This is a genomic window from Ideonella sp., assembly GCF_036277275.1.
Classification (GTDB): Bacteria; Pseudomonadota; Gammaproteobacteria; order Burkholderiales; family Burkholderiaceae_C; genus Ideonella.
The window spans coordinates 55,741-96,168 of the sequence record NZ_DASUNH010000021.1 but is presented as its reverse complement, the minus strand read 5'-3'; the positions used below and the strand labels follow the sequence as shown (position 1 = coordinate 96,168).

Below are 40,428 nucleotides of genomic sequence, written 5' to 3'. Positions count from 1 at the left end.
GCAACCCCAGGCGCGCCGCACCGAAGGCGATGTTGGCCGAGCTGCCGCCCAGGTATTTGGCGAAGCTGGCCACGTCCTCCAGACGCGCGCCGACCTGCTGCGCGTACAGGTCGACCGCGAGGCGGCCCAGGCACGCCAGGTCGAAGCGACGGCCGCTCGGAAAGCGCAGCGCCATCAGATCGTCACCCCTTCCAGATCGGCCATCAGCGACTGCATCTCGGCGCCACCGGCCATCATCTCGAGCACCTGCTCGCGGCTGGCCTGCGTCTTGTCGAAGGTGCCCATCGAGCGGCCGCGGGTGAGCAGCGTGAAGCTGTCGCCGATCGGGTAAGCGTGGTTCACGTTGTGGGTGATGAAGATCACCGAGATGCCGCGCTCGCGCGCCTTGTTGATCAGCTTGAGCACGTTGACGCTTTGCTTCACGCCCAGCGCCGCGGTCGGCTCGTCGAGGATCAGCACGCGCGCGCCGAAATGGATCGCGCGGGCAATCGCCAGGCACTGCTTCTCGCCGCCGGACATCGTGCCGATGATCTGCGCCGCGTCGCGCACCTTGATGCCCATCTCGGCCAGCCGCTCGCTAGCGGTCTGCGCGGCCAGCGCGTGGTCCATCACCGGCAGCAGGCCGAACAGCCGTTTCACCGGCTCGCGGCCCATGAAGAAGTTGCGCGCCACGCTCATCATCGGCACCAGTGCCAGGTCTTGGTAGACGGTGGCGATGCCGCGGTCCAGCGCCTCGCGCGGCGAGCCGAAGGCGACCGGATCACCATCGACGAGGTACTGACCCTTGTCCGGCCGGTGCACGCCGGCCAGCGTCTTGATCAGCGTGGACTTGCCGGCGCCGTTGTCGCCGAGCAGGCAATGCACCTCGCCTTGCTTCAGCCGCAGCGTCACGCCGTTCAGCGCGATGACCGGGCCGAAGAACTTGCTGATGTTCTCGAGCTGGAGAATGAAGTCGCTCACGCTCCGCTCCTTCAGCGCCGGCCCAGCGCGACACGGCGCCGGATGTAGTTGTTGAACAGCACCGCGGCCAGCAGCATGCCGCCAAGGAACACGCGGTACCAGTTGTTGTCGATGCTGGTGTAGCCGATGCCGATCTGCACGACGCCGAAGATCAGCGCGCCGAGCGAGGCACCGATCACCGAGCCGTAGCCGCCGGTCAGCAGGCAACCACCGATCACCGCGGCGATGATGGCTTCGAACTCCTTCTGCAGCCCGCGGTCGGCAGCCGCCGAGCCCGCGTCGGCCACCTGCAGCACCGCGAACAGCGTCGAGCACATGGCCATCAGCACGAACAGGATGATCTTGACGCGTGCGACCGGGATGCCGCAGTTCTTCGCCGCATTGGCATCGCCGCCCACCGCCAGCACCCAGTTGCCGAAGCGGCAGCGCGCCAGCGTGAAGGCACCGGCCAGCGTCAGCGCCAACCACCACACGACGACCTTGGGGATGCCGGTGGCCAGCGCCGTTCCGTCGTCACGCGCCGCCACCCAGCCCCAGGCCGCGAGCTGGTTGAACAGGCCCTCGCCGACGTGGCCGCTGAACAGCGCAGCGAACAACACGTCAGCCTGCGCCAGCTCGCGCAGCGACTGGCCTTCGTTGACGCTGAGGATGGTCTTGCCGGTCAGCAAGATCGACACCGCCAGCGACAGACCGCGCAGGATGAAATAGAACGCCAGCGTGACGATGAAGCTGGGCAGCCCGGTCTTCACCACGAGGTAGCCGTTGAGCGCGCCGAGCGTGATGCTGAGCGCAAAGGCGAAGACCGCCGCGGCCCACAGCGGCCAGCCCCAGTAGAGCGCCGGGATCGCCAGCATCATCCCGGCAAAGCCGATCATCGAACCGATCGAGAGATCGAACTCGCCGCCGATCATCAGCAGCGCCGCACCGACGGCGATCACGCCGAGGAAGGCGGCCACGGTGGCCCAGTTCACCACGCCTTCGAGGCTGAACATGCCGGAGCCGCCGGCACTCAGGCCGAACAGCACGAATACGAGAACGGCACCGGAGAGCGAGCCGAACTCGGGGCGGCCGAGCAAAGCGCGCCACGGGCTGACGCGGCGCATGCGCTCGTCGGGGGCCGCGCCCACGGTGGACGCGGAAGGAGTCAAGGGAACGGCACTCATCGCAGGGGGATCTGCCCGTCGGGCGGAGTCGAGTGGAGGTTGCATGGCAAGCAGGAATCGTCAGCAGCGCCTTGCCAGCATGCGCGGCGCTGCCGTCAACGTCAGCGGTACTGACCCGCGTACTTCTCGACCTTGGCGATGTTGTCCTGCGTGACGAAGCCGGGGCCCGAGAGGATGTGGCGCTTGCCGTAGACCGGCGCCAGGCCATATTCGTCGAAGCGCGCCTTGGCCTTCGGATTGGCCTTCACCGCCTCGGCCACCGCTGCGCGGTCGGCACTCTTCAGCTGCTTCATCGTCGCCAGCACCGCCACCGGGATGTAGCCCTGCAGGTAGGGCTGCTGGTCGATGCCGAACTTGACCGAGCCGTCCTTGATGCCCTTCGATATCTCGTCAGAGAGATCGAAGCTGGCCATGTAGAGCTTGCCCTTCAGGCCGGCCTTGTCGAGCGCCTTCAGCGTCGGGGCCGCCGAGGTCGGGCCGAGGGCGAGCACCGCGTCGGTCTTCGGGTGCTGGCGCAGGTAGGCAGAGACCTTGGCCTCGATGCCGTTCGGGTCGTCGCCGGCATCGAGCGTCGAGGTCTTGTAGTCGGCGCCGATGATTTCCGCGAAGCCGCGGCAGCGCTCGAACGAGGCCGGGTTGGTGGCGTAGTGGTTGACGCACAGGAAGGTCTTCACCCCCGCGGCCTGCGCCTTGTAGCCGGCACCGCGGCCGGCCTCGTACTCGGGCTGGCCCACGTGCATCACGGCGCCAAGCTTCTCGCTTTGCGCGGTGGTGCCGGAGTTGATCGTGATCAGCGGGATCTTCTTGTCGGTGACCTTCTTGATCGCGCCTTCGAGCACGCTGTAGTCGGCGATGGTGGTGATCACGCCGTCGTAGCCGGCCGCGGCGGCCTGCTCGATCAGGCGCGCCATGTCGGCCAGGTCGCCGGTGGGCGGGTTCCGGTAGTCGACCTGCACGCCGAAGTCTTCGCCGGCCTGCTTGATCGAATTCTTGATCGTGTTCCACCACGCGTCGGAATCGGGTGCATGGCTGATCAGCACGTAGCGGCCGGCCGCCTGGGCCGAACCGGCGGCCAGCAGCGCGGCGAGCGCCAGGGTCTTCAGCAGTGCACGCTTGGTCTCGAAGGTCATCGTCGTCTCCAGTCGTCGTCGTGATCGGTTCCCAGGTGGCGGACAGCGCCGGCCTGTGGAACTCATTCTAGGAACGATGGAAATGAAATTTCCTAAGTACAAACGTGTGGAATTTTTTTTCTGTTTTCTATAAGATCCGGCCCACGATGAAAGATGAAGAAGACCCCGTGGCCACCGCCGCCGATGAGTTCCTCGCGCAGATGGGCGCCGAGTACGAGAGCCTGTCGAAACAGTTGAAGCTGATCGCGCGTTATGTCGAGAAGCACCAGGACCAGCTCGGCATCGAGCGCATCCAGGATGTGGCCGAGCGCTGCGGCGTGCAGCCCTCGGCCGTCATTCGCTTTGCCAAGCACTTCGGCTTCTCGGGCTACAGCGAGATGCAGAAGCTGTTCCGCGACGGCATCCGCCAGCAGCTGGCACCGGGGCGCAACTACCAGGCCCGCATCCGCGACGTGATCGAGCATGCGCAGGGCCCGCTGGCCGCGGCCGACATCGCGCACGAGTTCATCGGCGGCAGCATCGCCGGCATGCAGGAGCTGCAACGCGACCTGCACAGCTCGATCTTCACCGACGCGGTGAACCTGCTGGCCGAGGCCCAGACGGTGTGGCTGGTCGGCTCACGCCGCTCGTTCCCGGTCGCGGCCTACCTGGCCTATGCGCTGCAGCACACCGACAAGCAGATCCAGCTGGTGCACGGCCTGGGCGCGATGCAGGACGGCCAGTTGCGCGGGCTGAAGCGCGGCGATGTGCTGATCGTCACCAGCTTCTCGCCGTATGCCGAAGAGTCGCTCGACGCGGCGCGCGAAGCCGCCGCACGCGGCGCCCACATCATCGCCATCACCGACAGCCGCATGGGCCCGCTGGCGGCCGAAGCGGCCGCGGTGCTCGTCGTGCACGAGGCCTCGACCTTCGGCTTCCGTGCACTGACCAACACGATGTGCCTCGCCCAGAGCCTGTTCATCGCGCTGGCCTACCAGCTCGAACTCAAGTACCGGCCTGCTCACGAGCAGGCGGACCCGCACTGATCCATTCCTGCCCCCTCACGGAGCCTTCATGAAGAACGTCGCGCTGTTCGGCGCCGGCCGCATCGGCCAGATCCATGCCCACAACTTGGCCGCCCTGCCCGGCGTCAAGCTCGTCGCTGTGTGCGACCCGGTGGCCGACAACGCCGCGAAGCTCGCGCAGGCGCTGGGCGCCGCGGTATCGACACCCGACGTCGTGTTCGCCAACCGCGACATCGACGTCGTCGCGATCGCCTCGCCCACCGACACCCACAGCGACCTGATCACCCGCGCCGCCGCGGCGGGCAAGCACATCTTCTGCGAGAAGCCGGTCGACCTGTCAGTGCCGCGCGCCGAGGCCTGCGCTCGCGCGGTGGCCGAGGCGAACATCGCCTGCATGATCGGCTTCCAGCGTCGCTTCGACCCGACCTTCAGCGAAGCGCAGCAGCGCCTGGCGCGCGGCGAGATCGGCCACCCCGAGATGCTCGTCGTCACCAGTCGCGACCCGGGCGCACCGCCGGCGCAGTACCTGAAGGGCTCGGGCGGCATCTTCCGCGACATGCTGATCCACGACTTCGATGTCTTCCGCTGGATCCTCTGCGCCGACGGCGACGAACCCGTGTGGCTCAGCGCCACCGGCTCTTGCCAGGTCGACCCCGCGATCGCCGAGATCGGCGACATCGACTGCGCCGCCGTCACGCTGCGCACGCGCAAGGGCCGGCTGTGCCAGATCAACACCTCGCGCCGCGCCGCCTACGGCTACGACCAGCGTTTCGAGGTGTTGGGCAGCACCGGCCTGCTGGCCTGCGGCAACCACAAGCCGACCGAGGTGCAGCAGTGGGACGCGAACGGCGTGAAGGCCGACAAGCCGGAGCACTTCTTCTTGCAGCGCTACCGCGAGGCCTACCGCCTCGAACTGGCGCACTTCTTCGATTGCCTGCAGTCGGGCGCCGCCTTCCGCACCACCATCGCCGATGGCGTGGCGGCGCAGAAGCTGGCCGATGCGGCGACGGCGTCGTGGCAGAGCGGACAGGCGGTAACGCTGTGAACAGCGTCCGCATCGGCATCGCCGGCCTCGGCCGGCTGGGGCGGCGCCACGCCGAGAACCTCGCGTGGCGCATCCGTGGCGCGAAGCTCGTCGCTGCATGCAGCCCGATCGCGGCCGAGTTGGAAGCGGCGCAGCGCGACTTCGGCATCGAGCGGCTGCATGCCGACTTCGAGGCCTTCGTGCACGACCCCGGGATCGACGCCGTGGTGTTGGTCACCCCCACCGCGCTGCACGCCGACCAGGTGATCGCCGCGCTCGAAGCTGGCAAGCACGTGTTCGTCGAGAAGCCGCTGGCGCTGAGCGTCGGTGACTGCGAGCGCGTGCAGGCCGTCGCCGAGCGTCACCCCGGCCGCGTCGCGATGGTCGGCTTCGTGCGCCGCTTCGACCCGAGCTATGCGAACGCGATGGCCGAGGTCAGCGCCGGCCACATCGGCCGGCCGTTCCTCGTGCGCTCGCAGACTTGCGACCTGAACGACGACAGCGGCTTCTTCGTGCGCTTCGCCGAAAGCTCGGGCGGCCTGTTCATGGACTGCAGCGTGCACGACATCGACCTGGCGCGCTGGATGCTCGGCGCACCGCGCGCCACCCGCGCCTTCGCCAGCGGCACGATCGCGCTGCACGAAGGGCTGGCCCAGCATGCGGACGTGGACAACGGCTTGGCGATCGTCGAGTTCGAAGGCGGCGCGCGCGCCGTGTTCTACGCCTCGCGCACCTTCGCCCACGGCCACGAGACGCAGACCGAGGTGATCGGCACGGCAGGCAAACTGCTGGTCGGCCATGGCGCCCCGCGCGACCGCGTGGTGTTGAGCGATTCGCAAGGCGTGCGGCACCGCGCGGTGGCCGACTTCTTCGAACGTTTCGACGAGGCCTTCGAGCGCGAACTTCAGGCCTTTGTCAACGCCTGTGTCGGCGGGCCTGCCGTGCCGTTGACGCTGGCCGATGCGACCGAGGCCACGCGCATCGGCGTGGCCATCACCCGCTCGTTGCGCAGCGGCATGCCCGAAGCGGTGTGAGCCGCCCGGCGTGCCCCGCTCACCACTTGGTGGGCGGTGGTGTGCCGCGGCCTGTCCAGCGCTCGACCACGGCCGCCAGCAGCGCGGTGCTGATCGGCTTGGTGACGAAGTCGTCCATACCGGCGTCGATGCAGCGTTGGCGATCGCCGGCCAACGCGTCGGCGGTCAGCGCCACGATCGGCGTGTAGGCGCCACGCAGCGTCTCCTCCTCGCGGATGCGAACGGTCGCCGAATAGCCGTCCATGCCTGGCATGTGCAGATCCATCAGGACCAGGTCGTAGCGGCTGCGCTCAACCGCCGCGCAAGCAGCCGCCCCGTTGTTGACCACCTCGACCACGCAGCCCAGCTTGGCCAGCATGTTCTCGACCACCAGTTGGTTGACCGCGTCGTCTTCGACCAGCAACACGCGGGCCGACACCTTGTCCACCTCGCCGACGGGAACGCTGTCCTGCGATGGCGGCAGCTCGGCCAGGGCCGGCGGTTCGGATGATTTGCGCAGGCTCAGGTCGAACCAGAAGGTGGAGCCCTCGCCCAGCCGGCTGGTCACCCCAACCTGGCCGTGCATCAGCTCGACCAGATGCTTGACGATCGCCAGGCCCAGGCCCGAGCCGCCGAAGCGGCGCGTGCTGGAGTTGTCGGCCTGGGTGAAGGATTCGAAGACCATGTCCAGCTGATCGCTGGCGATGCCGATGCCGGTGTCGCGCACCGCGAAGCGAAGGTGCTCCGTGTCGCCCGTCTTTCCCAGGCGAATGATCTCCAGCGACACGCTGCCCCGCTCGGTGAACTTGACCGCGTTGTGCAGCAGGTTGACCAGCAGCTGGCGCAGGCGGATCGGGTCGCATTCCAGGTGGCTCGGCAGATCGGGCGGCACGAGGCAGGTCAGCTTGACCGGCTTTTCACGCGCGGCCACGGTCATCAGGTCGACCGCCTCGGTGGCGAGCGCGCGCAGGTCCACGGCCGTGGGGTGCAGCACCAGCTTGCGGGCCTCGATGCGCGACAGGTCGAGCACGTCGTCGATCAGCGCCAGCAGCACCATCGCCGAGCGATGCGCGGTCTTGGCATAACGCCGCTGGTCAGGTGACAGATGCGAGCCCAGCAGCAACTCGGTGGTCCCGAGAATGCCGTTCATCGGCGTGCGGATCTCATGGCTCACCACGGCCAGGAACTGCGACTTGGCCTGGTTGGCCTGCTCGGCCTGGCGGCGCGCCATGTCCAGCTCGACCGTCTGCAGCTCCAGCGCGCGGGTCTCGTGCTCGAGCCGCTCGACCAGGCCGCGCGCCGCATGCACCGCCGAGCGCAGGCGGTCGCGCAGGCGCTCGATCACCAGGCCGGTGACGGCCAGGTAGGCCCCCAGCAGGTACATCGTGCCGGCGATCGCCAGCCGGTCCGTCCAGGGCGCCACGTCCGGGCGGGCCATCAGCATCACCAACGAGTAAGCGAGGTAGGTGCCGAAGATGACGTGGTTGAAGTACAGCGCCCGTCGGAAGCCGAAGCCCACCTGGTCGGCCACGCGCACGAGCAGGAAGAAGGCGAAGAAAAGGTTCGACGGCTCGAAGAAGTACAGGTGGGGCAGCCAGACCAGCAGGTCGAGGTGGAACAGCGCGTGGCTCAGGTCCACCCCGAGCACGCGGCCGTAGCCCATGCGCAGCGTCACCCAGGCCAGCCCCGCGTACGACAGGCTGAGCGCCATCAGCAGGAACATCGGCAACAGCGGCAACGCCTCGGGGTTGCGCGCATGCTGCACCACCGACATCACGCAGATGATGGCGAAGCCGACTGCGCGAACCGCGGGGATCTGGACGGTGTAAAGGCGCCGCGCGTTCTCAGCCTTGCGGGCGCCCAGCAGCGCAGCGTCGAGCGTGAAGCTGGACTCGAAGGGGGTCGCTTCGGGCGCGTCCAAGTCGACTCATCTGCAGGGTTATCGGTCGATGGTACGCCGATCCGCTGCATCGCACAGAATGGAAACGGTCCCCTGGATACGTGACGGTCGGCTGGACCGCCCGACGCGCGAAGCGTGCTACATGCGCCCCAGCGCGGTGGCCGGCCGGGCGCTGCGTGCTTCGTCCCAGAGGTCACGCGCCTGCATCCACCAGTAGGCCGCCTGGGTGGCCGCCCGTCCCAACGGGCCGCCGGCCCAGCGCAGCGGGAAGGCCTGGTAGCGGCGCCATTCGTCGTCGCCTTCGGTGATCGCGTTCGCCAGCAGGATGGCACCGGCGGCCGTCTGCCCCACGCCGTGGCCGCCATAGGCCGACGACACCCACAGCCCAGGCTCGAGCTGGCCGATGAACGGCATCTTGTGCACCGCGTACCCCATGATGCCGGGCCAGGCGAAGGCGATGTTCACTTCGCCGTGCGCGCGCAGTTGCGGGAAGACGGCCAGGATGTGGCGCCGCATCAGGCGGCGCAGGCCACGCGGCTCTCGCGTGTCGGTGGTGATGCGCCCGCCCCAGAGCAGACGGTCACCATCGACGACGCGGAAGTAGTCGCAGGCCCGCCGGGTGTCGGTCACGGCGCCACCCCAGCGCACGCAATCCTTCAGCGCGGCGCCCATCGGTTCGGTCACCGCGACGTAGGTGGCCACCGGCAACACCGAGCGTGCCAGCGGCCCGTGCAGCGGCCCCAGGTCGGCGTTGCCGGCCAGCACCAACTCGGGCGCCTCGACGCTGCCCTTGGCCGTATGGGCGGCCCACACGCCACCCTGACGCCGGATCGATTGCACCGCGCTGCCCTCGAAGACATGCCCGCTGCGGCGCGCGATGTCGGATGCCAGCGCAAGCGCCAGGTTCAACGGATGGATCTGGAACGAGTCCGGGTCATGCACCGCCTCGTGATACCGGTGCGTCTGCAACACCGAGTGGACCTGCAGTGAGCTCCACGGTTCGAACCGGGCCCCCAGCGCGTGCGCCAGCGAATTCACCTGGTCGCCGAAGGCCGGGCCTTGGGCCGTGCGGCAGCAGGTCAGTTGGCCACGGCCCATCAACAAGTCCGGCCGCTGCAGCTCCCCGATCACCTGCTCGACCAGCCTCACCCCGGCCTGGCTGTGGGCGAACAGCCGGCGCGCCGTGTCGGCGCCCAGGTGCTTCAACAGCGCGGCCGAGCTCTCGGCGAAGCCGGGGCTGACGAAACCGCCGTTGCGGCCCGAGGCGCCCCAGCCCACACGCTGGCGCTCGAGCACCACGACCCGTCGCCCCTTGGCGACCAGCAGCCGCGCCAGATGCAAACCGGCAAACCCGCCGCCGACGATCGCCACATCGGCCTGCAGCCGCCCCTTCAGCACCGGCCAGGCCTCGGCGTGGGTGCGGGTGGCGGTGTACCAGCTGGTCGGGTAGTGGGCGATCAAGGAGGACGGCGGCGGCATGGCCGCAATTCTCGTTCCCGCGGGACGGAATTTTTGCCGACGCCCGGGTCACTCCCAAGGAACGAGGCCATCCGGCGTCGCCGGCAGGTAAAGAAAGGTTTCACCGTCGGCCGCTCGCGGAAAGTGCGGCGTTGGCGAAGGATAGAGGCCTCAGTTCCCCGTTCATCCGGCGACCGCGGCTTGCCCGTCGCCCGCACACTGGTTGACATCCCGCCTTTCGCCCTGGCCACCCTTTTACTCCCCGCCCCCATGAGCTCTTGGCAGAAACTCCTCCAGCGCGGCCGCGCCCACCCCCGAACCACCCTCGCGCTGGCCACAGCGCTGCTGTCGCTGGTCGGCCTGTTGTGGCTGTGGCAGCACGCCGACGCCGAGGCCCAGTCGCGCAAGGACCCCGCCGCGCTGCAGTTCGAGAACGACCCCGATGCCTGGCTGAGCCGGCCGCACACGGTGTCCGACTTCGTGCAGGCAGCTCAGAGCGGCCAATTGGCGGCCGTCGGCATGGCCAATGGCAAGAGCGGGCTGGTGTTGTACACACTGAAAAACGGTGACAAGGCCAGCACCCAGGTGCCGGGCTGCTCGTCGCTGGGTTGTGCCGGCACCGTTCTGGACCGCCTGGGTGAGCGCAGCGCCGCCGCCGGCTTCGCGTTGGTGGGGGTCGAGATCGACGGCCGCACGAAAAGCCAACGCGCCCTCGGTGCGATCGAGGCCGCGGTGCCCCCCGTCCTGCTGGTGCTGCTGCTCGGCGGCGGCCTGTTGATGATGACGCGGCTGCAGACCAATGCCGGCAACAACGCCACGACGATCGCGACCCGCCCCGAGACCCGCTTCGCCGACGCGATCGGCAACGACGAGGCCAAGGCGGCACTGAATCGTGTGAAGGCCTTCCTGCACGACCCGGCCCAGTACGCCAAGCTGGGCGCTGCGGCGCCGCGCGGTGTGCTGCTGGTCGGCCCCCCGGGCACCGGCAAGACGCTGCTGGCCAAGGCACTGGCCGGTGAGAGCAAGGCCCACTTCATCGCGGTCGACGGCTCGTACTTCACCGCCACCTACTACGGCGCCGGCGTCGCCAAGGTCAAATCGCTGTTCAAGCTGGCGCGCAAGCAGGCGCCTTGCGTGCTGTTCATCGACGAGGTCGACGGCATCGGCAAGCGGGCCCAGGGCGGCCCGGGTGGCGGCGCCGAGTCGGAAATGAACCGCATCATCAACCGCGTGCTGGTCGAGATGGACGGCTTCGACGCGATGGACAACGTGGTGGTGGTCGCCGCCACCAACCACGAAGACAACATCGACGAGGCGCTGCGCCGCCCCGGCCGCTTCGACATGCTGGTACGGCTGAACAAGCCGACGCTGCCCGAACGCGAGGCACTGTTCGCGCTCTACCTCAACAAGGTCAAGCACGACGGCCACGCCGATTGCGCAGCACTGGCGCGCATGGCCACAGGCATGTCGCCGGCCGAGATCGCCAACGTCGTCAACAAGGCCGCATCGACCGCCGCCGAGCAAGGCGCCGACCACGTGACGCCGGACCACCTCGTGCGCGCGGTCGAAACCCAGCTGCTGGGCGGCGATGTGTCGCCGATCAAGGACCTGCTGACCGACGAGACGCGCCACCGGCTGGCTTTCCACGAAGCCGGCCACGCGCTGGTCGGCCACTGGACCGGCGCCGGCCGCATCGAGCGCGTGACGATCGAGCCGCGCGGCCCCGGCCTGGGCGTGACCTACATGACGCGCGAGACCGAGGACCCGCTGTACGCCCAAGGCGAGCTGGTCAGCCGGCTGGCGATGATGCTGGGTGGCCGCGAAGCCGAGCTGATGGTGCTGGGCAGCGTGTCTTCAGGCGCCTCGGACGACCTGAAACGCGCGTCCGAACTGGCGATCCAGATGGTCGGCCAGCTCGGCTTCTCCGAGACCTTCGGTTTGCTCAGCATTGCCGGCGTGCCCAAGGAACTGCTGGGCCCGGACGTGCAAGCCGGCGTGCTGAACGAAGCCCGCGCGCTGCTTGAACAGGCCCAGGCCACCTGCCGCACCGTGCTGACCGCCCAGCGCGGTCGATTGGACGCGATGGCCGACGCGCTGCTGTGCACCGAGGTGTTGTCGGGCGCACCGTTGAAGGAATTGCTGGGCGACCCCGCGTCGCCCACGCTGGCAATCGCCGCGCCGCGACCCGAGCTGACGGCCGCTTGAGCCTTCAGGCTGCCGATCTGCCGGTCAGGGCCGCCGAGGACAAGCCGGTGGCCAGTCTTCGGTGCCTTCGCGGTGCCAGACGAAAAACTCGCCGCTGTCGCCGGCTTTCAGATCGCGCGAGAACATCAGCGTGCGGCCGGATGGTGAGGCCAGCACGCCGATCTCGCTGCCGTTCAGGTTGATCGCGTCGGGCAACTTCCGGCGTGGTGACCAGCCGGTGTCGCCCAGGCGGCTTTCGTAGAGGCCGTCGCCGGCCATCACGACCAGCGACCGACCGTCCGGCAAGGGCTGCGCCTCGTATTCGTCGCCCGGGCCGTTGACCGCCGGGCCGGCGTTCTCGATCCGCCATGCGCCGCCGGCGTCCTGGCGCGCGCGCCAGATGTCGGTCTTGCCCAGGCCGCCCGGGCGGTTGGAACCGAAGTAGAGCCAACCGTCGGCCGCCAACCGCGGGTACCACTCCTGGCCCGGCGAGTTGATCGGCTCGGGCAGGCGGACGGGCCGGCCCCAGCGGCCGTCGGCGTCGCGGTCGACGCGCCAGATGTCGAGATCGGTGCGGCTGTGGCCGTCGGTCGAGCGGGTGGAGATGAACCAGAGGCTGCGGCCATCCGGGGTGAACCAAGGGTCGGCTTCGACGCCGTCGCCCGCGAAGGCCGCATCCATCGGCGTGGACCACCCGCCCGTTTCGCAGCGGCTGCGCAAGATCCGCCAACCGCGAAAGTCCGCTTCGCTGCGCACGAAATACAGATCGCCCGTCAGCGGGTCGAACGCCGCATGGGACTCGAACTTCTCGCTGGCGATGCGCTCAGGTGCCCAACGCTCGACTGTGTCGGCGGACGGCGCCGCACCCAGCCCTGCGGCTGCCACGACAAGAACAGCGGCAAGGCTCCAGTGCGTCATGCGGGCCGGTGCACGGCCAGGGGCCATCCGCCCTCGCAGCAGCGGGCCGAGCCGTTCGAAGTCGCAGCCCGGCGAACCGGGTGAATCAACGGCAGGCATGGTCTTCGGGTCCAACACGTTCACATGAAGCCACAGCCATCGCGACTTCACCAGGGCCCGCGTTGCTGAATCGCATCAGGCGAACAACTGCGCCAGCCGCCCCACCGCCGCTTCGGACAACGCACGGTCCGGCGCGGTGCTGTCGTCGCCGAAGTCGCGTTCGCCCTGGGCCTGCACCAGCACACCCTCGCGCCGCGACACCATCACCAGGTTGTGGCCGCGGTAGATCAGGTTGTAGTTGACTTCCGGCTGCGGGATGAGCCGCGCCGTCTGGCCCCGCACCGGCACGATCGTCTCGTCGCCGAACAGCGCGCGAGCACCGTAACCGGTGGCGTTGACGACCGTGCGCTCCTTCAGGCTGGCGAACTGGCGCGGGTGCGCGAACTCGCGCTGCTCGATCTCGCCCCCGTCGCGCATGAAGTCATCCATCAGCAAGCGTGAATAGCTCGCCAGGTTGAACATCATCTGGGTGTAGCGGCGCACATGCGGCACGGCGAACGGGTGCTGGTGCGGCTGCAGCAGCTGCGAGCGCGGCCACAGGTCGCGGATGCGGGACTCCAGGTCCGGGTAGTCCGGCTCGATGTCTTCGATCGCCGGGGGCGGCAATGGCTGGTCGAACGGCAGGTCCGACAGCACGTAGCCGTCGCGCCACTCGACCGGGTCGCCCGGCAGGCCGAGCAGGCTCTGGTAGACCTTGAAGGAACCGCGAGCCATCGCCTCCCAGCGCGGCATGAACTCAGGCGTCGCATGCTCTTCGGTGCAGATGCGTGAATCGGGCGACCAGACGCCCGTGGCGGCCGACGAGCGCACCTCGGGCGGCCGGTCCTTCGCGTAGATGCGAACCCGCAGGCCCGCGCGTTGCGCAACGCGCGCAGTGGTCAAGCCGATCGCGCCGCAGCCGACGACGGCCACGTGTTTCTCACGCGTGGCCAGGATCAGCGGCAATGCGGCCTGGGCCGAGCCCCACGACAGGGACCAGCCACTGCCGCCATGGCCGTAATTGTGCACGATGGTCCTGCCATGGCGCCGCTCGGCCTCGATCCGCGGGCCCTGCGGCCGAAACGGCCGGGTGCAGACGGCGATGTCGATCAGGCGGTCGGGTCGGGCGCGCACCGGTGCGAGCGCTCCCGGTGCCGAGAACGGCGGCCGTGCACCAGCGGTGACGGCCGGCGCGGCCTCACCATTCGCCAGCGCGGCGCCCAGCGGCGAAAGACTGGTCAGCGCAGCACCGCTGCGCAGGAAGTGTCGACGTTGCATGGAAAGCCGGGAAATGAAGCGGCGCGCATTATCGCGGTGCGCTCCCCGCGCCGCCGAAGACATCACCGGTCGACGGCAGCTCAGGCTCGGTGGCTGTCCGCCACTCGCAGATCCGTCAGCCACTGGGCGAACGCGAGCTCACGGTCCTCGCCGCGCAGCCGCAGCAAGGCCGATGGATGCAGCGTCACCAGCACCGGCAGCCCGTCCGCCCGCGGCAGCCATTGGCCGCGGTTGGCGAGCACTGGCACCGCCTTGCCGAGCAACGCACGGGTGGCCGTGCCGCCCAGGGCCACCACGGCCTTAGGCTTGACCAGGGCGATCTCGCCGTCCAGCCACAGCTGGCAGGCTTCGGCCTCGCGCTGGGCCGGCGTCTTGTGCATGCGGCGCTTGCCGCGCAGCTCGAACTTGAAGTGCTTGACCGCATTGGTGATGTACAGCTCATCGCGCGGCCAGCCCAGTGCCTCCAGCGCACGATCGAGCAACTGCCCCGCCGGCCCGACGAAGGGCCGCCCCTCGAGGTCTTCCTTGTCGCCCGGCTGTTCGCCAACGAGCATCAGCCGCGCCCGCGGCGGTCCCTCGCCCCACACGGTCTGCGTAGCGTGTTGCCACAGCGGGCAGCGTTGACACTGCGCGGCATCTTCGGCCAAGGCTTGCAAGCGAGCGAGCGGTGACGGGGTCGGATGGCGCATTGTCGAGACGCGGCAATCGCAGTGCCCATCTTACGATCACGCCAGTGGCTCAAACGCCGCTTCCGGGCATGGGGAATGGCGTCAGCGGCGCGGATGATCGCTTGGCCCTGCCCATCTCGTATTCGAACTCGATGCGCGTGCCGTCAGGCCTCGTCACGATCCACAGCCCGTCGAATTGGTCCTGCACGTAGTTCCCGGTGGCCTGGCTCTTGTCGGCATATGTCAACGTGGCGCGTCCATCGCGCTTTCCATGCACCCAGTTCATCACGGCCACTCCGCCGTCGGTCCCCTTCCAGGTCGCCTGCCCATGCAGCGCACCGTTCTCCCAAGTGCCTTCGATCCGTCCGTCCGGAAACACATGGACGCCGCGCCCGTGGTGGAACCCGGCGCGCCAACCGCCTTCGTAGCTCTGTCCGTCGATGCGGTGCGTGGAGCCTTGGCCGTCGAGCATGTCGTTCGCCCACTCGCCCTCGTTGACGTTGCCAGCGGGGTCGATCATCTTCCCGCGACCGTTTCTCTTGCCCGCCTTGAAGTCACCGGTGTACTGGGCGCCATCGGCGTAGCGCATGGAGCCTTGGCCGTCGAACATTCCGGCCTTGAACGATCCCGAATAGGTGGACCCGTCACGCAGGGTCATTCGCCCTTGCCCCTCTTGCTGATTGGCCACCCAGTCGCCGTCATAGCTCAGGCCGTGTCCGTCCACGCTTCGGCCTTTCCCATGGGCCTGCCCATGAAGCACCTCTCCTTCATAGCGGCCACCCTCAGCGCTCGAAATGATTCCTCGGCCTTCGAGCAGATCGGCCTTCCACTGGCCCTCCATCTTCGAGCCGTTCGGGTGGCGCCCGATGCCTGTGCCCTCTCGCAAGCCGTTGTTGAAGCCACCTTCGTAGGTGGTGCCGTTTTCGTAGGTGGCACGCCCTGCGCCATGCGGCTGCCCGTGCAGCCAGCCGCCTTCGTACTTGAAGGCCCCCGGGCCTGACACCACCGCCGTTCCAACGACCTCCTGGCCGGCAAATTCGCCTGAAACAGTCTGCCCGGACATCGTTGTCAGCACGCCGCGGCCCTTGGGCATGCCGTCCTTGAAACTGCCTTCGAAGCTGGCGCCATTGCCGGCGTCCATGCGGCCACGCCCCTCCGGCCGTCCGTGGAGCCACCCTCCCTGATAGCGCGAACTGCCCGGTCCCTGGACGGTCACCTCTCCGATCGCATGCCCGTACTCGAACCTTCCCGTGATCGTCTGGCCATTCGAATGGGTCTGCGTGCCGAGGCCGTGACGCCGGTTGTCGCGGAACTCGCCCTCGTAGCGCCCGCCGCCCGCCACCAGTGTCGTCTGGATCCCCCTGCCCTCGTGCTTGCCCGCCACCATCCGGCCCTCATAACGCTGGGCCAAAGCATCATCCAGGAACCACTCCAGCACGCCTTCGCCGTCCGCATAGCCATCCCTGCAACCGCCGGACCACTTGATGCGCTCGTTCGGACGCGGGCTTGGGTTCACGACCTGGCATCCAGGCTCTCCGATCACGGACTCGTTGGCACTCATGGCACCGGTGGAAATGGCGCACAGCGCCAGGAAGACGTAGTGGTCGTTTTTCATGCTTAAGACTCCCTCCCTTGGCGGCGACAGGGCCGCGCCCTTTAGTGATGGGGGCAGATTTTCGCCGAGCGCAGGCTCTTCTTTTAAGGCGTCGGCGTGCCAAAAACCTCCAGCTCTCGGTACGGCGTCGGGTTGTCGATGCCGATGAAGCCGAACTGGCGGGCCGGCGGCTGCTTGAAGCGGAACTGGATCTTCGCGACACCGCTGGCCAGCAGCGCCCCGCCCGCGCGCTCCAGCACGATCTGCGACGCCCGCTCGGCCTTGTTGACGAGGATGTGGTGGAAGTCGCCGAGCTGGGTGAAGACATCTGGCGTGTCGACCGACGACCACCAGACCTCGTAGGCCTGGTGCGAGCGCTCATCGCCGTTGTCGGCCGTCGGCAGGCCCGCGGCGCTGCGGATACGGGTGAGCTCGTAGCCCTTCGGCGCCTGCGCGGTGGCGAGCGTGAAGGTCGTCGTCCAGACGTGGTCCGAGTCGTTCGAGAAGCCCCCCTGCAACCCGTCGTTCAGCAACCCGGGCGCGTGGCTGCCGCCGTAGCCGGTCGTCTCGACGCCGACGAGACTGCTCGCGCCGGCACGCACGAGGTTCGGCTGCGTCTTCCAGGGCGTCGATGTGGTGGTGCTGTAGCGGTCGGCCTGCTGCAGGCCCCAGAAGCGGCCCGGGTCGGGGTTCTTCGGCACCACACCGAGGGCCATCAAGGCCTGGAACCACTGCTCTGCCATCACCGCATAGCCTTCGGCGCTGGGGTGGATGCCGTCCGGATGGGGGTAGGCCAGCATCGGTGTGTACATGTCGACCAGCGACACCCGGTGGCCCTGGGCCTGGTGGCGCGCGACCAGCGCCGGGATCTTCGCGTTCAGCGCGCGAATGTAGGCCTGCGTCGTCTCACTGGCCGGCGCGTTGGCCGGGACGATCTGCGCCAGCAGGATGTAGATATCGGGGTTGAACGCCACGATGCGCGACACCATGTCGTCGAGCCGGTCGACCACGCCGGGAAAGCCGGTCTTCGGGTTGCCCCAGAAGTAGTAGTTCTGCTGCGCGTCGTTGGTGCCGGCGTGGATGGTCACGACCGCCGGGTCCCACGCCTTCAAGCGGGTCTCCAGCGGCGGTGCGTTCCACAAGCCCCTTGCCCGAGGTGATCTGTTCAATGCGGTAGGCAGAGTAGCCGTCTTCGTCGTGGTCGACGAAATCCACCGGGTCGCTCTGCCGCATGTTGCGCGAGCCGACGAAGTTGGGCATGCCCCAAGTGGCGCTCAGCTTGTCGAACAAGGGCCTGCGGAACCCGCCGGTGCCGTCGCCGCCCTCGGTGATCGAGTCGCCGATCGGCATGATGCGCAGGGGCGCGGGCCGGCTCGACTGGGACCACGCGGGCAACGCGAGGCCGAGCAGCAGCGCGGCGGCAATCAGGTGGCGCATCGGTACGACTCCTTCACGGCGAACGAGCGCCGATGGTGCCAGATCGGCAAGGTTCAGGGCGTGTCTGCCAACGCCGGCGGGGCCGGCACCGGCTTGCCGCCAGCCGAGCAGGTGGTGGTGAAGTTGCGCGGCTCCAGCACGCTGCGCACGAACGGCACCACCTCGGCATAGGCCGCTTCGACGTTGTCCTTGCCGACCTCCACGCAGCGCGTGATGCGCTGGGGCACGCCGCGGTCTGCATAGGCCTGGGCAAAGTACTGGCCGTAGTTCGGGTCGTGCACATCGAAGATCGGCCGCTCGCCGTTGTCATCGACCGGGCATTTGGGCAACTGGTCCACGTCGTAGATCGGTGGCGTGGCCGCGTTGTTGTCGTTGTCGAACTCCTGGTAGGCACGGTTGCGGTTCGAGCTCTCGTAGCACTGCGGCTGGATGCGGCCATCGGCCTCCAGGTTCATCCGCTGCTCGTAGGCCATGTGCACCGGCACCAAAGCCTCCAACGGTGCCATGCGCGCCAGTTGCACCGCGCTGCCGGGGATGTTGCGCGCCAGGTCGATGATCACGTCGGGGGCGTCCTGGTGGTACCAGTAGCGATAGGGTTCGCCGTTCGGGCCGACGGGCTTGACGAACTGCGGCCCGCCCTCGGCCTCGAGGTAGCTCGTCTGCGCCTGGACGACATAGGCCCCACGCACGCTCGACGACTTCGACCGCCAGTCGCCGTATTGCGGCTGCGCCGGTTCGTTCAGCAGCGCGTTCAACAAGGCCGCCGAGCCGCGCGACTGGCCGACCAGCACGATCTTGTTCGGGTCGATGCCAAAAGTGCGGCGGTTGAACTTCAGCCATCGCACGGCCGTCGCGATGTCGTTGCTCGGGATCGGGCTGGTGGTCGGCGCCGGCCAGCCGGGCTTGTCATGGCCCGGCGGGCGCTTGACGATGAAACTGCTCAGCGGATGGCGCGATTCGAGCGAGGCGAAAGCGATCCCCGCCTCCAGCACCTTCAGCAGCAGCGCGTCGTACATCACCGAATCCGGCGGGATCTCTTCGCTCGGCCCGTTCGGATGGGCATAGAGCACCAGCGGGATCGGCACGTCGAGCGGGATGTCGGCGCGGCGGTAGTAGTCGAGCTTGCGGGTCAGCGTCTGGGTGCCGGCATCCCAGTCGTTGCCTTCGGTCCATTCGGTCCAATTCAGGGGCGCGCTGCCGTAGCAGTAGTCGTCCCATTTGTTGTAGCTGACGTCGCCGTTGCCGCCTCGCGCAGTCACCGGCGTGGTCAGCGGCAGCTGTGGCGGCAATGTGCTGCAGGCCGTGCCGGCCACCGCATCGGGCGCCGCACTGACCATGGTGCTCGCCAGCCAGGCGGCCAGCGCCGATATCGCCCGGCGCCACGGGACGCTGACGCAAAAGGAACTGAACATCTCGCACCCCCAACGACAGTCGCGGCGATTGTGCCGTTGGCCGATTCGATGTTGGCGTGGGACTTGCACCGGGCCGACGGCGCCGAAAAGCCCGGCCCGGCCGACCGTCCAACGGCCGAACCGCGGGGCTTCTCCTTGGTCTCAGCGCCCCGGTGGCGATGCGCCGCTACCCGGCGCTCCGGCGGCAGCCAGACGCTGCAACTTCATCGCATAGGCGGCCTGCTGTTGCCGCGTGTTGCTGTTCTGCTCGGCTTCGCGCAGGTGCCTGATGGCCCGCTCGCGCTCACCCAGGCGCAGGCAGGCCAGTGCCATCCAGTAGTGGAACTCATGGAAGTCATTCGACATCGCCAGCGCGCGCTCGAACTGCTCGCGCGCCTGCGCATAGTCGCCCGCCTCGTAGGCCCGCAGGCCACGGTTGAAGCTGGCAAACGGCGATTGGGCGCGCAGCCGGGCCAGTTGCTGGTCCACCGCACTGGCCTCGGCCTGGCGTCCCTGCCGACGCAGCAGCAACGCCAGGTTGCTCAATACCTGGGGATGCTCGGCCCGCAGCCCCAGCGCCGCCCGCAGGGCCGCCTCGGCCGGTTGCGGCTGGCCATGGCGCATGTAGACCACGCCCAGCGTGTTGTACAGGTCGGCAAAGCGCGGGTCCTGGGTGATCGCCGTGCGGATCCACCAATAGGCATCGTCGTTGCGGCCACGGGCCAGGGCCTCGGCCGCCTTGTTGTTCATGTACATCGCCACGATGCGTTCTTCGGCGACCGGCACCGTGCGCTGGCGCCGGATGTCGGCCTGGGGCAGGAAGTCCACCGTCCACCAATCGGGGCTTTGCTCGACGGTGCGCACGAGCGGCACCTTCTTGCCGACCGAGACATTGACGTGGCCGACGAACAGCGCCAGGTCGCCGTCGCGCCCCCAGCTGTCGTCGATCTGAACGGCGCGATAGCGCACCGCCAACCCCAACGCCTTGGCAAAGGCGCCGGTCATGATGGCCAGCGACAGGCAATTGCCGGCTCGCGCATCGAAGGCTTCGGCCGCATTGCGGGTGAATTCGGCGTCGTACTCCAGCACGAGCTTCTGGTTGGAGGAGTACAGCGCGTCGATCAGGCCTTGCTGCAGCCCGTGCAGGTTGACCCGGTCGTCGATCTCGTGGGCCAGGTATTGGCGCATCTCGGGGCTGAGCGCGAAGACCTGCGTCGGGTCGATCGGCCGGCCCGGCGGCGCGAACGCCGAATCGAGGAACAGCGATGCGCCGTCCGGGGTCAACGGCACCGGCGCACATGCCGCCAGCCACGCCGCGGCGACGAGCGTGGCGCAGCGGTGCAGCAGCGGGTTCATGCGGGCCATGCGTGCCTGTGACGCGCCGTGCCTATGGCGCGGCAACGCGGCTGCGCCGCAGCCAACGTTCGGTCAGGCCGAAGCCGGCTTCGAACACCAGTGCCAGAGCCGCCGCCGGCAGCGCACCGGCCAACAGCAAAGCCTTGTCGTTCAAGGCCAGGCCGGTGACGATGCGCTCGCCATATCCGCCGGCGCCGATGAAGGCGGCGATCGTCGCGGTGCCGACCGAGATCGTGGTTGCCGTGCGCACGCCGGCCACGATCACCGGCAGTGCCAGCGGCAGCTCGACCGAACGCAGCTGCTGGCCGCGGCGCAGGCCCAGCGCCTGGCCGGCCAGCTTCAGGCCTGCCGGCACCTCGGCCAGGCCGGTGCAGGTGTTGCGCATGATCGGCAGCAGTGCATACAGCGTCAGCGCCAGCAGCGCCGGCAGCGTGCCGATGCGGCCCAGCCACGAGATCAGCACGGCCAGCAGCGCCAGCGAAGGCACCGTCTGCAGCAGACCGGTGGCGCCGAGCACGGCTGAGCGCGCGCCGGCATGCGGCGCCACCGCGATCGACAGCGGCACGCCGACCAGCACCGCCAGCAGCACCGCGGCGGCCACCAGCCCCAGGTGCTGGGCGGTCAGGCGCGGCAGGTCGGGGCCCCACAGCTTGGCCCAGATGCCGCCGTCGGCCGGCGCAACGGCGGGTGCCGTGGCCTGCTGCGCCAGGTGGTCGCGCGCAATCGTGTCGAAGGCCACGCTCTGCAACTCGGCCCTCGCGTTCATCGCGATCATCTGGGCCTCGCCGATGCGCCCCTCCAAGGCCTGCAACGCCGCCCAGGCGGCGGGAAATCGTTTCGGCACATCGAGCCGGTACAGCAGCACCGCGTCATAACGCGGGAAGTGGCCGGCATCGTCTTCGAGCACGCGCAGGCCCAGGTGCTGGATCTTGGCATCGGTGGTGTAGATGTCGATCACGTCGACCTGGCCGCCGGCGATGGCGTCGTAGGCCAGGCCATGGTCGAGCCCGGTCGGCTGCTGTGGCAACCGGTAGCGCGTGGCCAGGCCCTTCCAACCGTCGGCCCGGCCGATGAACTCGTTGCTCAGGCCCAGGCGCAAGCCCGGCTGCGCGGCCAGGTCGCTGAGCTTTCGGATGCCCAGCCGCACAGCGGCGTCCTCGCGCATCGCCAGCGCGTAGCCGTCGTTGAACCCCAGCCGCACGGCAACGCCCAGGCCCAGCGGCTTCAACTGCTCGCGCAACGCGTCCAGCGTCAGCTCGCCCGGGCTTTTCAGGATCTCCAGCGCGATGGTGCCGGTGTATTCGGGGTAGAGGTCGATGCTGCCGGAGCGCAGCGCCTCATAGACGATCGCGGTGTTGCCCAGGCCCTGCTGCACTTCGACACGCGCATGCGGCTGCGCGGTCTGTGCCAGCACCTGGGCCAGGATGTAGGACTCTGTGAAACGCTTCGAGCCGATGCGCAGGGGATCGCCAGCCGCCGCATGGGCTGAAGTGCCGGCCCACCACGGGCCGGCCACCCAGCAAGCCAGGCCAAGACAGAGAAACCGGCACAGTCGGATGAACGTCATGGGCGCCAGCTTCGGCCAAGCGCGCCGCCCGGTCAATGGGCATGCCTTTTGCCGAAGCGTTGAAGGCGCCTTTTGTTCGGCGCCCATCCTATGGAGAACGAGCATGCCCGACAACACCCAATCCCCCGGCGGCCAGGACCGCAAACGCATCAATGTCCACGAAGACTGGGAACTTCGTGACTGGTCACAGAAGTTCGGCGTGACCCCCAACGAGCTCAAGGCGGCCGTGCGCGCCGTCGGCGACCAGGCCGAGAAGGTCAAGGAATACCTGTCGCGCAGCGGCGCCACCCGCTGAGCACGGCTGACCATGCCGCGTGCGATCTGGAAGGGTGCCGTCAGCTTCGGGCTGGTCCACATCCCGGTGGTGCTCTATCCCGCCTCGCAGGAAACCGAGATCGATTTCGACTGGCTGGACAAGCGCACGCTGGATCCCGTCGGCTACAAGCGCATCAACAAGCGCACCGGCCGGGAGATCGACAAGGACCACATCGTCAAGGGCGTCAAGCAGGACAAGGACCGTTACGTCGTCCTTTCCGACGACGAGATCCGCGAGGCCTTCCCGAAGACCACGCAGACGATCGAGATCCAGACCTTCGTGCCGGCCAAGGACGTGTCGTTCATGTACATGGAGCGGCCGTACTACCTGGAGCCCGTCGGCAAGTCCGACAAGGTCTACGCGCTGCTGCGCGAAGCGATCGCCGCCAGCGGGCTGATCGGGATCGCCCGGGTGGTGATGCACAACAAGGAGCACCTGGCTGCCCTGTTGCCGGCCGGCCAGGCACTGATGCTGGCGACCTTGCGCTGGGCCAACGAGATCCGCGACGTCTCGGAGCTGAACCTGCCGCCGGCCGGCAAGGCGGCCGCCAAGCTGAAGGACAGCGAGCTCAAGATGGCCACCCGGCTGGTGAAGGAGATGGCCTCGGACTGGGAGCCGAAGAAGTTCACCGACCGCTTCTCGGACGCGATTCGCGAACTCGTCGCGCGCAAAGCCAAGGCCGGCAAGACGAAGACCGTCGAACCGCTGGAAGAAGGCCCCGCCGAAGCCACCAACGTGGTCGACCTGACCGAGTTGCTCAAGCAGAGCCTGGGCCCGCGCAAGGGCGCAAGCCGCGCCACGAAGACAGGCAACGGGGCCTCGGCCAAGCCGCGAGGCGCGGTGACAAAGAAAGCCGCAACGCCCGCCGCGAAAAAGGCCGCCGCCTCGACCGCCCGTCCACCTCGCAGCCGGCGCCACGCCTGAACTGCGGGCCACGCGCCGCGGTCAACCGACCCGGAAATTCAGGAACTGCCATGGATCTTCCCGGTCGAGGTCTTCGTCGAAGAGGCGTTCGCGCCCCTCCAGCGGCGTCCATGGGCTGTAGACCCCTACCAGCTCGCCCCAATAGGGGTGGATCAGTTCCATCATCTCGTCATACGGCAACTCATCCGGTTCGAGCAGCCCGAGCCGGGGATGGCGCAGCGCCCAGATGATGCCCGCGACGATGGGCGCCGCCACCTGAAGCGAGGTCGCCGAGTTGTACGGGCACAGCCTGCGGGCCTCTTCGATGCTCAGTTGTGAACCGAGCCAGTAGGCACCGCGCTCGTGGCCCATCAGCAGCACGCCCAGTTCGTCGCGGCCGCTGGTGATGCCGTCGCGCACGATGCGCTGCGCCGCCTGTGTGCGCCATTGGCGCGCTGACAGCTCATGCAGTGACAGCACCGCATCGTCGCAGGGGTGGTAGGCATAGTGGACCGTGGGGCGGTAGTGTGGTTGCTCAGCGTCGCCGACCGTCAGGTAGTGGGCGATCGAAATCGACTCGGCATGGGTAATCAAAAAGCCGTCGAACGGCCCTGCCTGTGGAGCCCAGCTTCGCACCCGCGTCGCGGCCCCGGGACGCTTGAGGTAGATGGCGGAGCGGCAACCCGTGGCGTGCCGCGCCCCATCCAACGGAAAGTGGCGCTCGTGCGTCCCCCACCCCAACTCCGCAGGCTGGGTGGCCTCTGCGACAAAGCCCCTGACCGACCAGGTGTTGACGAACTCGCCCTGCGCCTTGCGCCGTTCGTCGACCTGGGTGTCGCGCTCGGCGATGTGAATGACACGCACGCCCAGGTCCTGCGCCAGCCGGGCCCACTCCTGGCGTGACTGAGGTGCCGCTCGCTGGCCGCCGGCCAGGTCGAGCAGTGCACGCTTGACCAGGAACGACACCATGCCCGGATTGGCCCCGAGGGTGATCAGCGCCGTCGGTTGGTCTGCGGCGCCGGCACGCAGGCTCAGCACCTCTTTGCGAAAGGCATAGCCCGTTCGAGCTTCGAGCGACGAGTCGCGGCTGTCGGAAGTTCCACCCCAGGGCTCCGTCGAGGCATCCACGTAGAGGGCGCCGCGGCGCTGGCAAAGTTCAATCAGATCCTTGGTGCCGACATCGACCGACAGATTGACCAGGAAGTCGCCTTCGTTCAAGCGGGGCGCCAGCAACGCCTGGTAGTTGTCTTTCGTCAGTTTGGCTTCGGTGTGAGCCACCCCGAACCGGTCGGCCACCGCCAAACCGCGGCCGGACGGTTTGATGATCTCGATCTGGCGAGCCTCCAGCGCCAGGTGCCTGAACAGCAGCGGCAGCACCGCTTGCCCGATGCTGCCGAACCCCAGCATCACCAGGTGTTTGTCGAGCGTGGCTTTCTTCTGGTGCGGCATGGCTCACACCGCAGGCAACCTTCGTTCCGGGACCGCCGTACAGCACGCGGCCCACACCGACCACGGCAGCGCCGAATTCGCCGTGCATCGCATCAGAACTCATCCACCCGTCTTGCCCCACGCACGGAACGGCGATTGCCTGGACCCGGGATGCTTTTTTGGCTCCCCGCCCGCCGAGCTGACGCCCGCGTCGCCTTCGGCGCTCTTGTCGCCCAACGCACAGGAAGCAACATGATGGAAGAATCGATCGACCTGGCGATCTCGCGGCGTGAACTGCTGATCATCGGAGCCTCGTCAGTGACGGCGACCTCCGCGTCCGCAGCCGACCAGCGCCCACCGGCGCCCCCGACCGCGATGGATCCCGGGCACATGGCCGAGGTGTCCCTCGACGTGAATGGCCAAGCGCACACGCTCAAGCTGGACACCCGGACCACCTTGCTGGATGTGCTGCGCGAGCACCTTCATCTCACCGGAACCAAGAAGGGCTGCGACCATGGACAGTGCGGCGCCTGCACGGTAATCGTCGATGGACGGCGCATCAACGCTTGCCTTTCTCTGGCGGTGATGAACGGGGGAGCACGAATCACGACCATCGAGGGCCTGGGGCAACCTGCGCACTTGCATCCGATGCAGGCCGCGTTCGTCAAGCACGACGGATACCAGTGCGGCTACTGCACGCCTGGGCAGATCTGTTCTGCCATCGCGATGATCGAGGAGGTTCGTCAAGGCGTTCCCAGCCACGTCACGGCGGATCTCACCGTTCGTCCGCTGCTGTCCGCCGAGGAGCTGCGCGAGCGGATGAGCGGAAATATTTGCCGCTGCGGCGCCTACTCCAACATCGCCGATGCGATCTCCGAAGTGGCGGGAGCGACACCATGAAGCCCTTCACCTACGAGCGTGCTTCCACGCCCGTGCAGGCGGCCACTGCCGTGGCGCGGCAACCGATGGCCCGGTTCATCGCCGGCGGCACCAACCTGCTGGACCTGATGAAGCTGCAGATCGAGACACCGGCCCATCTCGTCGACGTGAACGGCCTGGCCCTCGACAAGATTGCACCGACGGCCGACGGCGGCCTGCGCATCGGTGCGATGGTGCGCAACGCGGACCTGGCGTCGGACGAGCGTGTGCGGCGCGACTACGGCGTGCTTGCCAGGGCGTTGCTGTCGGGTGCCTCGGCCCAGCTGCGCAACCGGGCCACGACGGCCGGCAATCTGTTGCAGCGCACCCGTTGCCCTTACTTCTACGACACCAACCAGCCGTGCAACAAACGCCAGCCCGGCAGTGGCTGCGCGGCCATCGATGGCATCAGCCGACAACTGGCAGTCGTGGGCTCGAGCCGTGCGTGCATTGCCACTCATCCGAGCGACATGGCTGTCGCGATGCGGGTGCTGGACGCGGCGATTGAAACGGTACGGGCGGACGGTCGGCAGCGGGTCATTCCGATTGCCGATTTCCACCGCCTGCCGGGCGATACACCCCAGCTCGAAACGGCGCTCGAACCCGGCGAGTTGATCACCGCCGTCACGCTGCCGAAGCCGACAGGCGGCACCCACATCTACCGCAAGGTTCGGGACCGGGCCTCCTACGCGTTCGCGCTCGTGTCGGTGGCCGCCATCGTGCAGCGCGACGGAACGGGCCGCGTCGCGCTGGGCGGCGTGGCGCCCAAGCCCTGGCGCATCGAGGCGGCCGACGCCTTGTTGCCCACGGGCGCCAAGGCCGTTACCGCGCGGCTCTTTGCGGGCGCGCAGCCGACCCGCGACAACGCGTTCAAGTTGCCGCTGGCCGAGCGAACGATCGCCGCCGTGCTGACCCAAGCGAGGGCCTGAGCCATGAAGTTCGACACCCCTGCCACCACCAACCCGATCGACCAGCTCAAGGTGGTGGGCCAGCCCACCAGCCGGATCGACGGGCCGTTCAAGACCACGGGCACCGCCCCGTACGCTCACGAACGCCACGACGTCGCCCCGCATGCCGCCCATGGCTACGTCGTCGGGGCCGGCATTTCGAAAGGTCGCATCGCCGCCATGAACCTGGAGGCGGCGCGCGCCGCACCCGGTGTCATCACGATCGTCACCGCGCGCAACGCCGGCCCGCTCGGCAAAGGCAACTTCAACACCGCCAAGCTGCTGGGCGGGCCGGAGATCGACCACTACCACCAGGCCATCGCCTTGGTGGTGGCGAAAACCTTCGAGCAGGCGCGCGCGGCAGCGCAGCTGGTGCGCGTCGAATACGTTCGCACGGCGGGCCGGTTCGATCTCGCCGCCCAGAAGGACACCGCCCAGTTGCCCAGGTTCATGGCATTCGGGGGCCCGCCGGAGTCGAAAGTCGGCGACTTCGAAGGCGCCTTCCTCGCGGCGCCCGTGCAACTGGACGCCACCTACACGACGCCGGACCAGTCGCACGTGATGATGGAACCGCACGCCACGACGGCGGCGTGGCAGGGCGATGAGTTGACCGTCTGGACCTCGAACCAGATGATCGACTGGAGCCGTGGCGACCTGGCCAAGACGCTGGGCATTCCGAAAGCCAAGGTGCGGCTCGTGTCGCCATTCATCGGTGGCGGCTTCGGCGGCAAGTTGTTCGTCCGTGCCGACGCCTTGCTCGCCGCACTGGGCGCGCGGGCGGCCAAGCAACCGGTGAAAGTGGCACTGCAGCGGCCGCTGATGATCAACAACACCACCCATCGGCCAGCGACGATCCAGCGCATCCGCATCGGCAGCACCAAGGACGGCAAGATCGCCGCGATCGCACACGAAAGCTGGTCTGGCGATCTGCCAGGCGGCAAAGCAGAGACCGCCGTGAATCAGACGCGCCTGCTGTACGCAGCGCCCCATCGATTGACAGCGATGCGGTTGGCTGAGCTCGACCTGCCCGAAGGCAACGCCATGCGTGCCCCCGGCGAGGCCCCGGGCATGCTGGCGCTTGAAATCGCGATGGACGAGATGGCGGAAAAGCTCGGGCTGGATCCGATCGAGTTCCGCATCGCCAACGATACGCAGGTCGACCCGGAAAAGCCGGGCCGCCCCTTTTCGCACAGGCGCTTCATCGAATGCCTGCGCACCGGCGCGCAGCGTTTTGGCTGGGGCCGTCGAAACCCGCGACCTGCGCAGGTACGCGACGGGCGCTGGCTCGTCGGGATCGGCGTCGCGGCGGCCTTCCGCAACAACCAGGTCATGAAGTCGGCCGCGCGGGTGCGGCTCGACAGCCGTGGCGTCGTCACGGTCGAGACCGACATGACCGACATCGGCACGGGCTCGTACACCATCATCGCGCAGACTGCAGCAGAGACGATGGGCGTCTCCCTCGAGAAGGTCTTCGTCAAACTGGGCGACTCCAAGTTCCCGGTGTCCTCCGGCTCGGGGGGACAGTGGGGCGGCAACAGCTCGACGGCAGGCGTCTACGCCGCATGCATGAAGCTTCGCGAGGCCGTGGCCCAAAAATTCGGCGTCTCACCACAGGACGCGGAGTTCGCCGACGGCACGATCCGGGTGGGCGAGCGCACGGTGGCTCTGGCGGACGCCGCTGGCACGGACGGCCTGGTGGCCGAAGACCACATCGAGTTCGGTGAACTTCAGAAGAAGTACCAGCAATCGACTTTCGGAGCGCATTTCGTCGAGGTCGGCGTGGACGCTGCCACCGGCGAGGTTCGCGTGCGCCGCATGCTCGCCGTCTGCGCCGCAGGGCGCATCCTGAACCCGACGTCAGCACGCAGCCAAGTCATAGGTGCGATGACGATGGGCGTGGGCGCCGCGCTGATGGAAGAACTGGCCGTCGACAAGCGGCAAGGATTCTTCGTCAACCACGATCTCGCCGGCTACGAAGTGCCGGTGCACGCCGACATACCGCATCAGGATGTGATCTTCCTCGACGAGACCGACCCGATGTCGTCCCCCATGAAGGCCAAGGGTGTGGGGGAACTCGGCATCTGCGGCGTCGGGGCGGCGGTGGCCAATGCCGTCTACAACGCGACCGGCATTCGCGTGCGCGACTACCCGATCACGCTCGACAAACTGCTCGACCGACTCCCGTCCGTCGCGTGACGGGCACCCAACGGCGCTGCCGCCGACTGGTCACGTCATCCGGGGCTGCCGACCGAGAGAAGTTCTTCCTGCCGTTGTGCGAGCCGGTCGCCAAGGGCTGACAAGTCCAGGTTCTTCGCCCGCACCTTGGGAAACAGCCGCCGTTGTTCTTCATCGACATGGCTGCTGACGAGTTCAGCCAGCAGCCGGATCCTGTCGTCGATTTGCTGCTGCGCGGCGTCGGCCTCCTGGATCTTCGTGATCAACGCCTTGATCGCCGCATGCTCCGCCATCGCTTCCAGAATCAAGGACGAACCGTCCAGCACGGCTTCGGCGGCTGGATAGAAGATCTCTTCCTCGAGTGCCATGTGCACGACCAGGTCGGTGCACAGCCGGTCGATCAGTTCCTTCTTCTGCGGCAACGAGGTCGCGCCCATGTACCGGGCAAACAATTCTTTCACGGCCTCGTGATCCGTCGTCAGGCGCGAAATCGCGTCCAGCGGCTCAAGGCGCGGTGGTACGGGTTGTGCCATGGCCGGCTCCTGAAAAGGATGAACAGGCCCCGATCGCGGCAAGCGCCATGCCCTGCCGCTTGACGCCGCACCGCTCGCAGGCCTGTCTGTGCGCATCGCGCCGGAGCACCAGGCGACTCGGGGCGGCCCTTCGTTTCCTCGAGGGCCGCCGCGCCGCGTCAGCGCACGCGCCCGCGTCGAACCAGGTTCACGATCCCGAGCAGTAGGACGGCGCCGACGAGCGAGACGCCCAGCGCGGCGACGCTGAGGGAGCCCTGGTTGATGGTTCCAGCACCGACCAGCGGCGAGATCAACCATCCGCCCAGCAGCGCACCGACGATGCCGACCACCACATTCAACAGCAGGCCCTGTTGACCATCCGTGCGCATGATCAAGCTGGCAACCCAGCCCACCAGTCCCCCAACGATCAACCAGATGACGAGGTTCATGACAAGACTCCTTCTGATACAGCCAAAGCGCTGTGCCGCCAAGGAGCAAGCCATGTGCCGTTGCGACGCGCGACCGAACGCGGCGGTTTGACCGAGTCGGGGCACGCCGATTGCCTGCCACCTGGCATGAGTTCACGACACCCGAGCGATCCGAAACAGAAGTCTCTCGAACTGATGGTCCAGCTTGCGGTCCTGGACCTGATCGACCACGAGGACAGCCAAGGCTTCGTCCTGCCCATGGTGGAGGACGACGTCCCGCCCAGATTCATCACCGTCGGAACGCGAACGCAGATTCGCCGCTGGCTCGACGAACAACCGGACAATGATGAACAGGCAGCGCCACCCCAGCGCATCGTGGAGCTCGGCAAGCGGGCCCGCCACTGACCCACCGCTTCAGAAGCGCCCGACTGGCGAAGACCGAACCGGCAACATCGAATCGGCAGGGCGGGCCCCGCGTTTTCAGCACACCGCCACGGCCGCCACTTGCCGGAGGTCAAAATGGCCCATCCCGATCGCCGCCGTCACGGCATCTGCCCATGAAGCGAACCGCGCCGATCACCAGCCCCACAGCGAAGCCTGCGTACACCCAACCCAGGCTGGGTGCAGACAGGCGGCGCTCGAAGCCCGGCGTGAATCGGCGCGGCACCACGACCAGGTCGACGACGGCGGCCACGGCCGTCACCGCCACGGCATCGGCGGCTGCAGCCGCCACGCTCGGGCGCTGGTGACGGCGTTGAAGCCACGCGTAGATACTCGACCACAGCAACGACGACGCCTGGTGGATCACCGTCCCCACTACCGTGTATCGAACCGACGGCCCATCGTGCTTCAACGCTTCGTCGTCCCACAGCCAGTGGCTCGGTGCGTTCAAGGCCGAGCACGCGGTCTTGTTGTCGATCCGGCCGCGCCAAGCCAGCAGCAAGCCGGATATCAATCCGGCCGCCAGGCCGCTGGCCACGGCGTGAGCGGCGGTCTGTTCGCGCGTTGGGCGGATGTCGGGCATCGCGGGGCATGAGATGGCGGCTGACGCGGCATCGCAGGCAATCGCCATGCCGGATGGGCGGATGAACGTCCTGATCGTCGGCGCCACGGGCCTGATCGGCGCATCGTTGCGGCGCATGCTGATGCAACGGCAGCACCACGTCGTCGCCGCCCAGCGAAGCGCGCCGTCCGACGGCGGCGCCTGGGTTGCCATCGACATGGCACAGGCCCGCGGCGACGACTGGCATCGCGTCCTGGCCGATGTCGACGTCGTGGTGAACTGCGTGGGGATCTTCAGGGAGAGACCCGGCCAGACCTTCAAAGAGCTGCACCACTTGGGGCCCGTGCGGCTGTTCGACGCCTGTGCAGCGCGGGGCATCCGTCGCGTGGTGCAGGTCTCCGCGCTTGGTGCCGACGAAGCGGCCGAAACCGGGTATCACTTGTCCAAGAGAGCGGCCGATACACATCTGCTGAGCCTGCCGCTGAATGCGGTCGTCGCGCAGCCTTCGCTGGTGTTCTCGCTCGCCGGAGCGAGCTCACGGGCACTGCTGACCTTGGCCAGCCTGCCCGTGGTTCCGCTGCCGGCAGGCGGACGGCAGCAGATCCAGCCCATCGCCATCGACGATCTGGCCGCCGCGCTCGTGGCGCTGGTCGAGGACGAGCCGTTGTTGCCGGCCCGGTTTGGCCGGCGCGTGGCCATGGTCGGGCCTGAACCGGTCAGCTACGGCGACTACCTGCAAGGCCTGCGCGCGGGCCTGGGCCTGGCGCCGGCGAAGACCGTGACCCTACCCAGCGGCCTGATGCGCATGGCGGCCCTGCTCGGCGACGGGCTGGGCAAGCGTTGGCCGAAGCTGCTGCTCGACTCCGAGAGCTGGAAGATGCTGCAGCGTGGCAACTGCGGCGACGCCTCGGCCATCACCTTGCTGCTGGGGCGCAGCCCGCGCGCCGTCGCAAGCTTTGTCGAGCCGGCTTGCGCCGATGCGGCGAGGTACCAGGCCCTGCTCGGATGGTTGTTGCCGATCGCCCGCTCGAGCCTCGCGCTGGTCTGGATCGTCACGGCGATCGTGTCGGTGTTCGTGTATCCCGTTGACAGCAGCTTCGACCTTCTGGCGCGCACTGGCGTGCCGGAAGCCTGGCGGCCAGCGGCGCTCCATGGTGCAGCAGCGCTGGATCTGCTGTTCGGCGCGGCCATCCTGTTCGGGCCGCGCCGCGCGCGCTGGCGCCCGTGGCTGTGGCGAGCGCAGGCGGGGCTGATCGTCTTCTACACCGCCGTCATCACCTGGTTCCTGCCCGAGTTCTGGGCGCATCCCTACGGCCCGTTGCTGAAGAACCTGCCGATGTTGGCACTGATCGGGATCGTGGCGTGGCTTGAACCGGAGCACAAGCAATGACCGAATACCTCCTGACCAAGTGGGTGCACATCCTGTCGTCGACATTGTTGTTCGGCACCGGCATCGGCTCGGCGTTCTACTTGCTGGTGTCCACCTTGCGGCGCGATACGGTTGTCGTGGCGGCCGTGGCCCGGATCGTCGTGCTGGCCGATCTGTTGTTCACGGCAACCACCGCGGTGCTCCAACCGCTGAGCGGCTTCTGGATGGTTCACCTCGGCAAGCTTCCCCTCGATCAACCATGGCTGAAGTGGTCGATCTGGCTCTATGTCGTGGCCGTGGCTTGCTGGCTTCCGGTGGTGTGGCTTCAGATCCGCTTGCGCGACATTGCCGTCGCGGCCGCGGCGCGGCATGAGCCCCTCCCCCGCGCGTATGACCGACTTTTTGCCTGGTGGGTGGCGCTCGGGGTGCCGGCCTTGTTGTCGTTCCTCGCCATCTTCTGGCTGATGGTCGCGAAGCCCACCCTGTAGCCAGCGGCGGTGATCTCAACGCGGCCGGGGCGGACGATGCAAGCATGGGGGATGCGCCCACGAGACTCGCGCAGGCCCCGGCAGGTCTTCATCGAGATGCGGTGAGAGTCGATGGGCCTCGCACCACATCTTGCGATGCCGGCAGGCCATCAGGATCTCTGCCAAGGTCGTGGGGTCGATCGGCTTGCGCACAACGCAGTCGAAGCCTGCCGCCCGGTAGCGCCGCTCGTCGTTGGGGGAGATCTCAGCCGCCAGGCCAATGACCATCGCGCCGGCACCCCAGGCCTCGGCACGGCGCGCCTTGGCCAGGATGTCACAGCCATCCTGGCCCGGCGACTCGAGGTCAAGCAGGACCAGGTCCGGGTGAAACAACTGCCCCACGCGAATGCCCATGTCCCCGCCAAAGCCTACGGCCGTCAGGCATTCGTGCATCTGCAGCAAATGGCTGAGCGATGTCGCCGCCTCGACGACACCGTCGACAACCAATACCCGCGTCACACGCAGGGCGCCAGTCATATCCCGTCTCACAACCGAATTTGTTTGAGGGCAAGTCGAGCAATCGCCATGCCTGCGGAGGACGGGGTAGACCCGACCGGTTCACCCGGCCGGGGCGCGGCCCTGCGGTACAGGGCAGAGCATGAGTTCGACGACGGCGCAGCCGTGCTCAGCCGCCGCAGCCAACGCCTTGCGCCATGGCCGCCTGGAAGCGCTCTTTCAGCTGCGCCGAAGTCAGGTCTTCCTTGTGCGTCGCGATCATCCAGCTGTGACCGAACGGATCGATCACGCCGCCGACACGGTCGCCCCAGAACTGGTCCATCAGCGGCATCATCGGCTTGGCACCTGCGTCGATCGCGCGCTGCACGACCTTGTCGCAATCGGGCACGTAGAAGGTCACCGTGGTCGACGTGCCACCGACGGCCAACGGGCTCAATGCGCCCATCTGCGGCCGCTCTTCGGTCAGCATGAAGCTGGCCGGGCCGACCTGCAGCTGGCAATGCACGACCTCACCGGTCGGGTCGTCCAACCGTTCGACGATCTCGGCGCCGAAGACGCGCTGGTAGAAGGCGATCGCGTCGCTCGCGCCGCGGATGGTCAGGTACGGGATCGCGCCGATCGCGGGCGGTACGGGGGTCACTTTGCTCATGTCGTTCGCTCCTGTTGAATGGGTGAAGCGCGTGGGCGCCTCAGCCACACGACGAAGCCGGCACGGCGAAATCGACAGGGCGCCTGGGAAGAGTTGTAACCGCGACGGCCTTGGTGGCTCGATGGCCGTTCTCCGCGGGGCACGGCCGATGGCGATGGCATCGACCGCACCTCGGGTGGCGAACCGAGTGGGCCCGGCCCCTTACTTGAGTTTGAGACGGTAGATGGTGCCCAAGTCGGCGGTGCCTCCTGTCGTGGTCACCCCGTAAAACTCGCCATTGCCAGCGGCGACCAAGCCACCTACAGGGGCTCGGCCATTCAGAGAATCGGGCCCGAACGAGTAGAGCTGAGTGAAGTCGCCGTCCGCCGTGATGCGGTAGATCGAACCCAGGTCGTACTTTCCTTGGGCGGCCGTGACGCCGTAGAAATAGCCGTCAGCCAGCACGAGACCCGAACGCCCGGTGTAGGTTTCCGGTTTCGCGAAGGCATGGACAAGCGTCACGTTGCCATCAAAGTCCATTCGATAGAAAGCTCCTCCGCCATGGGCGCCACCGCCGCCAGTGACGCCGTACAGAAAGCCGTCGGGTGCCTCCACGAACGAGGAGCTTCCGCAGCCGATCTCGTCGTCACACTTGAAAGCATGGATGATTTCGAAGCTGCCGGCGGGACTCAGTCGATACACGCCACCATCGTCGTACGCGCCACCGCCGGCGGTCCCATAGATGTAGCCGTTGCTCGCCTGGACCATTCGATCCATGCCAGGGGCATAGAGGTTGTCTTTGCGGTAGCTGAACTCGTAGAGCACCGCGAAGTCACCGCTGGCGGACACCTTGAAGATGCTGCCTTCTCCAATGCCCTTGCCGCTGCCCGTCGTCCCGTAGAAGCAGCCGTCACTGGCCTGCAGCAGCGGCGCCCATGGGTAGCCCCCCTCGGGCAGGTCGTAGTTGAACGCATGGACGATCGTGATCTGTCCGGTGGGCGTCATCTGGTAGATGACACCGTCGCGAAAGACACCCCCGCCGCTTCCGCCGTAGTACATCCCATCGGTGCCTTGCACCAGGCCTGATGGATGGACCGGGGCGCGGCGGCGCCTGTCGAACTGGTGCAGCACCTTGAAGTGGCCATTGCGCGTCATCTGGAAGGCGGTGCCGCCGTTGTCGATTTCGCCGCCTTGCCCGGCCACGCCATGCAGCTTGCCGTCCGTCGCGAGGATCAGCCCTGTTCGAGGCCACTGCCCATCTGGCCCTTCGAAGCTGTGCATGGTCTTGACCGACACCAAGCTGGCAAGGTCGCCCGATGGTTCGGCGGCGCGTGCCGGCTGTGCGCACGCCAGGCCTGCAAACAGGCTCATGAAAAGCAGCCCCCGCCGAAGCCGCTCGTGGTCATTGCGTTGCATAAGACCTCCTGAAAATTGGAAGATCAAAGCGGGCCGGCAGATCAAGGTCGGCTCGTTGGCGCTCCGGTCCACACCGGGCGGCAGAGACCGCCAGTTCGATGGCGAACGCCTGTCTATACAGACGGAAAACGAGCGCCAAGTCAGACACCGCATCGCGGCAACGATGCGCCGCTTCGTGCAACACCGTGGCTGGATCGAGGCGCAGATCGAGAAGCACCCGGCGAGCTGCGTCGCACCCTCACCTCGGGGCTGGACCGAGCGCGTGGCCGGAGAGACGCTCGACCGGCGTCAGGCGGTGGCGATCCAGGCAAGCACGAGGCTGTCGCCGTGCCCCGACGAGCCCACTGGGCAAGATTCGACAAGCGTCGGCACCGCCCCACTGCCGAAAAAAGCAACCAAGAGGTCGGGGACCTTCCGGCGCATCGTTTTGTGCGTTAGGTCACACAGGAAATGAACATTTGCTGACGAATGTTGAATGATTCTGTAAGCCAAGAACGGCAAGCTGTGTGCCTATCGACAAGCACCAAAAGAGCGGCCTGCAAACCGCCCTCATGCCAGTCGACCTGCTTTGCCGGAGGGATGTTGTGCTTACTCGCCTCAGTGTTTCTACCGAGGGTGACGATCACCAGTTTGAGCTGCGCTTCGCCTCGTTGTTCGACAAGGGCCGGGCCTTGGCCTTCCCTTGCGACAGCACTGGCCGCGTCAACCTCGATCTGTTGAGTGATCGTGCTCGTAACAACTATTTCCTGGCGCGCTCGGCGATCGGGCGTGAGTTCGCCTGCCCGGACGTGCGACGAAAGTAACCATTCGCTTGTGAGACAAGCGCTGATTGCCCGGCGCACCGGCGCTGCGCCGGGCGGTCAGCCGTCGAACTGGTAGCCTTTGGCGTCATACAGCTGCCAGGCTCCGCCCCCCGTGAGCTCAAGCACCTGGTCGTGGTAGCGCAGCACGGCCGCGCGGTGGGCGACGCTGATCAAGGTGGTTCGGCTGTCACGCAAGCGCTGATAGAGCGCCGCTTCGCTGGCACTGTCCAATGCGCTGGTCGCCTCGTCGAGGATCACGACCTGGGGCTCGCGCACGAGCACCCGCGCAAACGCCATCCGCTGCTGTTCGCCGACCGACAGCAGCTTCTCCCAGTCCTGCACCGCGTCCAACCCACCGACGCGCTCGGCCAGGTCTTCGAGCCGAACTTCCTTCAGGATTTCCAGCAAACGCTCGTCGCTCAGTCCGGTGTCGGGGCTCGGGTAGATCAGTTGGCTGCGCAGCGTGCCGTGCTGCAGGTAGGGTCGCTGCGGCAGGAAGAACACCGTGCCCAGCGGCGGGTGCTGCACCGTGCCCGAGCCGGTGCGCCAGAGGCCGGCGATCGCGCGTAGCAGCGAACTCTTGCCGCAACCGCTGACGCCGGTGATCAACAGTCCATCACCGGGGTTCAGCTGCAGGCTCAATGCCTTCACCAGGAGGCGTTCGGCCTGCGGTGTGTACAAGTCGACGGTATCGAGCATGAAGCAATCGCCTTCACGGCTCTCGATCCATTGCTGCGTGCCTGCAGGTTCTGCCGCACCCGGCACCTTGAGCACCAGCTCGGACAGCGCATGCAGGCGCCCGATACCGGCCACGAAACGACTCAGGCTTTCGAAGTTGTCGACGATCAGGGCCACGGCGCTGAGCACAGCCGCGAAGGCCCCGGCCGCCTGCACGGCCCGCCCCACTTCGAGCTGGCCCGAGAGCACGCCATCGGCCAGGATCACGCTCGGCACGACCAGCGTCAGCTGGCTGAACCCGCGCTGGAACAGGTTCAGCGAGCGCTGCTTCTTGATCAGCTTCATGTAGTTGGCGAACACCGCATCGAACCGCCGTTCGATCTGCTTGCGCTCTTGCGATTCGCCACGGTAGAAGGCGATCGACTCTGCGTTTTCGCGCACCCGCATCAGCCCGAAGCGGAAGTCGGCCTCGCGTCGCAGTTGCCAGAAATTCAGCTGGATCAGCGGCGAGCCGAACACCCACAGTGCGACCACCGTGCCCACGATGGCATAGACCGCGAGGAAGGCGACCAGCGTGCGCGAGATCGACCACAGCACGGCGCTGAACGCCACCAGCTGCATGGCCGAGCCGAGGAAGATCAGAAGAAAATGGATCGAGCGGCCGGTGAAGCTGTTGATGTCTTCGCTGATGCGCTGGTCGGGGTTGTCGATGTCGCCGCTGCTGTTCAGCTCGTAGTACTTGCGCCCGCTCAGGTAGCCGTCGAGAAAGCGACCGGTCAGCCAACGCCTCCAGTGGTTGGAGAACGCATCGCGCATGTAGTAGTAGAAGGCGTAGATCGGCACCGCGAACACCAGAACCGCCAGGCAAGCGCGCACGTTGCTCCAGAAGCGCGCGCCGTCCCTGGCCGACAACGCCGAGGTCATCTCGCCGGCCTGGTTGTTCAGCATCACGGCGAACTGGGTCTCGGCGAGCATCAGCACGACCAACAAGGCCAGCAGGCCCCAGGCGGACTTTCGCTTGTCCCCCAGCCAGTAGGGCTTGGCGACGCTGATGAACTGGCGCCACGCCGCCATCGACAAACCCGGGGGGCGGCGAAAGCGGATGCGGGGTCGTGCCGGCGGGGGTGGCGATGCGGACGGCAACGAGGCACTGCTGGCCGGCGCCGCAGAGGTGGGAATGGGCATCGGGAACAACGCCTTGTGACGGCCCTCGCATGTGGCGACATCGCCAAGGGCATCCTAAAGGCGGGCGTGCAGCACCGGTGTCGGACGACACGCCTGCGGTTTGTCCGATGTCAAGCGCGGACGCGATAGTGGACCGCCATCAACCGGCGCGGTTACGCATCCAGTCCGCCGTGTCGAACAGCGACTTTTCGAGCCGCTCGCGCAGCGCCGGCTCGACATTGCACTCGGCCATCGCCTGGTACATGCAGGCCAGCCATTGGTCGCGCTCGATCTGGCCGATCGAGAACGGCAGGTGGCGGGCGCGCAGGCGCGGGTGGCCAAAGCGCTCGATGTAGTGGCTCGGACCGCCGAGCCAGCCGCACAGGAACCAGAAAAGCTTCTGCCGCGCCGCGTGCAGATCGGAGCCGTGCACGCCGCGCAGCACCGCGTAGGCGGGCTCCAGGTCCATCAGGTCGTAGAAGCGGTCGACCAGCGCCTGCACGCCGGGCTCGCCGCCAAGGCGGTCGAACGGCGTCGGGCCGGGTGGGGGCGCGTCGTCTTCGTCGCGCGCGTTCTCGTCGCCGCTCATCAGGCCAGAAGACGGGTGGCGGCCGCCACCACGCCTTGGGCAGCGGCGCAGCCGGGAAAGGCTTCGAGCAGCAGCTGGCGCCGGGTCACGGCTTCGCGCACTGTCTTGTCGGTGCCGATTTCGCCGAGGAATTCGAGCTTGACCGGCGATTCGAGCCCCGGTGTCACGTAGCGGTCCACCACCTGCTGCAGCTGGCCGCGGATGGTGCGGCCATCACCCGGGCGGGTGACCTGGTTGACCAGCAGGCGGATGTCGCGTCGGCCTTGCGTCGTGGCCAGCACCTTGATCGTGGCGTAGGCATCAGTCAGCGCGGTCGGCTCGGGCGTGGTGACGACCAGCACCTCATCGGCCAGCGACACGGTGTAGAGCACCACGTCGGAAATGCCGGCACCCGTGTCGAGCAGGATGCGGTCGAACTGCGGCCGCACCTTGGCCACCACGTCGACCAGCAGGTCGCGCACCTCGGGCGTCAGGCGCGAGTACTCGACCATGCCGGAGCCGGCCAGCAGCACATGGAAGCCGCCGGGTGCGGGCACGATGGCCTGCTCGAGCGTGTTCTTGCCGGTGAACACATCGTGCAGCGTGATCTTCGGGAACAGGTTCAGCACGACATCGAGATTGGCCAGGCCGAGGTCGGCGTCGAGCACCAGCACGCGTTCGCCCTGGCGGGCCAGTGCCGCGGCCAGGTTGGCCGACAGAAAGGTCTTGCCGACGCCTCCTTTGCCGCTGGTGATGGCGGTGATGCGTGCTCGCTTCTGAGACGGCGGCGGCGCGGCGGCATCCGCCGCGTCGGGCCGGCTGGCGGCGGTGTTCATTCGAATTCCCCGAAGTTCGACGTGCCGAACAGCAAACCCTTTTCTTCAGGGCTGACCAGCGAGACCGGCGTAGGCTCCAGGCAGGTGCGATTGCGGCCCTCGGCCTTGGCGCGGTAGAGCTGCAGGTCGGCGCGTTCTTTCCACAAAGTGGCCGTGGAGCGCACCCACTGCGGCGCGTAGGCGCCCCCCACGCTGACGGTCACGCCCAGCGTCTGTGACGGGCCGATCTTGACGGCCTTGGCCTCGATGCGCAGCCGCACCCGATCGGCCACCGTCTGGCCGAAGGCCGGGGCGCAGTTGGGCAGGATGATCGCGAACTCTTCGCCGCCGATGCGGGCCGGCAAGTCCATCGGTCGCACGGTCTCGCGCAGCACGTCGGCCACCGCCTGGATCACCATGTCGCCCACGGCGTGGCCATGGGTGTCGTTGACGCGCTTGAAATGGTCGATGTCCAGCAGCAACAGCAAGGCCGGTTCGCCGGAGCGGGCGACACGATCGATTTCACGGCCCAGGGCCGATTCGAAGCTGCGACGGTTGGCCAGGCCGGTCAAGGCATCGCGGCTGGACAGGTCGCACAGCGCATCGATCAGCCCCTGCAACCACGCCACGCTGCCCGGTGCGCCGGGCGGCAACGGGTGGCCCGACTGCTGCAGCAGCTGCATCGCCTGCTCCACCCGCAAGGTGGCGCGATCCGGCGCTGGAGAGGGTGCGGTGGCGCTCACAACTGCGTGAAATATGAAGCAGGCCTGGGGGGTTTGGCGCAGTCTAGCAGTGCGGGTTTGGGTCACGGGTGCCGAAATAGCTGGGGGAACCGGGCTCATCTCCAGCCGCCGCGCCGGGCTGGGACGGGCAGACTTGCCCAGGTATCCCACATCCCAGCGCCCGTGGTCCGATACCGGATCGCGGGACCTCGACAAACGTGCCGCCGTCCCGAAGAACACGATGAGCTCATTGCTAGACGCCCCCAGCCGCCCTGGCGAAAACGACGCGATCGACCAGGAGTTCAGCTTTGCGGCGGCTGACTTCGAGCGGGTGCGCAAGCTCATCTACCAACGCGCCGGCATCAGCCTGCACGACGGCAAGCGCGCCATGGTCTACAGCCGGCTGTCGCGCCGGCTGCGCGAGACCGGCCACCGCAGTTTCAAGGACTACCTGCAGTGGCTCGAAGGGGCCAGCGGCATGGCCGGCGAGCAGGAATGGCAGGAGTTCATCAACTGCCTGACAACCAAC

38 protein-coding genes (1 of these 38 only partly in view) are annotated in these 40,428 nt (G+C 67.5%); 14 read left to right on the top strand and 24 right to left on the bottom strand.

Translation table 11 applies throughout. The features are described 5' to 3' along the window. Positions 1-174: 174 nt before the first annotated feature. The 3 genes from VFY73_RS04880 to VFY73_RS04870 all read right to left on the bottom strand — a co-directional run bounded on the left by VFY73_RS04880 (position 175) and on the right by VFY73_RS04870 (position 3,253). A complete protein-coding gene (locus VFY73_RS04880; RefSeq protein WP_329716794.1) occupies positions 175-960 on the bottom strand; it encodes an ATP-binding cassette domain-containing protein in 786 nt (261 codons plus the stop codon). A gap of 11 nt (positions 961-971) precedes the next feature. Next, positions 972-2,123, bottom strand: coding sequence for an ABC transporter permease (locus VFY73_RS04875; RefSeq protein ID WP_329716793.1), 1,152 nt, complete (start codon positions 2,121-2,123; stop codon positions 972-974). A 101-nt stretch (positions 2,124-2,224) separates the two neighbouring features. Further along, positions 2,225-3,253, bottom strand: coding sequence for a sugar ABC transporter substrate-binding protein (locus VFY73_RS04870; RefSeq protein WP_329716792.1), 1,029 nt, complete (start codon positions 3,251-3,253; stop codon positions 2,225-2,227). 146 nt (positions 3,254-3,399) lie between these two features. Here VFY73_RS04870 and VFY73_RS04865 point away from each other — a divergent pair, with 146 nt between their 5' ends. The 3 genes from VFY73_RS04865 to VFY73_RS04855 are packed head-to-tail and all read left to right on the top strand — an operon-like array spanning position 3,400 to position 6,315. Then, entirely contained in the window at positions 3,400-4,278 is an 879-nt protein-coding gene (locus tag VFY73_RS04865) for a MurR/RpiR family transcriptional regulator (protein WP_329716791.1), read from the top strand. 28 nt (positions 4,279-4,306) lie between these two features. Further along, positions 4,307-5,302, top strand: a complete 996-nt coding sequence (iolG, locus tag VFY73_RS04860; RefSeq protein ID WP_329716790.1) for an inositol 2-dehydrogenase — start codon at positions 4,307-4,309, stop codon at positions 5,300-5,302. Further along, positions 5,299-6,315: a Gfo/Idh/MocA family oxidoreductase gene (locus VFY73_RS04855; RefSeq protein ID WP_329716789.1), complete on the top strand. Its 1,017-nt coding sequence runs from the start codon at positions 5,299-5,301 to the stop codon at positions 6,313-6,315. The genes iolG and VFY73_RS04855 overlap by 4 nt, the downstream gene beginning before the upstream one ends. A gap of 19 nt (positions 6,316-6,334) precedes the next feature. Here VFY73_RS04855 and VFY73_RS04850 read toward each other — a convergent pair whose 3' ends face one another. Both VFY73_RS04850 and VFY73_RS04845 read right to left on the bottom strand, forming a co-directional pair. Then, positions 6,335-8,215 (bottom strand): ATP-binding protein, encoded by a 1,881-nt coding sequence (locus VFY73_RS04850; protein ID WP_329716788.1) that lies wholly within the window; start codon positions 8,213-8,215, stop codon positions 6,335-6,337. 117 nt (positions 8,216-8,332) lie between these two features. Next, positions 8,333-9,673: an FAD-binding oxidoreductase gene (locus VFY73_RS04845; protein ID WP_329716787.1), complete on the bottom strand. Its 1,341-nt coding sequence runs from the start codon at positions 9,671-9,673 to the stop codon at positions 8,333-8,335. A gap of 249 nt (positions 9,674-9,922) precedes the next feature. Between VFY73_RS04845 and VFY73_RS04840 the strand changes: the two genes are divergently transcribed. Further along, positions 9,923-11,857 (top strand): AAA family ATPase, encoded by a 1,935-nt coding sequence (locus tag VFY73_RS04840; protein WP_329716786.1) that lies wholly within the window; start codon positions 9,923-9,925, stop codon positions 11,855-11,857. 24 nt (positions 11,858-11,881) lie between these two features. On the opposite strand, the gene VFY73_RS04835 is transcribed toward VFY73_RS04840, so the two are convergent. The 8 genes from VFY73_RS04835 to VFY73_RS04800 all read right to left on the bottom strand — a co-directional run bounded on the left by VFY73_RS04835 (position 11,882) and on the right by VFY73_RS04800 (position 22,123). After that, positions 11,882-12,853, bottom strand: coding sequence for a hypothetical protein (locus tag VFY73_RS04835; protein ID WP_329716785.1), 972 nt, complete (start codon positions 12,851-12,853; stop codon positions 11,882-11,884). Positions 12,854-12,928: 75 nt separating this feature from the next. Then, entirely contained in the window at positions 12,929-14,110 is a 1,182-nt protein-coding gene (locus VFY73_RS04830; protein WP_329716784.1) for an FAD-dependent oxidoreductase, read from the bottom strand. Positions 14,111-14,190: 80 nt separating this feature from the next. Next, complete coding sequence (locus VFY73_RS04825) at positions 14,191-14,799, bottom strand: UdgX family uracil-DNA binding protein (protein WP_329716783.1); 609 nt, start codon at positions 14,797-14,799, stop codon at positions 14,191-14,193. Positions 14,800-14,848: 49 nt separating this feature from the next. After that, positions 14,849-16,393, bottom strand: coding sequence for a hypothetical protein (locus tag VFY73_RS04820; protein WP_329716782.1), 1,545 nt, complete (start codon positions 16,391-16,393; stop codon positions 14,849-14,851). A gap of 83 nt (positions 16,394-16,476) precedes the next feature. Then, on the bottom strand, positions 16,477-17,484 hold the full coding sequence (locus tag VFY73_RS04815) for a GDSL-type esterase/lipase family protein (protein WP_329716781.1): 1,008 nt from the start codon (positions 17,482-17,484) through the stop codon (positions 16,477-16,479). Positions 17,485-17,862: 378 nt separating this feature from the next. Then, positions 17,863-19,221, bottom strand: coding sequence for a hypothetical protein (locus tag VFY73_RS04810; protein ID WP_329716780.1), 1,359 nt, complete (start codon positions 19,219-19,221; stop codon positions 17,863-17,865). A gap of 141 nt (positions 19,222-19,362) precedes the next feature. After that, positions 19,363-20,556 carry a tetratricopeptide repeat protein gene (locus VFY73_RS04805; RefSeq protein ID WP_329716779.1) on the bottom strand — a complete coding sequence of 398 codons (1,194 nt, stop codon included), beginning with the start codon at positions 20,554-20,556 and terminating at the stop codon, positions 19,363-19,365. Positions 20,557-20,587: 31 nt separating this feature from the next. Continuing rightward, positions 20,588-22,123 (bottom strand): glycine betaine ABC transporter substrate-binding protein, encoded by a 1,536-nt coding sequence (locus tag VFY73_RS04800; RefSeq protein ID WP_329716778.1) that lies wholly within the window; start codon positions 22,121-22,123, stop codon positions 20,588-20,590. A 103-nt stretch (positions 22,124-22,226) separates the two neighbouring features. On the opposite strand from VFY73_RS04800, the gene VFY73_RS04795 reads away from it, so the two are divergent. Together VFY73_RS04795 and VFY73_RS04790 are read left to right on the top strand one after the other, a co-directional pair. Further along, positions 22,227-22,418, top strand: a complete 192-nt coding sequence (locus tag VFY73_RS04795) for a DUF3606 domain-containing protein (RefSeq protein ID WP_329716777.1) — start codon at positions 22,227-22,229, stop codon at positions 22,416-22,418. Positions 22,419-22,430: 12 nt separating this feature from the next. Beyond that, the gene (locus tag VFY73_RS04790; protein WP_329716776.1) at positions 22,431-23,363 is read left to right on the top strand and encodes a Ku protein; all 933 of its coding nucleotides are present in this window, start codon (positions 22,431-22,433) and stop codon (positions 23,361-23,363) included. 21 nt (positions 23,364-23,384) lie between these two features. Here VFY73_RS04790 and VFY73_RS04785 read toward each other — a convergent pair whose 3' ends face one another. After that, entirely contained in the window at positions 23,385-24,791 is a 1,407-nt protein-coding gene (locus VFY73_RS04785; RefSeq protein ID WP_329716775.1) for a homospermidine synthase, read from the bottom strand. 234 nt (positions 24,792-25,025) lie between these two features. Here VFY73_RS04785 and paoA point away from each other — a divergent pair, with 234 nt between their 5' ends. From paoA to paoC, 3 genes are read left to right on the top strand one after another with little or no spacing between them, the layout of a single operon-like run. Next, positions 25,026-25,670 (top strand): aldehyde dehydrogenase iron-sulfur subunit PaoA, encoded by a 645-nt coding sequence (paoA, locus tag VFY73_RS04780; protein WP_329716774.1) that lies wholly within the window; start codon positions 25,026-25,028, stop codon positions 25,668-25,670. Continuing rightward, positions 25,667-26,617, top strand: coding sequence for a xanthine dehydrogenase family protein subunit M (locus VFY73_RS04775; RefSeq protein ID WP_329716773.1), 951 nt, complete (start codon positions 25,667-25,669; stop codon positions 26,615-26,617). The genes paoA and VFY73_RS04775 overlap by 4 nt, the downstream gene beginning before the upstream one ends. Positions 26,618-26,620: 3 nt before the next feature. Continuing rightward, positions 26,621-28,831, top strand: a complete 2,211-nt coding sequence (gene paoC, locus VFY73_RS04770) for an aldehyde oxidoreductase molybdenum-binding subunit PaoC (RefSeq protein WP_329716772.1) — start codon at positions 26,621-26,623, stop codon at positions 28,829-28,831. A 35-nt stretch (positions 28,832-28,866) separates the two neighbouring features. On the opposite strand, the gene VFY73_RS04765 is transcribed toward paoC, so the two are convergent. After that, a complete protein-coding gene (locus VFY73_RS04765) occupies positions 28,867-29,385 on the bottom strand; it encodes a hemerythrin domain-containing protein (RefSeq protein WP_329716771.1) in 519 nt (172 codons plus the stop codon). 116 nt (positions 29,386-29,501) lie between these two features. After that, on the bottom strand, positions 29,502-29,771 hold the full coding sequence (locus VFY73_RS04760) for a GlsB/YeaQ/YmgE family stress response membrane protein (RefSeq protein WP_329716770.1): 270 nt from the start codon (positions 29,769-29,771) through the stop codon (positions 29,502-29,504). Between the two features lie 54 nt (positions 29,772-29,825). Between VFY73_RS04760 and VFY73_RS04755 the strand changes: the two genes are divergently transcribed. Next, positions 29,826-30,155, top strand: a complete 330-nt coding sequence (locus VFY73_RS04755) for a hypothetical protein (protein WP_329716769.1) — start codon at positions 29,826-29,828, stop codon at positions 30,153-30,155. Positions 30,156-30,264: 109 nt separating this feature from the next. Here the strand turns inward: VFY73_RS04755 and VFY73_RS04750 are convergent, their stop codons facing one another. After that, positions 30,265-30,774, bottom strand: coding sequence for a hypothetical protein (locus tag VFY73_RS04750; RefSeq protein ID WP_329716768.1), 510 nt, complete (start codon positions 30,772-30,774; stop codon positions 30,265-30,267). Between the two features lie 61 nt (positions 30,775-30,835). Here VFY73_RS04750 and VFY73_RS04745 point away from each other — a divergent pair, with 61 nt between their 5' ends. Both VFY73_RS04745 and VFY73_RS04740 read left to right on the top strand, forming a co-directional pair. Next, positions 30,836-32,143, top strand: a complete 1,308-nt coding sequence (locus VFY73_RS04745) for an SDR family oxidoreductase (RefSeq protein WP_329716767.1) — start codon at positions 30,836-30,838, stop codon at positions 32,141-32,143. Next, positions 32,140-32,610, top strand: a complete 471-nt coding sequence (locus tag VFY73_RS04740) for a DUF2269 domain-containing protein (protein ID WP_329716766.1) — start codon at positions 32,140-32,142, stop codon at positions 32,608-32,610. Before VFY73_RS04745 ends, VFY73_RS04740 begins: the two co-directional genes overlap by 4 nt. A 15-nt stretch (positions 32,611-32,625) precedes the next feature. Here the strand turns inward: VFY73_RS04740 and VFY73_RS04735 are convergent, their stop codons facing one another. From VFY73_RS04735 to VFY73_RS04725, 3 genes are all read right to left on the bottom strand, one after another. Then, positions 32,626-33,126, bottom strand: a complete 501-nt coding sequence (locus tag VFY73_RS04735) for a response regulator (protein WP_329716765.1) — start codon at positions 33,124-33,126, stop codon at positions 32,626-32,628. A gap of 148 nt (positions 33,127-33,274) precedes the next feature. Next, positions 33,275-33,754, bottom strand: coding sequence for a VOC family protein (locus tag VFY73_RS04730; protein ID WP_329716764.1), 480 nt, complete (start codon positions 33,752-33,754; stop codon positions 33,275-33,277). 201 nt (positions 33,755-33,955) lie between these two features. Beyond that, on the bottom strand, positions 33,956-35,221 hold the full coding sequence (locus VFY73_RS04725) for a choice-of-anchor tandem repeat GloVer-containing protein (RefSeq protein ID WP_329716763.1): 1,266 nt from the start codon (positions 35,219-35,221) through the stop codon (positions 33,956-33,958). A 434-nt stretch (positions 35,222-35,655) separates the two neighbouring features. Here VFY73_RS04725 and VFY73_RS04720 point away from each other — a divergent pair, with 434 nt between their 5' ends. After that, positions 35,656-35,952, top strand: coding sequence for a hypothetical protein (locus tag VFY73_RS04720; RefSeq protein WP_329716762.1), 297 nt, complete (start codon positions 35,656-35,658; stop codon positions 35,950-35,952). Between the two features lie 57 nt (positions 35,953-36,009). Here the strand turns inward: VFY73_RS04720 and VFY73_RS04715 are convergent, their stop codons facing one another. The 4 genes from VFY73_RS04715 to VFY73_RS04700 all read right to left on the bottom strand — a co-directional run bounded on the left by VFY73_RS04715 (position 36,010) and on the right by VFY73_RS04700 (position 39,920). Further along, positions 36,010-37,704 carry an ABC transporter ATP-binding protein/permease gene (locus tag VFY73_RS04715; RefSeq protein ID WP_414654397.1) on the bottom strand — a complete coding sequence of 565 codons (1,695 nt, stop codon included), beginning with the start codon at positions 37,702-37,704 and terminating at the stop codon, positions 36,010-36,012. Between the two features lie 250 nt (positions 37,705-37,954). Beyond that, positions 37,955-38,383 (bottom strand): group II truncated hemoglobin, encoded by a 429-nt coding sequence (locus VFY73_RS04710; RefSeq protein WP_329716760.1) that lies wholly within the window; start codon positions 38,381-38,383, stop codon positions 37,955-37,957. Beyond that, positions 38,383-39,198 (bottom strand): MinD/ParA family protein, encoded by an 816-nt coding sequence (locus VFY73_RS04705; protein WP_329716759.1) that lies wholly within the window; start codon positions 39,196-39,198, stop codon positions 38,383-38,385. Before VFY73_RS04705 ends, VFY73_RS04710 begins: the two co-directional genes overlap by 1 nt. Beyond that, positions 39,195-39,920: a GGDEF domain-containing protein gene (locus VFY73_RS04700; protein ID WP_414654393.1), complete on the bottom strand. Its 726-nt coding sequence runs from the start codon at positions 39,918-39,920 to the stop codon at positions 39,195-39,197. Before VFY73_RS04700 ends, VFY73_RS04705 begins: the two co-directional genes overlap by 4 nt. Positions 39,921-40,140: 220 nt before the next feature. Here VFY73_RS04700 and VFY73_RS04695 point away from each other — a divergent pair, with 220 nt between their 5' ends. Further along, positions 40,141-40,428: the 5' end (the start) of a CheR family methyltransferase gene (locus VFY73_RS04695; protein ID WP_329716758.1), read on the top strand. It continues 582 nt past the right edge of the window; the window shows 288 of its 870 coding nt (coding positions 1-288); it begins with the start codon at positions 40,141-40,143; the stop codon falls past the right edge of the window.

Excerpts from the sequence above, each read along its gene's own strand:
- VFY73_RS04875 (WP_329716793.1), bottom strand. The coding sequence starts at position 2,123 with ATGAGTGCCGTTCCCTTGACTCCTTCCGCGTCCACCGTGGGCGCGGCC.
- VFY73_RS04870 (WP_329716792.1), bottom strand. The coding sequence starts at position 3,253 with ATGACCTTCGAGACCAAGCGTGCACTGCTGAAGACCCTGGCGCTCGCC.
- VFY73_RS04865 (WP_329716791.1), top strand. The coding sequence starts at position 3,400 with ATGAAAGATGAAGAAGACCCCGTGGCCACCGCCGCCGATGAGTTCCTC.
- iolG (WP_329716790.1), top strand. The coding sequence starts at position 4,307 with ATGAAGAACGTCGCGCTGTTCGGCGCCGGCCGCATCGGCCAGATCCAT.
- VFY73_RS04845 (WP_329716787.1), bottom strand. The coding sequence starts at position 9,673 with ATGCCGCCGCCGTCCTCCTTGATCGCCCACTACCCGACCAGCTGGTAC.
- VFY73_RS04840 (WP_329716786.1), top strand. The coding sequence starts at position 9,923 with ATGAGCTCTTGGCAGAAACTCCTCCAGCGCGGCCGCGCCCACCCCCGA.
- VFY73_RS04835 (WP_329716785.1), bottom strand. The coding sequence starts at position 12,853 with ATGCCTGCCGTTGATTCACCCGGTTCGCCGGGCTGCGACTTCGAACGG.
- VFY73_RS04830 (WP_329716784.1), bottom strand. The coding sequence starts at position 14,110 with ATGCAACGTCGACACTTCCTGCGCAGCGGTGCTGCGCTGACCAGTCTT.
- VFY73_RS04825 (WP_329716783.1), bottom strand. The coding sequence starts at position 14,799 with ATGCGCCATCCGACCCCGTCACCGCTCGCTCGCTTGCAAGCCTTGGCC.
- VFY73_RS04820 (WP_329716782.1), bottom strand. The coding sequence starts at position 16,393 with ATGAAAAACGACCACTACGTCTTCCTGGCGCTGTGCGCCATTTCCACC.
- VFY73_RS04810 (WP_329716780.1), bottom strand. The coding sequence starts at position 19,221 with ATGTTCAGTTCCTTTTGCGTCAGCGTCCCGTGGCGCCGGGCGATATCG.
- VFY73_RS04805 (WP_329716779.1), bottom strand. The coding sequence starts at position 20,556 with ATGAACCCGCTGCTGCACCGCTGCGCCACGCTCGTCGCCGCGGCGTGG.
- VFY73_RS04800 (WP_329716778.1), bottom strand. The coding sequence starts at position 22,123 with ATGACGTTCATCCGACTGTGCCGGTTTCTCTGTCTTGGCCTGGCTTGC.
- VFY73_RS04795 (WP_329716777.1), top strand. The coding sequence starts at position 22,227 with ATGCCCGACAACACCCAATCCCCCGGCGGCCAGGACCGCAAACGCATC.
- VFY73_RS04790 (WP_329716776.1), top strand. The coding sequence starts at position 22,431 with ATGCCGCGTGCGATCTGGAAGGGTGCCGTCAGCTTCGGGCTGGTCCAC.
- VFY73_RS04785 (WP_329716775.1), bottom strand. The coding sequence starts at position 24,791 with ATGCCGCACCAGAAGAAAGCCACGCTCGACAAACACCTGGTGATGCTG.
- paoA (WP_329716774.1), top strand. The coding sequence starts at position 25,026 with ATGGAAGAATCGATCGACCTGGCGATCTCGCGGCGTGAACTGCTGATC.
- VFY73_RS04775 (WP_329716773.1), top strand. The coding sequence starts at position 25,667 with ATGAAGCCCTTCACCTACGAGCGTGCTTCCACGCCCGTGCAGGCGGCC.
- paoC (WP_329716772.1), top strand. The coding sequence starts at position 26,621 with ATGAAGTTCGACACCCCTGCCACCACCAACCCGATCGACCAGCTCAAG.
- VFY73_RS04760 (WP_329716770.1), bottom strand. The coding sequence starts at position 29,771 with ATGAACCTCGTCATCTGGTTGATCGTTGGGGGACTGGTGGGCTGGGTT.
- VFY73_RS04750 (WP_329716768.1), bottom strand. The coding sequence starts at position 30,774 with ATGCCCGACATCCGCCCAACGCGCGAACAGACCGCCGCTCACGCCGTG.
- VFY73_RS04745 (WP_329716767.1), top strand. The coding sequence starts at position 30,836 with ATGAACGTCCTGATCGTCGGCGCCACGGGCCTGATCGGCGCATCGTTG.
- VFY73_RS04740 (WP_329716766.1), top strand. The coding sequence starts at position 32,140 with ATGACCGAATACCTCCTGACCAAGTGGGTGCACATCCTGTCGTCGACA.
- VFY73_RS04735 (WP_329716765.1), bottom strand. The coding sequence starts at position 33,126 with ATGACTGGCGCCCTGCGTGTGACGCGGGTATTGGTTGTCGACGGTGTC.
- VFY73_RS04730 (WP_329716764.1), bottom strand. The coding sequence starts at position 33,754 with ATGAGCAAAGTGACCCCCGTACCGCCCGCGATCGGCGCGATCCCGTAC.
- VFY73_RS04715 (WP_414654397.1), bottom strand. The coding sequence starts at position 37,704 with ATGGCGGCGTGGCGCCAGTTCATCAGCGTCGCCAAGCCCTACTGGCTG.
- VFY73_RS04710 (WP_329716760.1), bottom strand. The coding sequence starts at position 38,383 with ATGAGCGGCGACGAGAACGCGCGCGACGAAGACGACGCGCCCCCACCC.
- VFY73_RS04705 (WP_329716759.1), bottom strand. The coding sequence starts at position 39,198 with ATGAACACCGCCGCCAGCCGGCCCGACGCGGCGGATGCCGCCGCGCCG.